Origin of the sequence: Phaeobacter sp. PT47_59 (assembly GCF_028890025.1) — a bacterium.
Classification (GTDB): domain Bacteria; phylum Pseudomonadota; class Alphaproteobacteria; order Rhodobacterales; family Rhodobacteraceae; genus Phycobacter.
In genome coordinates this window covers 1-57133 of record NZ_JARCJL010000002.1, presented here as the reverse complement: position 1 = coordinate 57133, position 57133 = coordinate 1, and the positions used below count along the sequence as shown (strand labels likewise).

General features: G+C 61.9%; 52 protein-coding genes (1 of these 52 cut by a window edge). 23 read left to right on the top strand and 29 right to left on the bottom strand.

Annotated features, from left to right (window positions below):
* Window positions 1-55, top strand: the 3' end of a protein-coding gene (locus tag PXK01_RS01995) for an ABC transporter permease (protein ID WP_274848753.1). 767 nt of this gene lie to the left of the window's left edge; only the last 55 of its 822 coding nucleotides appear in the window; its start codon lies off the left edge, out of view; it ends in the stop codon at window positions 53-55.
* A gap of 30 nt (window positions 56-85) precedes the next feature.
* On the opposite strand, the gene PXK01_RS01990 is transcribed toward PXK01_RS01995, so the two are convergent.
* The gene (locus tag PXK01_RS01990) at window positions 86-688 is read right to left on the bottom strand and encodes an alpha-ketoglutarate-dependent dioxygenase AlkB (protein WP_274848754.1); all 603 of its coding nucleotides are present in this window, start codon (window positions 686-688) and stop codon (window positions 86-88) included.
* Between the two features lie 211 nt (window positions 689-899).
* Here PXK01_RS01990 and dnaK point away from each other — a divergent pair, with 211 nt between their 5' ends.
* The 3 genes from dnaK to radC all read left to right on the top strand — a co-directional run bounded on the left by dnaK (window position 900) and on the right by radC (window position 4966).
* Window positions 900-2819, top strand: a complete 1920-nt coding sequence (dnaK, locus tag PXK01_RS01985; protein WP_274858659.1) for a molecular chaperone DnaK — start codon at window positions 900-902, stop codon at window positions 2817-2819.
* A gap of 81 nt (window positions 2820-2900) precedes the next feature.
* Window positions 2901-4058: a molecular chaperone DnaJ gene (dnaJ, locus tag PXK01_RS01980; RefSeq protein ID WP_274848756.1), complete on the top strand. Its 1158-nt coding sequence runs from the start codon at window positions 2901-2903 to the stop codon at window positions 4056-4058.
* Window positions 4059-4201: 143 nt separating this feature from the next.
* Window positions 4202-4966 (top strand): RadC family protein, encoded by a 765-nt coding sequence (gene radC / locus PXK01_RS01975; protein ID WP_274858658.1) that lies wholly within the window; start codon window positions 4202-4204, stop codon window positions 4964-4966.
* Window positions 4967-5160: 194 nt separating this feature from the next.
* On the opposite strand, the gene PXK01_RS01970 is transcribed toward radC, so the two are convergent.
* The 3 genes from PXK01_RS01970 to secA all read right to left on the bottom strand — a co-directional run bounded on the left by PXK01_RS01970 (window position 5161) and on the right by secA (window position 10593).
* On the bottom strand, window positions 5161-6717 hold the full coding sequence (locus PXK01_RS01970; RefSeq protein WP_274858657.1) for a phosphate ABC transporter substrate-binding/OmpA family protein: 1557 nt from the start codon (window positions 6715-6717) through the stop codon (window positions 5161-5163).
* A 24-nt stretch (window positions 6718-6741) separates the two neighbouring features.
* On the bottom strand, window positions 6742-7692 hold the full coding sequence (locus PXK01_RS01965; protein ID WP_274858656.1) for a hypothetical protein: 951 nt from the start codon (window positions 7690-7692) through the stop codon (window positions 6742-6744).
* Window positions 7693-7872: 180 nt separating this feature from the next.
* The gene (gene secA / locus PXK01_RS01960) at window positions 7873-10593 is read right to left on the bottom strand and encodes a preprotein translocase subunit SecA (RefSeq protein WP_274848760.1); all 2721 of its coding nucleotides are present in this window, start codon (window positions 10591-10593) and stop codon (window positions 7873-7875) included.
* Window positions 10594-10772: 179 nt separating this feature from the next.
* Between secA and PXK01_RS01955 the strand changes: the two genes are divergently transcribed.
* From PXK01_RS01955 to mutT, 3 genes are read left to right on the top strand one after another with little or no spacing between them, the layout of a single operon-like run.
* Window positions 10773-11624, top strand: coding sequence for a peptidylprolyl isomerase (locus tag PXK01_RS01955; RefSeq protein ID WP_274848761.1), 852 nt, complete (start codon window positions 10773-10775; stop codon window positions 11622-11624).
* 4 nt (window positions 11625-11628) lie between these two features.
* The gene (gene argJ / locus PXK01_RS01950; protein ID WP_274858655.1) at window positions 11629-12855 is read left to right on the top strand and encodes a bifunctional glutamate N-acetyltransferase/amino-acid acetyltransferase ArgJ; all 1227 of its coding nucleotides are present in this window, start codon (window positions 11629-11631) and stop codon (window positions 12853-12855) included.
* Window positions 12852-13250: an 8-oxo-dGTP diphosphatase MutT gene (gene mutT, locus PXK01_RS01945; protein WP_274848763.1), complete on the top strand. Its 399-nt coding sequence runs from the start codon at window positions 12852-12854 to the stop codon at window positions 13248-13250. Before argJ ends, mutT begins: the two co-directional genes overlap by 4 nt.
* Window positions 13251-13762: 512 nt before the next feature.
* Here mutT and infB read toward each other — a convergent pair.
* From infB to pip, 6 genes are all read right to left on the bottom strand, one after another.
* A complete protein-coding gene (gene infB, locus PXK01_RS01940) occupies window positions 13763-16255 on the bottom strand; it encodes a translation initiation factor IF-2 (RefSeq protein WP_274848764.1) in 2493 nt (830 codons plus the stop codon).
* A gap of 8 nt (window positions 16256-16263) precedes the next feature.
* Window positions 16264-16884, bottom strand: a complete 621-nt coding sequence (locus PXK01_RS01935; protein WP_274858654.1) for an RNA-binding protein — start codon at window positions 16882-16884, stop codon at window positions 16264-16266.
* A 31-nt stretch (window positions 16885-16915) separates the two neighbouring features.
* Window positions 16916-18544, bottom strand: coding sequence for a transcription termination factor NusA (nusA, locus tag PXK01_RS01930; protein WP_274848766.1), 1629 nt, complete (start codon window positions 18542-18544; stop codon window positions 16916-16918).
* Window positions 18544-19161 carry a ribosome maturation factor RimP gene (gene rimP / locus PXK01_RS01925; RefSeq protein ID WP_274848768.1) on the bottom strand — a complete coding sequence of 206 codons (618 nt, stop codon included), beginning with the start codon at window positions 19159-19161 and terminating at the stop codon, window positions 18544-18546. The genes nusA and rimP overlap by 1 nt, the downstream gene beginning before the upstream one ends.
* Window positions 19162-19325: 164 nt before the next feature.
* Window positions 19326-20171 (bottom strand): ABC transporter substrate-binding protein, encoded by an 846-nt coding sequence (locus tag PXK01_RS01920; protein WP_274858653.1) that lies wholly within the window; start codon window positions 20169-20171, stop codon window positions 19326-19328.
* On the bottom strand, window positions 20168-21148 hold the full coding sequence (gene pip / locus PXK01_RS01915; protein ID WP_274848770.1) for a prolyl aminopeptidase: 981 nt from the start codon (window positions 21146-21148) through the stop codon (window positions 20168-20170). Before pip ends, PXK01_RS01920 begins: the two co-directional genes overlap by 4 nt.
* A 49-nt stretch (window positions 21149-21197) precedes the next feature.
* On the opposite strand from pip, the gene ubiG reads away from it, so the two are divergent.
* Window positions 21198-21944, top strand: coding sequence for a bifunctional 2-polyprenyl-6-hydroxyphenol methylase/3-demethylubiquinol 3-O-methyltransferase UbiG (gene ubiG / locus PXK01_RS01910; RefSeq protein ID WP_274858652.1), 747 nt, complete (start codon window positions 21198-21200; stop codon window positions 21942-21944).
* 331 nt (window positions 21945-22275) lie between these two features.
* Here ubiG and PXK01_RS01905 read toward each other — a convergent pair whose 3' ends face one another.
* The 4 genes from PXK01_RS01905 to PXK01_RS01890 form a co-directional block, all read right to left on the bottom strand.
* Window positions 22276-22713 (bottom strand): MarR family winged helix-turn-helix transcriptional regulator, encoded by a 438-nt coding sequence (locus PXK01_RS01905; RefSeq protein ID WP_274848773.1) that lies wholly within the window; start codon window positions 22711-22713, stop codon window positions 22276-22278.
* On the bottom strand, window positions 22713-23543 hold the full coding sequence (locus PXK01_RS01900) for a carbon-nitrogen hydrolase family protein (RefSeq protein WP_274858650.1): 831 nt from the start codon (window positions 23541-23543) through the stop codon (window positions 22713-22715). The genes PXK01_RS01905 and PXK01_RS01900 overlap by 1 nt, the downstream gene beginning before the upstream one ends.
* A gap of 17 nt (window positions 23544-23560) precedes the next feature.
* On the bottom strand, window positions 23561-23818 hold the full coding sequence (gene grxC / locus PXK01_RS01895) for a glutaredoxin 3 (RefSeq protein WP_274848775.1): 258 nt from the start codon (window positions 23816-23818) through the stop codon (window positions 23561-23563).
* An 86-nt stretch (window positions 23819-23904) separates the two neighbouring features.
* Window positions 23905-24633: a ComF family protein gene (locus PXK01_RS01890; RefSeq protein WP_274848776.1), complete on the bottom strand. Its 729-nt coding sequence runs from the start codon at window positions 24631-24633 to the stop codon at window positions 23905-23907.
* A 14-nt stretch (window positions 24634-24647) separates the two neighbouring features.
* Between PXK01_RS01890 and PXK01_RS01885 the strand changes: the two genes are divergently transcribed.
* The 3 genes from PXK01_RS01885 to PXK01_RS01875 all read left to right on the top strand — a co-directional run bounded on the left by PXK01_RS01885 (window position 24648) and on the right by PXK01_RS01875 (window position 29748).
* Window positions 24648-25490: an SAM-dependent methyltransferase gene (locus PXK01_RS01885; protein WP_274858649.1), complete on the top strand. Its 843-nt coding sequence runs from the start codon at window positions 24648-24650 to the stop codon at window positions 25488-25490.
* A gap of 123 nt (window positions 25491-25613) precedes the next feature.
* Window positions 25614-26675: a ferrochelatase gene (hemH, locus tag PXK01_RS01880; RefSeq protein WP_274858648.1), complete on the top strand. Its 1062-nt coding sequence runs from the start codon at window positions 25614-25616 to the stop codon at window positions 26673-26675.
* Between the two features lie 70 nt (window positions 26676-26745).
* Window positions 26746-29748, top strand: coding sequence for an aminotransferase class III-fold pyridoxal phosphate-dependent enzyme (locus PXK01_RS01875; protein ID WP_274858647.1), 3003 nt, complete (start codon window positions 26746-26748; stop codon window positions 29746-29748).
* Window positions 29749-29825: 77 nt separating this feature from the next.
* Here the strand turns inward: PXK01_RS01875 and PXK01_RS01870 are convergent, their stop codons facing one another.
* The gene (locus PXK01_RS01870) at window positions 29826-30008 is read right to left on the bottom strand and encodes a hypothetical protein (RefSeq protein ID WP_274848780.1); all 183 of its coding nucleotides are present in this window, start codon (window positions 30006-30008) and stop codon (window positions 29826-29828) included.
* Between the two features lie 138 nt (window positions 30009-30146).
* Window positions 30147-30761: a L,D-transpeptidase gene (locus PXK01_RS01865; protein ID WP_274858646.1), complete on the bottom strand. Its 615-nt coding sequence runs from the start codon at window positions 30759-30761 to the stop codon at window positions 30147-30149.
* 168 nt (window positions 30762-30929) lie between these two features.
* On the opposite strand from PXK01_RS01865, the gene PXK01_RS01860 reads away from it, so the two are divergent.
* Complete coding sequence (locus tag PXK01_RS01860) at window positions 30930-31427, top strand: CAP domain-containing protein (protein WP_274848782.1); 498 nt, start codon at window positions 30930-30932, stop codon at window positions 31425-31427.
* Window positions 31428-31474: 47 nt separating this feature from the next.
* Here PXK01_RS01860 and PXK01_RS01855 read toward each other — a convergent pair whose 3' ends face one another.
* The 8 genes from PXK01_RS01855 to hslO all read right to left on the bottom strand — a co-directional run bounded on the left by PXK01_RS01855 (window position 31475) and on the right by hslO (window position 40884).
* Window positions 31475-31993, bottom strand: a complete 519-nt coding sequence (locus tag PXK01_RS01855) for a L,D-transpeptidase family protein (RefSeq protein WP_274848783.1) — start codon at window positions 31991-31993, stop codon at window positions 31475-31477.
* 62 nt (window positions 31994-32055) lie between these two features.
* Window positions 32056-32841: an ion transporter gene (locus PXK01_RS01850; RefSeq protein ID WP_274848784.1), complete on the bottom strand. Its 786-nt coding sequence runs from the start codon at window positions 32839-32841 to the stop codon at window positions 32056-32058.
* A 30-nt stretch (window positions 32842-32871) separates the two neighbouring features.
* Window positions 32872-34119 carry a class I SAM-dependent RNA methyltransferase gene (locus PXK01_RS01845; RefSeq protein ID WP_274858645.1) on the bottom strand — a complete coding sequence of 416 codons (1248 nt, stop codon included), beginning with the start codon at window positions 34117-34119 and terminating at the stop codon, window positions 32872-32874.
* A 69-nt stretch (window positions 34120-34188) separates the two neighbouring features.
* Window positions 34189-36045, bottom strand: coding sequence for an ABC transporter ATP-binding protein (locus PXK01_RS01840; protein WP_274858644.1), 1857 nt, complete (start codon window positions 36043-36045; stop codon window positions 34189-34191).
* A complete protein-coding gene (locus PXK01_RS01835) occupies window positions 36039-37883 on the bottom strand; it encodes an ABC transporter ATP-binding protein (protein WP_274858643.1) in 1845 nt (614 codons plus the stop codon). The genes PXK01_RS01840 and PXK01_RS01835 overlap by 7 nt, the downstream gene beginning before the upstream one ends.
* Window positions 37884-38099: 216 nt before the next feature.
* On the bottom strand, window positions 38100-39263 hold the full coding sequence (locus PXK01_RS01830) for a CCA tRNA nucleotidyltransferase (protein WP_274858642.1): 1164 nt from the start codon (window positions 39261-39263) through the stop codon (window positions 38100-38102).
* On the bottom strand, window positions 39263-39874 hold the full coding sequence (locus tag PXK01_RS01825; protein WP_274858641.1) for a CoA pyrophosphatase: 612 nt from the start codon (window positions 39872-39874) through the stop codon (window positions 39263-39265). Before PXK01_RS01825 ends, PXK01_RS01830 begins: the two co-directional genes overlap by 1 nt.
* 26 nt (window positions 39875-39900) lie before the next feature.
* Window positions 39901-40884, bottom strand: a complete 984-nt coding sequence (gene hslO, locus PXK01_RS01820) for an Hsp33 family molecular chaperone HslO (RefSeq protein WP_274848791.1) — start codon at window positions 40882-40884, stop codon at window positions 39901-39903.
* 76 nt (window positions 40885-40960) lie between these two features.
* Here hslO and PXK01_RS01815 point away from each other — a divergent pair, with 76 nt between their 5' ends.
* Entirely contained in the window at window positions 40961-41398 is a 438-nt protein-coding gene (locus PXK01_RS01815) for an NUDIX hydrolase (RefSeq protein WP_274858640.1), read from the top strand.
* A 316-nt stretch (window positions 41399-41714) separates the two neighbouring features.
* Here the strand turns inward: PXK01_RS01815 and PXK01_RS01810 are convergent, their stop codons facing one another.
* Window positions 41715-42947 carry a PP2C family protein-serine/threonine phosphatase gene (locus PXK01_RS01810; RefSeq protein WP_446728413.1) on the bottom strand — a complete coding sequence of 411 codons (1233 nt, stop codon included), beginning with the start codon at window positions 42945-42947 and terminating at the stop codon, window positions 41715-41717.
* Window positions 42948-43159: 212 nt separating this feature from the next.
* On the opposite strand from PXK01_RS01810, the gene PXK01_RS01805 reads away from it, so the two are divergent.
* Window positions 43160-43483 (top strand): Hpt domain-containing protein, encoded by a 324-nt coding sequence (locus PXK01_RS01805; protein ID WP_274858638.1) that lies wholly within the window; start codon window positions 43160-43162, stop codon window positions 43481-43483.
* 30 nt (window positions 43484-43513) lie between these two features.
* Here PXK01_RS01805 and ilvA read toward each other — a convergent pair whose 3' ends face one another.
* Both ilvA and PXK01_RS01795 read right to left on the bottom strand, forming a co-directional pair.
* On the bottom strand, window positions 43514-44752 hold the full coding sequence (gene ilvA, locus PXK01_RS01800) for a threonine ammonia-lyase IlvA (RefSeq protein ID WP_274848795.1): 1239 nt from the start codon (window positions 44750-44752) through the stop codon (window positions 43514-43516).
* A gap of 71 nt (window positions 44753-44823) precedes the next feature.
* Window positions 44824-45564: a hypothetical protein gene (locus PXK01_RS01795; RefSeq protein WP_274848796.1), complete on the bottom strand. Its 741-nt coding sequence runs from the start codon at window positions 45562-45564 to the stop codon at window positions 44824-44826.
* 138 nt (window positions 45565-45702) lie between these two features.
* Here PXK01_RS01795 and PXK01_RS01790 point away from each other — a divergent pair, with 138 nt between their 5' ends.
* From PXK01_RS01790 to PXK01_RS01780, 3 genes are all read left to right on the top strand, one after another.
* Window positions 45703-46929, top strand: coding sequence for an argininosuccinate synthase (locus PXK01_RS01790; protein ID WP_274858637.1), 1227 nt, complete (start codon window positions 45703-45705; stop codon window positions 46927-46929).
* The gene (locus tag PXK01_RS01785; RefSeq protein ID WP_274858636.1) at window positions 46926-47390 is read left to right on the top strand and encodes a DUF1810 domain-containing protein; all 465 of its coding nucleotides are present in this window, start codon (window positions 46926-46928) and stop codon (window positions 47388-47390) included. The genes PXK01_RS01790 and PXK01_RS01785 overlap by 4 nt, the downstream gene beginning before the upstream one ends.
* Before the next feature lie 80 nt (window positions 47391-47470).
* A complete protein-coding gene (locus PXK01_RS01780; protein WP_274848798.1) occupies window positions 47471-47755 on the top strand; it encodes an SCP2 sterol-binding domain-containing protein in 285 nt (94 codons plus the stop codon).
* 22 nt (window positions 47756-47777) lie between these two features.
* On the opposite strand, the gene PXK01_RS01775 is transcribed toward PXK01_RS01780, so the two are convergent.
* Window positions 47778-48491, bottom strand: a complete 714-nt coding sequence (locus PXK01_RS01775) for a sulfotransferase-like domain-containing protein (protein WP_274848799.1) — start codon at window positions 48489-48491, stop codon at window positions 47778-47780.
* Window positions 48491-49399 (bottom strand): D-amino acid aminotransferase, encoded by a 909-nt coding sequence (locus tag PXK01_RS01770; RefSeq protein ID WP_274858635.1) that lies wholly within the window; start codon window positions 49397-49399, stop codon window positions 48491-48493. The genes PXK01_RS01775 and PXK01_RS01770 overlap by 1 nt, the downstream gene beginning before the upstream one ends.
* Before the next feature lie 143 nt (window positions 49400-49542).
* On the opposite strand from PXK01_RS01770, the gene msrA reads away from it, so the two are divergent.
* From msrA to PXK01_RS01740, 6 genes are all read left to right on the top strand, one after another.
* Window positions 49543-50208, top strand: a complete 666-nt coding sequence (msrA, locus tag PXK01_RS01765) for a peptide-methionine (S)-S-oxide reductase MsrA (protein WP_274848801.1) — start codon at window positions 49543-49545, stop codon at window positions 50206-50208.
* Window positions 50209-50569: 361 nt separating this feature from the next.
* A complete protein-coding gene (locus PXK01_RS01760) occupies window positions 50570-52936 on the top strand; it encodes a putative bifunctional diguanylate cyclase/phosphodiesterase (protein ID WP_274858634.1) in 2367 nt (788 codons plus the stop codon).
* Window positions 52937-53209: 273 nt separating this feature from the next.
* Window positions 53210-53974 carry an energy-coupling factor ABC transporter ATP-binding protein gene (locus PXK01_RS01755; protein WP_274848803.1) on the top strand — a complete coding sequence of 255 codons (765 nt, stop codon included), beginning with the start codon at window positions 53210-53212 and terminating at the stop codon, window positions 53972-53974.
* Window positions 53949-54548 carry an energy-coupling factor transporter transmembrane component T family protein gene (locus PXK01_RS01750; protein WP_274858633.1) on the top strand — a complete coding sequence of 200 codons (600 nt, stop codon included), beginning with the start codon at window positions 53949-53951 and terminating at the stop codon, window positions 54546-54548. Before PXK01_RS01755 ends, PXK01_RS01750 begins: the two co-directional genes overlap by 26 nt.
* A 50-nt stretch (window positions 54549-54598) precedes the next feature.
* On the top strand, window positions 54599-55147 hold the full coding sequence (locus tag PXK01_RS01745) for a biotin transporter BioY (protein WP_274858632.1): 549 nt from the start codon (window positions 54599-54601) through the stop codon (window positions 55145-55147).
* 343 nt (window positions 55148-55490) lie between these two features.
* On the top strand, window positions 55491-57133 hold a 1643-nt coding region (locus PXK01_RS01740), incomplete at its 3' end, for a CHASE3 domain-containing protein (protein ID WP_274858631.1).

The following is a 57133-nucleotide window of genomic DNA, read 5'->3' as shown; positions in this document are numbered from 1 at the left end:
GGGCGATTTCTACACCCGGCGCCGCGCATCGATCAGCTGGAACGCACGCCGCTAGGCACATCAGTATCGGGACCTGAGCCCAGGCTCAGGTCACCACCCGCAGGGTCAGGTTGAGCCGCCCACCTTTTGGCAAAAGCCGGGAGGACTTGAAGCGGATCCGGTCCACGCCGTGATAGGCGAGGCGTGCTTCGCCCCCCATCACCACCACATCGCCGGAGCTGAGCCAGACCGAATCCGTCTTGCCGCCGCGCCCCGTGCCGCCCAGGCGCAACAGCCCGTCATCGCCCAAAGAGATAGAGACCACCGGATAGGAGAAATCCGCCTCGTCCTTGTCCTGATGCAGGCCCATCCTGGCGCCTTCCCCGTAGTAGTTGACCAGGCAGCAATCGGGCAGGCGCTCCAGCCCGGTCAGATCGCCCCAGATCGACAGGATCGGATCCGGGATCGCGGGCCAGTCCTGGCCGCGCGGATGCTGCTTCTCGTAGCGATAGCCCTCGGCATCGGAGTACCAGCCATAGGCGCCGGCCGAGGTCATCCGCACGGACATCTGCCCACCAGACGGCACCTTCGGAGAGAACAGCGGCGCCGCCTTCAGAATCGGGCGCAGCGCCTCGATCAACTCGCGCTGCCGGGCGGGGTCCAGATAGGATTTGTAAATCTCGAATCCGCGCAGGCGCAACTTGCTCATCGCCGTTATCTCATCCTTAACCACACCCCTTGCAAAAAAGCGCATTGAATCGTCTTTCTCGACGCGTTCTGGCGGTTGCAGGGGCAAAATCTGCTCCCTATATACGCCCTGACGCCGAGAGATGCAGACCTCTCGGCACCGAAATCGGGGGCTGGATGCCAAAACGGGTCCGGTCTTCGGGAAATCGCCTTGAAAAGAAAAGGGATCGAAAATGAGCAAAGTTATCGGGATCGACCTCGGGACCACCAACTCCTGCGTCGCCATCATGGACGGCTCGCAGCCCCGCGTCATCGAAAACGCCGAAGGTGCGCGCACCACGCCCTCCATCGTGGCCTTCACCGATGAAGAGCGCCTGGTCGGCCAACCCGCCAAGCGTCAGGCCGTCACCAACCCGGACAACACCATCTTTGGCGTCAAGCGCCTGATCGGTCGCCGGTTCGACGATGCCGACCTGGCAAAAGACAAGAAAAACCTGCCGTTCAACGTGATCAACGGCGGCAACGGCGATGCATGGGTCGAAGCCAAGGGTGAGAAATACTCCCCGAGCCAGATTTCGGCCTTCATCCTCGGCAAGATGAAAGAGACCGCGGAGTCCTACCTCGGTGAGGAAGTGACCCAGGCCGTCATCACCGTGCCTGCCTATTTCAACGACGCCCAGCGTCAGGCCACCAAGGACGCGGGCAAGATCGCGGGCCTGGAAGTGCTGCGCATCATCAACGAACCGACCGCCGCCGCGCTGGCCTATGGTCTCGACAAGGAAGACACCCAGACCATCGCGGTTTATGACCTTGGTGGTGGTACCTTCGACGTGACCATCCTGGAAATCGACGACGGCCTGTTTGAAGTGAAATCCACCAACGGTGACACCTTCCTCGGTGGTGAAGACTTCGACATGCGCATCGTCAACTACCTGGCGGACGAGTTCAAGAAAGAGCACGGCGTCGACCTGACCAAGGACAAGATGGCCCTGCAGCGCCTGAAAGAGGCGGCTGAAAAGGCGAAGATCGAACTGTCCTCCAGCTCGCAGACCGAAATCAACCAGCCGTTCATCTCGATGGATCCCTCCTCGGGCCAGCCGCTGCACATGGTCATGAAACTGACCCGCGCCAAGCTGGAATCGCTGGTGGGTGACCTGATCAAGGCCTCGATGAAGCCCTGCCAGGCAGCTCTGAAAGACGCCGGCCTGTCCGCGTCCGACATCGATGAGGTGGTTCTGGTCGGCGGTATGACCCGCATGCCCAAGGTCATCGAAGAGGTGACCAAGTTCTTCGGCAAGGAACCCCACAAGGGTGTGAACCCGGACGAAGTGGTTGCCATGGGCGCCGCCATCCAGGCCGGTGTTCTGCAGGGTGACGTCAAAGACGTGGTTCTGCTGGACGTGACCCCGTTGTCGCTCGGTATCGAAACCCTGGGCGGTGTCTTCACCCGCCTGATCGACCGCAACACCACCATCCCGACGAAAAAGTCCCAGGTCTTCTCGACCGCCGAGGACAACCAGAACGCCGTGACCATTCGCGTGTTCCAGGGTGAGCGTGAGATGGCGGCCGACAACAAGATGCTGGGTCAGTTCAACCTCGAGGAAATCCCGCCCGCACCGCGCGGCATGCCTCAGATCGAGGTGACCTTCGACATCGACGCCAACGGCATCGTTTCGGTCGGCGCCAAGGACAAGGCGACCGGCAAGGAGCAGACCATCACCATCCAGGCATCCGGCGGTCTGTCGGACGAGGATATCGAACAGATGGTCAAGGACGCCGAGGAGAACGCCGAGGCGGACAAGGAACGCCGCGAGCTGATCGAAGCCAAGAACCAGGCCGAAAGCCTGATCCACTCGACCGAGAAATCGCTCGAGGAGCACGGCGACAAGGTCGACCCCTCCACCGTCGAAGTGATCGAACTGGCGGTTGCGGCGCTGAAGGACGACCTGGAAAGCGACAAGGCCAACGCCGAAAAGATCAAGGCCGGTATCCAGAACGTCACCGAAGCGGCGATGAAACTGGGCGAGGCGATCTACAAGGCACAAGCCGAAGAGGCTGACGACGAACCCGCCGCCGCCGATGAGGCTGCTGCCTCTGGCGATGACGACATCGTTGATGCCGAATTCGAAGACCTGGACGACGACAAGCGTTAAGGCCTGATACTCAGGCTTGACCACGGGCCGGTCCGCATCCCGGGCTGGCCCGTTTTTCGTTGAGGCAGAAGGAATACACCGATGTCAAAACGTGACTACTACGACATTCTTGACGTTCCGAAAGGCGCCAGCGCCGACGAGATCAAGAAGGGCTATCGCAAGAAGGCCAAGGAGTTGCACCCGGACCGCAATGCCGACAACCCGGATGCAGAAGCCCAGTTCAAAGAGGCCAACGAGGCCTATGAAGTCCTGAAGGACCCCGAGAAGAAAGCCGCCTATGACCGCTTTGGCCATGCCGCCTTTGAAAACGGCATGGGTGGTGGTGGCGGCGGGCCGCGCGGCGGTCATCCCGGCGGCGGCGATTTCTCCTCTGCCTTCTCGGATGTCTTCGACGATCTCTTTGGCGACTTCATGGGTGGGCGCGGCCAGGCTGGCGGACGTCAGCGCGCATCGCGCGGCGCGGATCTGCGCTACAACCTGCGTGTCAACCTGGAAGAAGCCTTCACCGGCCTGCACAAGACCATCAAGGTGCCGACCTCGGTCGCCTGTACCTCCTGTGACGGTTCCGGCGCCGAAGGCGGGGTTGAACCCACCACCTGCCCGACCTGTTCCGGCATGGGCAAGGTGCGCGCGCAGCAGGGCTTTTTCACCGTCGAACGCACCTGTCCGACCTGTTCGGGCCTGGGCCAGATCATCAAGAACCCCTGCAAGACCTGCCACGGTCATGGCCGCGTCGAAAAGGACCGCTCGCTGTCGGTGAACATCCCGGCAGGGGTCGAGACCGGCACCCGCATCCGCCTGGCCGGTGAAGGCGAGGCGGGCCTGCGCGGTGGGCCTCCGGGCGATCTCTACATCTTTGTGGAGGTGGCACCGCACGATCTGTTCGAACGCGACGGCAACAACCTCTATTGCCGGGTTCCGGTCTCCATGGCCAAGGCCGCCCTGGGCGGTGCCATCGAGGTGCCGACCATCGACGGCGGTCGCGGCCGCGTGCAGATCCCCGAAGGCAGCCAGTCCGGCCGCCAGATGCGCCTGCGCGGCAAGGGCATGCCCGCCCTGCGCGGCGGCGCGCCCGGGGACATGTTCATCGAACTGGCGGTGGAAACACCCGTGAACCTCACCGCACGCCAGAAGGAGCTGCTGCGCGAGTTCGAAGACCTGTCGGAAGAGAACACCAACCCGGAATCCCGGAGTTTCTTCTCCTCGGTCAAAAGCTTCTGGGACGGGATGAAGGGCTAGGCGCCTTGCATGCCCTTTTCGGAATACTATCGCAAAAACGCCCCTCATCGGGGCGTTTTTTCTTTCTTAACCAAATCCAGCCGCCATTTGATAGGGATGAGTTAGCCTTGATATCGCCAACGTGGTGATCATGGGGGACGATCATGGGGAAAGCAGGCGCATCCCGGAACGAGACCTTGCCGCTGTTTGATTGCAGTGACGAGGCACGCGCCGCCCTGCTGCCCGCAGGCCGCCTGCCCTCCTACATCAAGGATCATCGCGCCCGGCTGCGCAAACGCTTCATTGACGGCGGCGCGGCGGCGATGCCGGATTATGAGCTGCTGGAACTGGTGCTGTTCCGCTCCATCCCCCGCAAGGACGTGAAGCCGCTGGCGCGCAGGCTGATGGATACCTTCGGCGACTTCAACCGTGTCGTGACCGCACCGACCGAGCGCTTGTTGCAGGTCAAGGGGATCGGCGAAGCGGTGATCACCGATCTCAAGGTGATAGAGGCCGCGGCGCATCGCATGGCGCGGGCGCGGATCCTGCAGCGTCATGTGCTCTCGGGTTGGGATGCGCTGCTGGACTATTGCCATACCACCATGTCCCATTCCGAGGTGGAACAGTTCCGCGTCTTGTTCCTTGATCGCAAGAACGTGCTGATCGCGGATGAAGAACAGGCGCGGGGTACGGTGGACCATGTGCCGGTCTATCCCCGCGAAGTGGCCAAACGCGCGCTGGAGATGAACGCCAGCGCGGTGATCCTGGTGCACAATCACCCCTCAGGCGATCCCACTCCTTCGGAAAGTGATATCTCCATGACCGCAAGCGTGGCGGCTGCGCTCACTGTCTTGGGGATCGCGCTGCATGACCATCTGATCATCGGCAAATCCAGCGAGCTCAGCTTTCGCAGCCACGGCTATCTTTGATCCAAATTTGGCAAACGTGGCTCTCCCAGCCGCCGCAGGTGGCCTGTCTACGCCATGCCCCCTTGACGGAGTTGGGCGTAGCGCCGCGCGATGCGCGGCGCTACGCCCAAGGGTTTTCGATGCATCTGTGATGCGGCGACAAACGCGCGGGAGCGCTCCACTCCATCGGCAGCAAAGCGCCCTGTACTGCCCAGTCAGCGCACCCAGACCTCGACCCGGCGGTTGGCTTCGCGCCCCCAGGCACTATCGTCGCAGGCCATTGGCAAGGCTTCGCCAAAGGCTGCCACTTCAATTTCCACCCGATCCAGGTTCGCGGTCTCTGCCGCGGCAATCACCGCATCGCGAACGGATTTGGCCCGCTTCAAGGCGATCTGGCGGTTCATAGCCGCCGGGCCGTCGCCATCCGAGAAGCCGACGAATAGCAGGCGGCTGGCATCATGGACCCCGGCCTCCAGCGCCCGGCTCAATTGCTCGATATTGCTGCGCGACTGGGCATCGGGCCGGGTCGAACCGGGCTCGAACCGAAAGGAGGTGGTCAATCGCGTGAAGCCGCGCAAGGTCTTGACCAGGCGCTGCAGCTCTTCAAGATCGACCTCCGGCCCCGCCGCCTGGATGGCATTGGCGATCCGGTCCCCCTGCACGGCCAGAGCAATGCGCTCCGGTGCCTGATCCACGAACCCCGCCCGACGGATCACGATCTGCGCCCCCGGGCCACGCACATAGTTGAGGAAATCCCGCGCCACTTTCGGCAGGCGGCGTTCCGGCAGGTACAGGAACATCGGAGAGGTCAGCGGGTAATCCTCGGTCTTGATCGATCGCCGCGTTGCCCGCAGGGAAAACCCGCAAGTCCCGGTGAGCGTCAGCGCCCGCGCCGTGCCGGTATTGGCAAAGCTGCCGATTCCGATGGCGAAGGGATCGGTGGCGACCACCCGCACCAGGGTACTGTGGCGATCATGTCGACGCAGACCCGGCGCAAGCGCGGCCTCTACCGGCGCCATCAGCTTGTCCTCAAATGCCTGCGCCAGCCCCGATCCCGCGACCGGCAGATGCAGGGAGATCGGCGCATCCGCGCCGCCAAGCGCCGACCAATTGCTGATCTCTCCTGAAAAGACCGAAACCAATTGTGGCAGAGAGATGCTTTGCACCGGGTTCTCTGGCGAGACCAGCGGCACCATGGCATCCAGCGCCAGAACCCGGCTGCGGGCCGGGCCGGTCATATCCCCCATGCCCGCTTCGCGCGCCCGCTCGCGCTCTGAGGCACGGATCTCACGCAGGGCCATGACGATATCCGCCTCATCGGCAAGAAGATCCGCAAAGCCTTCATCGGTATTGCTGACGAAGAAGCTGAACCGCGCCGCCGGGCGCCCGGCACCGCGCATCAGCACATATTCGAAGTTGCCCTCTGGCAAGGAATCGCGCCGGGTCTGGTAGCCATTGCGCAGGGCAAAGCCCTCGATCAGCGCAGGCAGCAGAACTTCTGCCATGCTGGATGAACCGGACAAGGAGATCTCGGCCACGAAATCCGACAGGCTGGGACAGCCCGGACCATCGCAGGTGACCCCGGATCCATCGACGGTCAGCTCTCCGAACTTCGTGTCCACGCGGTAGTATTCGCCGTCAAATCCCAGCAGGTTGCCAGTGATTTCCACCGCACCATCGGGAGAGGACAGGGTCACATCCTGCGCAAAAAGTGGCAGGGTGGTGCCGGACAGAAGAAGTGCGGCGCAGATCGCCGCACGCAAGAAAGCCATGAGAAATCCTGAAACAGTCGCAGATCAGTTGGCGGCGATTTTCAGGTTTTCCAGCAGATTATTCAACACCAGAAAGTCACCCTCGGCGGTGCAATCGGGCATTGCAAGGGTCAGATCCCGTGTGCGCAGCCGTTGATCGTCGCTCGCCGTGCCCAGTGTCAGTACCTGCGCCTCGATATCGCGTCCGCAATTGATCGCGGTGATCTCGGTTTCCACGCTCAGATCGACCGTGCTGCCCTGCTCCGATCCGCGGGCTAGGCTGTAGACCTCGGCCAGGCGCGGCGCGAGTTGATCCGCGTCGCCAAGGCGCAGCATCCGGCCCTGACCGGCCTCCGGATCGGAACCATGCCAGACGTGACCGGCTGCACCATATTCGGCACCGTTTTCGCGGGCGTGGATCTCAAAGCCGCTGTTGCCGCTCCATTGCAGCACGACACGGTCCACCTCGGCCAGATCGGGCACAGGCACCGCGGCGACCTCTGCCTTGCCACCTTCGGGTTCGAGGATGAAAACAGCTGTGGATGCCAGCGCCGGAACCATCTGACGCCAAGCGCCCGCCTCATCCAGGGCCGTGGTGAACATCATGCCATGGTGATGCACCGTCAACCGCGCACCGGCCTGACAGGGGGCCGAGACGGCGATATCGACCATGGCGCCGGGGCGCGCAAGGGCGGTCACCGCAAGCTCACAATCCTCTGCTGCGGCCAGCGTGGCCGGGCCCGGGGTTTCGCCCTGCAGCTCCTGAGCCTCTGCGCGCGGCACCGAGGTCAGCGTGATATTCTCAATCTTGAAAGCGCCGCTTTCAGGTTCCGCCGGCATCTGCAGAGCCTGTACCCCCGAGGCAGCCACGTCGACAGAAGCGATTTGTCCGGGCGCATCCAACGACCGGGGCGAGGCTGACTGCTGCATGAAGAAGCCAATCCCCAAGGCGCAGACCATGGTCGCGCCACTCAATATCAATACTCGCTTGTCCATCGTCACAGGCTCCACCCCCAGAATAGGTTAAGGAACTGTAACAAGCAAAAGGCGGCCAGTTTGTGGCCGCCCGCAGGTGAGATTCAGGCAAAATAAAGAGAATTTTAACGTCTGCGTCCGACCCAATAGACCCGGTCGGACGCCTGTGATTTCATCCCGCCAAGCTGCCGGATTTGCCGATCAGGACAGGCGCCCGTGGCAATGTTTGAACTTCTTGCCGGAGCCGCAGGGGCATTTGTCGTTGCGCGACGGGTTGCCCCAGGTCGCGGGGTCATTCTCGACAAAACCGGGCAGGGGATCCTCAACCGGCTCTCCACCGCCACCGGCAGCAGGAGCGTCACCCGCCGCAGCGGCGGCCATCTGCTGCATCGCGGCCTGACGTGCGGCCATCTCCATCATCATCTGGCGCTGCTCTTCCTCGTTCATCGGGCGCACGCGGCTCAGCTGTTTGGTGACATCTTCGCGCAACGAATCCAGCATGGTCTCAAACAGCTGGAAGCTTTCGTTCTTGTATTCATTGAGCGGATCGCGCTGCGCATAGCCGCGGAAGCCCACGACCGAGCGCAGGTGCTCCAGCGTCAGAAGATGCTCGCGCCACTTGGCGTCAATGGTCTGCAGCAGTACCTGCTTTTCGATCTGACGCATGTTCTCGGGGCCGAAGGCCTCGGTCTTTTCTGCCATCATCGCATCGCTGGCATCTTCCAGCCGTTCGCGGATCTGTTCGTCGTCCACACCTTCTTCGGCGGCCCAATCGGCAACCGGCGCATCGATGGAGAGCCCTTCGGCGACAGCGGCCTGCAGGCCTTCGGTGTCCCACTGATCGGCATAGGTCTTGGGCGGCATATAGGTGTCGATCAGATCAGAGATCACCTCGTGGCGCATGTCCTGCACGATTTCCGACAGGTCTTCGGCGGCCATGATCTCGCGCCGCTGGCCGAAGATCACCTTGCGCTGGTCGTTCATCACATCGTCGAACTTTAGCACGTTCTTGCGCATGTCGAAGTTGCGGCCCTCTACCTTGGCCTGGGCGCGTTCCAGCGATTTATTCACCCAAGGGTGAATGATCGCCTCGCCTTCCTTCATGCCGAGCGAAGACAGAACCTTGTCGAGCCGCTCGGAGCCGAAGATGCGCATCAGGTCGTCTTCGAGGCTGAGGTAGAATCGGGTGCGACCCGGATCGCCCTGACGGCCCGAACGGCCACGCAGCTGGTTGTCGATCCGGCGGCTTTCGTGTCGTTCGGAGGCCATCACGAACAGCCCTCCCGCATCAAGCACCTTCTGTTTCTCTTCCGCGTGCTTGGCTTCTTCCTCGGCGCGCAGGGCGACGGGGTCGGCCTCCGGATTGGCTTCCAGCGCCTCCATCACCTTCATCTCGACGTTGCCGCCCAGCTGAATGTCGGTACCGCGACCGGCCATGTTGGTGGCGATGGTCACCGCACCCAGGCGGCCCGCATCGGCCACGATCTGCGCTTCCTGCTCGTGATGGCGGGCGTTCAGAACGTTATGTTCGATGCCTTCCTGTTTCAAAAGCTGGCTCAGGAGTTCAGATTTCTCGATCGAGGTGGTGCCCAGAAGAACCGGCTGGCCCTTGGCGTGGGCTTTCTTGGTTTCCTCGATCATGGCGCGGTATTTCTCGGCAGCGGTCCGGTAGACCTGATCGTCCTCATCCACCCGGGCGATGGGCCTGTTGGTGGGAACCTCGACCACGCCCAGACCGTAGATCTCGGCAAATTCCTCGGCCTCTGTCATGGCGGTGCCGGTCATGCCGGACAGGCGGTCATAAAGGCGGAAGTAGTTCTGGAAGGTAACCGAGGCCAGAGTGGTGTTCTCGGGCTGGATCTGCACCTCTTCCTTGGCTTCGATTGCCTGGTGCAGACCTTCGGACAGGCGGCGGCCCGCCATCATCCGGCCGGTGAATTCGTCGATCAGCACCACCTCGCCATCGCGTACGATGTAATCCTTGTCGCGCTGGAACAGCTTGTGCGCGCGCAGGGCCTGGTTGACGTGGTGCACCACGGTGGTGCTTTCGGGATCGTAGAGCGAGGCACCCTCGTCCAGCAGACCGTGTTCGATCAGCTTCTGCTCAAGATACTCGTTGCCCTCTTCGGTGAAGGTCACACCGCGGGTCTTCTCGTCCAGCTCAAAATGCTCGTCGCTCAGGAGCGGAATCACCTTGTCGATGGTCGAGTAGAGCTCCGAGCGATCCTCGGCAGGGCCGGAGATGATCAGCGGCGTGCGGGCCTCGTCGATCAGGATCGAGTCGACCTCGTCGACGATGGCAAAGTTGTGCTGCTTCTGGAACACCTGGTCCAGGCTCGGCTTCATGTTGTCGCGCAGGTAGTCAAAGCCAAGTTCGTTGTTGGTGGCATAGGTCACGTCGGACTGGTAGGCCGCCATCTTCTGATCGTCGGGCTGGCCGGACCAGATCACGCCGGTGGTCATGCCCAGCTGTTCGAAGACCTTGCCCATCCATTCGCTGTCGCGCTTGGCCAGGTATTCGTTCACGGTGACCACATGCACGCCCTTGCCGGTCAGCGCATTGAGGTAGGCGGGGAAGGTCGCAACCAATGTCTTGCCTTCACCCGTCTTCATCTCGGCGATATTGCCCTGATGCAGGAAGACACCGCCCATCAGCTGGGTGTCAAAGGCCCGCAGGCCCAAAGCACGACGCGCCCCTTCGCGCACGTTGGCAAAGGCTTCGGGCAACAGTGCATCCAGGGGTTCACCGTCCAGCGCGCGCTTGCGCAGCTCTGCGGTCTTCTCGATGAGGCCCTCATCGCTGAGCTTCTCGAACTCGGGTTCCAGCGCGTTGATCTGTGCGATCAGCGGCCGCGTCGCCTTGACTTTTCGGTCGTTCGGTGTGCCGAAAATCTTTTTGGCGAGTGTTCCGATACCCAGCATGTGCTCTCCAACAGTCCTGTCATGGCTTCCGTTCTCAGGCAGGCTTGCCCGCCCTGCCCGCAACCCATAAACAAAGGTGGAAACGACGGTGCTGCCCAATAGCCCCTAGGCGATGTAAGCGGCAGCCATTTAAGTGTCAACGCCGCGCCATGCTGCGGCCCGGGAATAGGAAGAATTCAATGCTGAAAGGTCTCACTTTTCTGCGAGGCGCCGCGACGGTGGCCCTGATGGCCCTGGCCGCACCCGCGCTCGCGGCACCCCATGCCAATACGGTGGTGGCTTCGGTCAATGGCGAAGAGATCACCCTGGGCCATATGATCATGGCGCGCGAGAACCTGCCGCAGCAGTACAAGCAACTGCCCGACGAGGTGCTCTACAACGCGATTCTCGATCAGCTGATCCAGCAGACCGCGCTGAAACAGCAGCTCAATGGCGAGGTGCCCCATTATGTGCAGCTCTCGGTCGAGAACGAATCCCGCGCCCTTCTGGCCGCCGATGTGATCGAAACCGTGATGGCGAATGCCGCTGGTGAAGAAGCGCTGCGCGCGGCCTATGACCGCAAGTATTCCACCGGCAACGGCGGCGATGAATTCCACGCCGCGCATATCCTGCTGGAAACCGAGGAAGAAGCGCGGGAAATCAAGGAAGAGCTAGACGACGGCGCCGATTTCGCCACCATGGCCAAGGCGCATTCCACCGGCCCCTCCGGCCCCAGCGGCGGCGATCTGGGCTGGTTTGGCCTTGGCAGCATGGTCCCCGAATTCGAAGAGGCGCTGCTGGCCATGCGCTCGGGTCAGATTTCCAACCCGGTACAGACTCAATTCGGCTGGCATGTGATTCTGCTGCGCGAGCGACGCAAATCCGCCGCCCCCAGCTTTGACGAGGTGCGCGGCGAGTTGGAACAGGAACTACGCACCCGCGCGGTCGAGGATCGCGTCAACGATTTGACCGCAGCCGCCAACATCCAGCGCCCGGAAATCGAAGACCTGGACGTGTCGATCATCAAAGATCTCAGCCTGGTAAGGAACTGATCCAATGGCAAAATCCATGCCCGTCTCACCGCTTGCTCCGGCGGCATTTCCCGATCTGCCCCTGGTCAAGGGCGTGCGTTTTGCCACCGCCGCGGCAGGCGTCAAGTATAAGGACCGCACCGATGTGATGCTGGCCGTTTTGGATCCGGGCGCGGCGGTTGCGGGCGTCTTCACCCGCTCCAAAACGCGGTCCGCACCGGTGCGGGACTGTCAGGCAAAGCTGGGCGGAGATACCGCAGGCGCTGCCGCCATTCTGGTCAACTCCGGCAACTCGAACGCCTTTACCGGCCACTATGGGCAGACTTCGGTGGCCGAAATCGTCGCCTCGGTCAGCAAGATCACCGGCGCGCCCCAATCGCGCGTCTTTACCGCATCAACCGGTGTCATCGGCGAACCGCTGCCGCATGAGCGGATCGTCGCAAAGATCGCCGAGCTGAACGACGGGCTGGACGAAAACGCTGTGGAACGCGCTGCCGCCGCCATCATGACCACCGACACCTTTGCCAAGGGCGCCGGTGCCACGGTCACCATCAACGGAAAGACCGTGAACATCGCCGGAATCGCCAAAGGCTCCGGCATGATTGCCCCCGATATGGCCACCATGCTGGTCTATATCTTCACCGATGCCCAGGTCGAACAAGCCGCCCTGCAGGCGCAGCTGGCAGAGATCTGCAACAGCAGCTTCAACTGCATCACCGTGGACAGCGACACATCGACCTCGGACAGCCTGATGCTCTGCGCCACGGGGGCCTCTGGCGTGGACGCCACCGGCAACGCGGAATTCGCGCAGGCGCTGGAAGCCGTGATGATGGATCTGGCCCACCAGGTGGTGCGCGATGGCGAAGGCGCCACCAAGTTTGTCGAAATCCAGATCACCGGGGCCGTTTCCGATGCCGAGGCCAAGGTGCACGGCATGGCGATTGCCAACTCTCCGCTGGTCAAGACCGCCATCGCGGGTGAAGATCCGAACTGGGGACGCGTGGTGATGGCAATCGGCAAATCCGGTGCCGAGGCCGACCGGGACCGCCTGTCGATCTCCTTCGGCGATGTGCTGGTGGCCGAAAAGGGCTGGGTGGCCTCCTCCTACAAGGAAGAAGACGGTGCGGCCCAGATGAAGCAGGACGAGATCACCATCAAGGTCGATCTTGGCCTGGGGGACGGCTCCGCGACCGTCTGGACCTGCGATCTGACCCATCAGTACATCACCATCAACGCGGATTACCGGTCATGAAAACCATCCTCGTCTCAGCGGTCGCGCTGATCGACGTTGAAGGGCGGATCCTGCTGGCGCAGCGCCCTGAAGGCAAATCCATGGCCGGCCTGTGGGAATTTCCCGGTGGCAAGGTCGAAGCCGGGGAAACGCCGGAGGTAGCCCTGATCCGCGAGCTGGAAGAGGAACTGGGGATCAACACCTGGGCCTCTTGCCTGGCGCCCCTGACCTTTGCCAGCCACAGCTATGATGACTTCCATCTGCTGATGCCGCTGTTTGCCTGCCGCAAATGGGAGGGCATTCCCCAGGCCCGCGAAGGCCAGGTGCTGAAATGGGCGCGGCCGCAGGAGTTGCGCGACTATCCGATGCCGCCAGCAGACATTCCCCTGATCCCGATCCTGCGGGACTGGTTGTAAGGGGAACCACCGCAACACTTGCGACATGTCACGTTTTGATACCTGATCTTGGGTGATTTTACGATAGAAACACTAGCATTGGTGGGTTTCGCAGATGTTTGGCAATAGTTTGTTAACCAATTTGTCAAAAAATGGTCACACTATCGCGCAGTGAACCTCTCTCAACGTCTCCCTGAAGAAGGACCAGGGCTGCAACGGACCTGAATTTGGCAGAACCATCCTGGTCCGGGGCAGTTTCATACAGGCACATCACTTCCTACCGTGGCGGGGCAATATTATTCAGCCCCCCGGTTTCCTCCACGTCCACGGCACTACGAAGACCAACCACTCACGAGAAAGAGGGCAGCCTATCGGCTGCCCTCGACTCGTTTGAAAGGGGCGCTTTCACGGCAGGGACGCCGCCGCCCTTCGCCATCGCTGCAAAACCCGGGAAGCCCCCCTCCTGCCACATGAAAAAGCCCCGGACCATAGGTCCGGGGCTTTCTCTATCAGGTTGAACGCGTCGGGCGCGATCAGTCGAGCTGGCGGGCGACTTCCTGACGCTCGAAAATCTCGATGACATCGCCTGCGCGGATATCTTCGTAGTTCTCGAAGGCCATGCCGCATTCCTGACCGGACTGAACCTCGGACACTTCGTCCTTGAAACGCTTCAGCGTCTTCAGCGTGCCTTCGTGGATCACCACGTTGTCACGCAGCAGGCGCACACCGGCCGAGCGGCGGGCAACACCTTCGGTGACCAGACAGCCGGCGACCTTGCCGACGTTGGAAACCTTGAAGACGTCCTTGATCGTGGCGTAACCGATGAAGTTTTCCTTGATCTCGGCCGACAGCAGGCCAGAGGCCGCCGCCTTCACATCGTCCACCAGGTCATAGATCACCGAGTAATAGCGGATCTCCACGCCCTTCTGGTTGGCGGTATTGCGGGCCGAGGCATTGGCACGCACGTTGAAGCCAAAGACCGGCGCACCGGAGGCTTCGGCGAGGCCGATATCGGTTTCGGTGATGGCGCCGACGCCCGAGTGCAGCACGCGCACACGCACCTCGTCGTTGCCGATCTTCTCCATCGCCTGCACGATCGCCTCGGCAGACCCCTGCACGTCAGCCTTCACCAGGATCGGCAGCTCGGATACGTTCTCGTCTTCCTTGGCCTTGGCCATCAGCTGTTCCAGCGTGGTCGCGGCACCGGCGGCAGCGCGCTTGTCCTTGGCGGCCTGCTCACGGTAGGCGGCGATCTCGCGCGCCTGGGCTTCGGTCTCGGTCACGTTCAGCACATCGCCCGCTTCGGGGGTACCATTGAGACCGAGAACCTCGACCGGAACCGAGGGGCCGGCTTCCTTGACGCGATCACCCTTGTCGTTGATCAGCGCACGGACCTTACCGTATTGCTCTCCCACGACGAAGATATCGCCCTGGCGCAGGGTGCCGTTCTGAACCAGAACGGTGGCAACCGGGCCACGGCCCACATCCAGCTGCGCCTCGATCACGGCACCTTGGGCGGCGCGGTCGGGGTTGGCCTTCAGTTCCAGGATTTCCGCCTGCAGCGCGATGGCTTCGAGCAGCTCGTCCAGACCCTGGCCGGTATGGGCAGAGACTTCCACGTCCTGCACTTCACCGGACATGGCTTCCACGATCACCTCGTGCTGCAGCAGTTCGGCGCGCACCTTGTTGGCGTCGGCTGCCGGTTTGTCGATCTTGTTGATCGCCACGATCATCGGCACTTCGGCGGCCTTGGCGTGGTTGATCGCCTCGATGGTCTGCGGCATGACCGAGTCATCGGCTGCCACAACCAGAACAACGATATCCGTCACCTGAGCACCGCGCGAGCGCATCGAGGTAAAGGCCGCGTGGCCCGGTGTGTCGAGGAAGGTCAGCGTGGTGCCGCCCTCGGTCTTCACCTGATAGGCACCGATGTGCTGGGTGATGCCGCCGGCCTCGCCTGCCACGACGCGCGCATCGCGGATCGCATCCAGCAGCGAGGTCTTGCCGTGGTCGACGTGGCCCATGATGGTGATCACCGGCGGACGCGGCTGCAGGTCCTCTTCCTTGTCTTCGACCTCCTTGATGACGTCCTCGACGTCGGAGTCGGACACACGGACAACCTTGTGGCCAAATTCTTCGATGATCAGTTCAGCTGTGTCAGCGTCGATGGACTGGTTCTGCGTGACCATCATGCCCATCTGCATGAGCGATTTCACAACATCGCCAACACGTTCCGCCATGCGGTTCGCCAGTTCGGAGACCACGATGGTTTCCGGCAGCTGAACGTCGCGGATCACCTTTTCACGCTCGACCGAGCCACCCATCGCCTTCTGACGCGCACGCTCCTGCTTGCGCTTCATCGCGGCCATGGAGCGTTGACGCCCGCCTTCGCCAGTGGCCTGGCCCAGGGTCAGCTTGCCCGAACGGCGGCCTTCGTCGCGGCCCTTGCCGCCACGGCCGCGCTCTTCGCGCTCGCGGTCCGCTTTGCGCGGCGCGGGCTGAACGCCACCCTTGGGCGCACCACGACCGGCACCGGCGCCTGCGGGTTTCGCCTTGGCCGGTTCCTCGGCAGGTGCGGCAGCAGCACGCTTGGCCGCTTCTTCGGCTTCGCGGCGCTTGCGCTCTTCCTCTTCGGCCTTTTGACGGGCTTTTTCCTCGGCTTCGCGCTGTTCGCGTTCCTTGGCTTCCTGTTCGGCGCGGCGGCGCTCACGCTCTTCGGCGCGGGCCTTTTCCTCGGCCTCGCGCTGCGCCGCCTCTTCGGCCTCGCGGGCCTTGGCGGCCTGCAGCGCCTTCAGGCGGCGGGCCATTTCCGCATCGGTGATGCCAGCAGGGCGACGCGAACCATCGGTCGCAGGAGAGGAACCGCTGCCCCCCTTACCCGCACCCGGCTTGGGAACCACAACGCGCTTGCGCTTGGTTTCCACCACGACATTCTTGGTCCGCCCATGGCTGAAGCTCTGTTTCACGTTCCCAGGCCGGGAACCGCCACGCAAACCCAACGTCTTTTTGCCGTCACTATCGCTCATAAAGCTCTTTATCCTTCCGTGCGGCCCTTGCCGCCCACCATTTCGCGCAAACCCTGCAATCGTTGCGCTTCCTCTACAACACGTTTGCTGAGTCCACCAGAGGCAAGCGCCGCATGTATCACAGTTTGACGCCCAAATGCCATCCCCAGCTCATCCGCAGAGAGGCAACCGATGTATTTTCCCCGGTGGGGCGTACTCAGTTTCGATTTACCGCGCCCGGATCCATCGGACGCCTGAATCAGAACGGATGCCTCTTCCTTTAGCAGCCAATCCTTGACTTTTTCATAGCCGCCGACCGCATCGCCCGACTTGCGCGCCAGGCTGATCAGATCGACGAGACGACGCAGAACCTGACGCTCCACCTCGTCCACCAGCCCTTCGGGAACCTGCACCTGGGCCTTGAACCCACGGGCGAAGAGCTTTTTCTTGACCGCCGTTTCTAGGGCGGCGCGGCTCGCCGTCACGTAAACGCCGCGACCGGGCAGTTTACCCAGCACATCGGCAACCACCTGACCATCCGGACCCAGCACAAAGCGGATGAGACCCTGTTTCGGTTGGATCTCACCTGTTGCAATGCACTTGCGCTCCGGACCGTCCGAGCGGTCTTTTGCGGCGCCTCCACGAGCCATTCAGTCTCTCCTTTTCAGAAAGCCGCCGGGATCAGGCCCCGGCGCCCTCCTCTTCGGATTCCTCGCCTTCGACGTCTTCTTCAGAGACTTCCGGCTCCAGCTCGGCGGGGTCCACCCAGCCCAAGAGAACGCGGGCGGTCATCACCATATCCTGGGCTTCTTCCAGCGACATGCCGAAGGGTTCCAGGATACCGTCGTCCTTGATGCGCTCGCCGCCATCGGTGGTCCAGCCACCGGCCAGTTCCCAGTCGGCGCAGGTGGCAAAGTCCTCAAGCGACAGGATGCCATCCTTGGCCAGCGCCTCCACCATCTGGGGTGTGAGACCATCAAAGTCAATGAGGCTGTCCTCGGCGCCCAATGCACGGGCGGCATCGATGGCGGCCTTGGCCTGTGCTTCAAGGTAGTCGCGGGCGCGGGCCTGCAGCTCCTCGGCGGTGCCTTCGTCGACACCATCGATGACCAAGAGTTCGTCCAGCTCGACGTAGCCGACCTCTTCGAGGTTGGTGAAGCCTTCGGAGACCAGCAACTGGGCAAAGAACTCGTCCAGATCCAGGGTTTCCATGAACAGCGCGGTGCGGGCCTCGAATTCCTTCTGGCGGCGCGCCGATTCCTCTTCCTCGGTCATGATGTCGATGTCGAGACCGGTCAGTTGCGACGCCAGGCGCACGTTCTGACCGCGGCGGCCGATGGCAAGGCTCAGCTGTTCCTCGGGGACGACGACCTCGATCTTGCCGGCCTCTTCGTCCAGAACCACCTTGGTGACTTCTGCGGGCTGCAGCGCGTTCACCAGGAAAGTCGGCTGGTCTTCGTTCCACGGGATGATGTCGATCTTTTCACCCTGCAGCTCGTTCACCACGGCCTGCACACGGCTGCCGCGCATACCGACACAGGCGCCGACGGGGTCGATGGAACCATCATAGGAAATCACGGCGATCTTGGCGCGCGAACCGGGATCCCGGGCCACAGCCTTGATCTCGATGATGCCGTCATAGATTTCCGGCACTTCCATCTTGAACAGCTCGGCCATGAATTCCGGCGCGGTGCGGCTGAGGAAGATCTGCGGGCCGCGCGGCTCGCGGCGCACGTCCTTGATGTAGCAGCGGATGCGGTCGTTCGGGCGGTAGCTTTCGCGGCCGATCTTTTCGTTGCGGCGCAGAATCGCTTCGCCCGCACCCACATCGACGATGACGTTGCCGAATTCCTCGCGCTTGACGAGACCGTTGATGATGGAGCCCGCGCGGTCCTTGAATTCCTCGTACTGGCGGTCACGCTCTGCTTCGCGCACCTTCTGCAGGATCACCTGCTTGGCCGACTGTGCCGCGATGCGGCCCATTTCCACCGGCGGAACCTCTTCCACATAGGTGTCGCCCACCGCTGGGTTTTCCATGTACTGCTTGGCCTGCTCGACGGTCATCTCGGCCTGGTAGTTCTCCAGGTCCTCATCCGCAACGACCGAACGCACGCGGGTGAAGGTCGCCTTGCCGGTCTTGCGGTCGATGGACACGCGGATGTCCATCTCGCTGCCGTAGCGGCTCTTGGCCGCCCGGGCGAGGCTTTCTTCCATGGCTTCGACCACCAGGCCGGGGTCGATCATTTTTTCGCGCGCCACGGCTTCGGCGGTTTGCAACAGCTCAAGCTGGTTTGCAGAGGTGATGGCCATTACTTGTTCTCCTCTTCGGACCCTTCGGTCACCTCGCCCTCAAGGGGCGTATCTTCGATAACGTCGTCAAAAGCGTCTTCGTTCAGCGTGCCGGCGGCCTTGCGCTGGCGCAGCATTTCCTTGATCAGATCGTCGGTCAGCACCAGCTTGGCATCGCTCAGCCAGTCGAATTTCAGACCGATGGTCACGGTTTCGCCGTGTTCCTCGATATTGATCAGAACCTCGTCATCCTCGATCCCGGCCAACTCCCCCTTGAAGCGGCGGCGTCCGTCGATCAGCTCGGCGGTTTCCAGCTTGGCCTCGTAGCCTTCGAACATATCGAAGTCCTTGAGGCGCGTCAGGGGACGGTCGATGCCGGGGCTGGAAACTTCCAGCGCATAGGCATCCAGGATCGGGTCTTCGACATCCAGCACGGCGCTGACCGCATTCGAGATCTCGGCGCAATCATCCACCTCGATGCCGCCATCGGGCTTGTCGGCCATGATCTGCAGGGTCGTCGTCTTGCCGGACATCAGCCGGATGCGGACCAGCTCATAGCCCATATCCTCGATCACCGGGGTGATGATCTCGGCAAGGCGGCGGTCAATCGCGGCTTTGGCAATCAGGTCGTTGGTCATTCGGCTTCCAGCTGTCTTTCAGACACAAAAAAACGGGCGCGCGGCCCGTTGAAATTTCCGGTGGAGCTTTGGACCAGAGCCCAACGCGCCGCTGTTGTGCAAGGCATATACGCGTGATGGGGCGAATCTGCAAGGAGAAGTTCAGAAACCGCCCAGCGCCCGGCTCAGATCCGCCACCAGCGTTCGGCAATCCGGCCGTCATCCAGGGCTGTGCGGCAGCCAACGGTGCGGGGAATGCCCACGTCAGAGCGCGCCGCCAGCGCCATGTCGCTGGCCGAGGGATGATACAGGAAGCCGCCCTTTTCGATCAGCCCTTCGGGTGCGGGCAGGGCCGCCACATCCACATAGCCATCGCGCAGGGCCTCGGCGCGCACCGCGGCGTCGGGGATCACGATCACCTCGATGCTTTCTACCCAGCCCGCCTGGCCGGTCTTGTAATGGTCCGCAACCTTGGCGGCACGGAAGTGCCGTCCGTCCTGCGCGCGTTCCACCCGGTAGCAGCCAGTGCCCACCGCCTGCGCCAGCGGCAGATCGCGCTGCCCCGCCGGGGCAATCACCAGTTCGGGATTGGCCAGCAGGTAAGGCAGATGCGGGTTTGCGGCCTGCAGCTGGATCTCGATCCGGTGGTCAGCGATCTGCTGCACCAGCGCAACCTCGGCGCCGTCGATGCCGCGTCCACTCAGCGAGGCGACCACATCAGCAGCCGTCATGGCCGCGTCATCATGAAACCGCACGTCGCTGCGCAGATCAAAGGACCATGTCCGGGCATCCTCGCTGCTGTGCCAGCTCTCGGCCAACTCGGCCCGCAAGACACCATCCGGCGCGATCTCGGTCAGCGTATCGAACACCGCCCCGCGCGCCACCTGCTCCATCAGCCCATCCTGACGCGGCACCGCCAGACGCAGCACGCCACCCGACCGGGGCGCCGCCGCCAGCGAGGTTCCCGTGGCCGCCAGCAAAGCGGCAGCCGCACCAGAGGTGAACAGCGCGCGGCGGTCGATACGGGTCATGGCAACAACTCCTCGGCAATCCGGTCCATCGTGCGCACCAGTTCGGCGCTGATTCCCGGCTCTGACAAGGCATGCCCTGCATTGCGGATCATTTTCAACTCTGCATTTGGCCACAGTTCGTTCAGGCGCCAGGCCGAGGTCGGCGGGCAGATCATGTCATAACGTCCCTGAACGATGACCCCGGGGATATGCGAAATCCGCCCCATATTGGCGAGGATCTGACCGTCGAAATCCAGGAAGCCGCCATTGATGAAATAGTGATTCTCCAGCCGGGCAAAAGCGCGGGCATAATCACCGGGGCTTTCGCCGCCATGGCCGTTGGAATGGACCGAGGCCAGCGCGTTCTCCCAGGCCGACCAGGCCCGGCCAAAGCGGATTTCCTCGCTCACGTCGCCAGAGAACAGCCGCCGGTTATAGGCCGCGATCATGTCGCCGCGTTCCGCATCGGGGATCAACGAGACAAAGCGCTGCCAGGTTTCCGGCCAGAACCGACCCGCGCCACCACCATAGAACCAGTCCAGCTCACCTTTGGTCATCAGGAAGACGCCGCGCAGAATCATCCGCTGTACCCGGTCCGGGTGGGTCTGCGCATAGATCAACGCCAGCGTCGCGCCCCAGCTGCCGCCGAACAACAGCCATGTGTCGATCTCCAGCGCGCGCCGGATCTCTTCCATATCGGCCACCAGATGCCAGGTCGTGTTGTTCTCGCAAGAGGCATGCGGGCGCGAGCGGCCACAGCCGCGCTGATCAAAGAGAATCACCCGGTAGACCTTGGGATCGAAATAGCGCCGCATCGCCGGGCTGCTGCCGCCACCCGGCCCGCCGTGGCAAACCACCACGGGGATGCCATCGGGGTTGCCGGATTGCTCTACATAGATGCTGTGGCCCTGCCCAACATCCAGCATACGCTGGTCGAAGGCATCGACCGGAGGAAAAAGATACTGCACTGCGCGCTTTTGGTCCGAGTATTTGTCCATTACTGACCTAACTAGTCTTATCGGTACAAAAGAACACACGGAGACAGGAATGCAAGCGCCTCAGTCCACGGTAGATCCGTCCGAAATCGCCAAATTCGAAGCAATGGCCGCGGAATGGTGGGATCCGAATGGCAAGTTCAAGCCGCTCCATATGCTCAATCCCTGCCGCCTGGACTATATCACCAGCCAGATCGCGGGCGAATTTGGCCGGGACTTGACGCAGCCGGCCCCTTTCAAGGGGCTGCGTTTGCTGGACATCGGCTGTGGCGGCGGGCTGTTGTCGGAACCCATGGCGCGATTGGGCGCCGAGGTGGTGGGCGCCGATGCCGCCGCCGGGAACCTGCCGGTGGCCCGTATTCACGCCGAACAATCCGGTCTTGAGATCGATTATCGCCACACCACAGCCGAGGCGCTTGCCGAGGCGGGCGAACAGTTCGACGTGGTCCTGAACATGGAAGTTGTGGAACATGTGGCCGACCCCTTGAGCTATCTGACGGCCACGCAAGAGCTGCTGAAACCGGGCGGCCTGCAGATCTGTTCGACCATCAACCGCAATCCCAAAAGCTACATGATGGCGATCTTCGGCGCCGAGGTGGTGATGCGCTGGTTGCCACGCGGCACCCATGAATGGCACAAGTTCATCACCCCGGACGAATTGTTCGACCTCCTGCGCAAGGCAGGGCTGGATCCAGTGGACCGCAAGGGGTTCGTCTTCAACCCAGTCACCTGGGGCTGGTCGATTTCTCCACGGGATCTGTCGGTCAACTACGTCACCGCCAGCGTGAAACCCGGCTAAAGCTCAGAAAAGAATGGCCCCAGAACCCCAATCCTATACGAAAGGATAGGCCTCTATCCTTTTAGGTGCCTTGGCCCGCAGGGCTGAATGACGTATTCACTGACCGTTCGGTTGGATTTACCAGCTGGCGCCGGGCACAGGCCCAGAACCGAGTGAATGCTGTCCCGTTGGTTTTTCGACGTTTCCTGCAAAGACGCGTCACCACTCACGGACCCGGACGGGATGAATAGAGAAAGGGACGCCTTGGCTGAGGCGTCCCTTTTTTCTTGTCCCGTCTTCGTGCCACAGCGCCCATCGCGTGTCACACACATCACCAAGGCCAATGCGCCGATCAATCGTCTTCCAGCTTGGCGCGCAGCTCTCTCAGGATCGGAAGAGCCGCACGGACGCGGTCGCCACCCAGTTCTTCCACCACTTCGGAGATCACCGGCACGATACTGGCCAAAGCCGCATCGCGGGCCTGACGGCCGGCGGGGCTGATCGCCACCATCTTTCGGCGGGCATCGTCCCAGTCGGGACGGATGTGCACATATCCCGCCACTTCAAGCTTGTTCAGCGTATTGGTCATGGCGCCGCGGGTGACGTGGAAGGCCTTGGCCAATTGTGCAGGCGACCGCTCCAGCCCGGCACGCGCCAGATGGTTCAGCACTGAGAAATGCGACAGTTCCATTCCCTTGGGCAAGGCCTTGCCCAGCCGTGACTTGGCCAGTTGTTCGGCCATCAGGATTTCGCTGAACAGCGAAACGGCCAGGGCATGTGATTCTTCCATCAGGGTCCGTCGAACTCTCGGTCATGGGTGAGCGCAGGAACACGTTTGCGTGCTTGTGCCACTTTTCCCATGTCGAGATCAACGCAGACAATCCCCGGGTCGGTACCCGCATCAGCCAGGATCTCTCCCCAGGGCGCAACGATCAATGAATGCCCATAAGTGCGGCGCGTGGCCCCCCGGCTGGCCTTGTGGGTGCCGGTCTGAGCAGGCGCCAGAACATAGCAGCCCGTCTCGATCGCGCGGGCCTGCAATAGCGCATGCCAATGGGCCGCGCCGGTCACATGCGAAAACGCCGCCGGAGCGGTCAGGATCTGCGCCCCGCCCTTTGCCAGCGCCCGGTGAAGATGGGGAAAGCGCACATCGTAGCAGATGGTCATCCCGATCCTGGCAAAGGGCGTATCCGCCACAACCGCGCGGGTGCCGGGACGATAGCCATCGGATTCCCGGTAGGTTTCCTCAGGCGTGACCTCCACATCGAACATGTGGATCTTGTCATAGCGCGCGGTGACCGCGCCATCGGGCGAGATCAGGAACTGGCGATTGGCGAACCGGCCATCCGCATCATGGGTTTTCACCCCAAGCGAGCCGATCAACAGCCAGACGCCGTGCTTTGCCGCTTCTTCGCGCAGGGCGGCAAGGGTCGGGTCGTCTTCCTCGTGGCACAGGACAGCCTTCTGATGGCTGCGGCTGGTCGACAGGCAATTGGTGACCTCGGGGGTCAATATGAACCCCGCCCCTTTTGCCACGGCGTCGCCCATCATCCGCCGCACCGTGTCCAGGTTCTCGGCGGGATCGTCGCTTGATGTCATCTGCAGCAGCGCGGCGCGCATGGGGCGGGTCTCCTGGGTCAGTCGGCCAGAAGCGCGTCCAGTTTACCGGCCTGCTCCAGCGCATAAAGATCGTCACAGCCGCCCACATGGGTCTCTCCGATGAAGATCTGCGGCACGGTGCGGCCCCCGTTTGCACGCTGGATCATCTCGGGTTTGCGGCCGGGGTTCATCATAACGTCGACCTCGGAAAAGGTCACACCCTTCTGTTTCAAAAGCCGTTTTGCAGCGTGGCAAAAGCCGCACAGGGGCGAGGTGTAGATTTCCACCGGTTTCATAGAGGTCTCCAAAACATTCCGATTTTCGCGTTTGTCGGCGATATGGGGACGCAATGCAATCATTGCCACCCGGCAAACCGCTGCAATCACGCACGCGTGACGCGGGCCAGAACCACGACGCGCACCTCGGAAGCCCCGGCGCGCAGACAGGCATCCGTGCAGGCCGACAGGGTCGCCCCGGATGTCATCACATCATCCACCAGAAGAACGCAGCGCCCCCTGACCTGTGCATTGTGGCGCGCGGGCAGCTGGATCGCCTCGGCCAGCAGTTCAAAGCGTTCGGTGCGAGACCTGCCGTCCAAGGAGGGAGTCTTGCGCCCCCGGCGCAGAAGATCCGGCCAGTACTCCAGGCCTGTCCGGTTTGCCAGCGCCTCTGCCAGAAGGGCGGATTGATTGTAACGGCGTTTCAACAGACGGCGCCAATGCAACGGCACCGGGCAGACCAGCGGGTTGTCCCGCAACAGCGGCAAGGCCGCCCGCGCCATCCAACCCGCAGCATGCGCGGCGATATCCATCCGATCCCCGTGTTTCAGCGCCAGCACCAGCTCGCGGGCCTTGCCGCCGTAGATCAGCGCAGATCGTCCCTGGCTCCAGGGGCGCGGATGGACCATGCAGTCGTCGCATTCGACCCGAAACCCATCGCATTCCCCTGGCAGCGGCACCCCGCAGCCCTCGCAGACGGTGCCAGAGGTGAACTCCGTATCGCTCCAGCAGGATCCACACAGGCCCGGTTCCTGATCGACCAGCGTTCCGCAGCCCAGACACTGCGGCGGATAGACCAGTGAAACAGCGGTTTGAAACCGCGCATGCAACATATAAGTATCCCCCCATGACGCACACTCCCACCGCACAGCCGAAGCTGTTTGACAGGAAGGCATTGGCAGCAAATCGAGCCCGGCGGCAGCTAGGGGCCCTGTTCCTGCACGAAATGGCCAGGAACGAGATCGAGGATCGGCTCGACATGGTTAACAGAGTCTTTACAGCTCCCGCCATAGTGACTCCTTTTGCGGAGCTTTGGGAGGGCGATCGGCCCGGCCCCCTGTCCGGCGCGAAGCTGGTCCCCGACGACGATGTGCTGGATCTTGAACCCGGCGCGCATGATGTTGTCATCCATTCCATGGGCTTACACTGGGCCAACGATCCGGTGGGTCAGTTGATCCAATGCCGCCGCGCCCTGAAGGAAGACGGGCTTTTGCTGACCGTTCTTTTGGGCGGGCAGACCCTGCAAGAGCTGCGCGTGGCCCTCGCCGGAGCCGAATCAGAGGTTCTGGGCGGCCTGTCACCGCGAATCGCCCCGATGGGCGAGGTGCGCGATCTGGGCGCCCTGTTGCAACGCGCAGGCTTTGCCCTGCCGGTGGCCGATGTGGTGCCGCTGACGGCAGAGTACCGGGACCTCAGGCACCTGATGCACGAGCTGCGCGCCATGGGAGAGGGCAACGCGCTGGAAGCCCGCCTGCGCCGCCCCGTCCCGCGCCGCCTGTTCAGCCGCGCCGAAGAGATCTACCGCGACCACTTTGAAACTGACGAAGGCCGCCTGCCCGCCAGTTTCGAGCTGATCTGCCTCACCGGCTGGTCGCCCTCTGACAGCCAGCAGAAACCGCTGCGCCCCGGATCGGCCCAGATGCGGCTTGCCGATGCCTTGCGGGTGCCGGAAACGAAACTGCCCGACTAGCCCGGACCGGGCGCCTGATAGAAAAACACTCTGGCTACGCAAATGTGATCCGATTGTTCTTTGCCTGCGTATGCCCTTATTGTTCCACCGCACCAAAAGATGCCAACCGCACAGGACACCGAAATGCTGGATTCGACCTCGACCGCCAAATGCCCCGTCCACGCCCCTGCCGACCACCCCAAGGTGATGCCGCAGAAGGTGGGGATCCTGCTGGCGAACCTCGGCACGCCGGACGACTACAGCTATTGGCCCATGCGCCGCTACCTGAGCGAATTCCTGTCGGACAAGCGGGTGATCGACTACCCCGCCTGGAAGTGGCAGCCGCTGCTGCAGCTCATCATCCTGACAAAACGCCCGTTCAGCTCGGGCGAGGCGTATAAATCCATCTGGAACCATGACAAGGGCGAAAGCCCGCTGATGACCATCACCAAAGAGCAGACCGCCAAGATGGCAAAGGTGATGGCCGACCGTTACGGCGATCAGGTCATGGTCGATTTCTGCATGCGCTATGGCAACCCCTCGACCAAATCCAAGGTGCAGGAGATGGTGAAGGCCGGCTGCCAGAAGATCCTGTTTGTGCCGCTTTATCCGCAATATGCAGGCGCCACCTCGGGCACCGCGAATGACCAGTTCTTCCGTGCCCTGATGGAAGAGACCTGGCAACCCGCCGCCCGCACCATCCCCGCCTATTTCGACGAGCCCGCCTATATCGACGCGCTGGCGCGTTCCGTCGAAGAGGCCTACGCCAAGGCGTCGAGCCGCCCCGATATCCTTGTGGTCTCCTACCACGGGATGCCGAAACGCTACCTGATGCAGGGCGATCCCTACCACTGCCAGTGCCAGAAAACGACGCGCCTCCTGAAGGAGCGCCTGGGCTGGGCGGACACCGAGATCACGACGACCTTCCAGTCGGTCTTTGGCCCCGAGGAGTGGCTGAAACCCTATACCGTCGACCACGTCGCGACGCTCGCCAAGGAAGGCAAGAAAAACATCGCCGTAATCGCCCCAGCCTTTTCTGCCGACTGCATAGAAACGCTGGAAGAGATCAACGAGGAGATCAAGGAAAGCTTTGAAGAGGCTGGCGGCGAAGACTTCCTCTATATCCCCTGCCTGAACGATGATGATGACCATATCGCGGCGCTTGCCGGTGTGATCGAACAGAACTTGAAAGGCTGGCTGGACTAACCTCCCCTCCCCGGTCCAAATAGGATCCAAAATCAGGGTTGCCGCCAAAGCGGCGGATCGGGGAGAGTTCATGACCAAAGGACATTGGGCAGCCGCCTTGGCGGCGCATTGGGGGATCGAGGCGGAGCTGACGCGCCTTGATGGGGAATACGATCTGAACTTCCTGGCCCGCACAGCGGATGGGACCGGCTATATCGTCAAGGCGATGCGTCCGGGCTGCGCGGAACAGCTCGTCGATCTGCAGGTGCAGGCGCTTGATCATATCGCAAGCGTTGCACCGGATCTGCCCTGCCCCCGTGTGATCCGCAGCTGCAATGGCGCCGCGATGCTGCCCATTGCCGACGAAAATGGCGCCGAACGCCTGGTCTGGGTGATAAACGAACTGCCCGGCCGCTGCTATGCCAAGGCCGCGCCCAAAAGCGCTGCCCTGATCCACGAGGTGGGAGAGGTTCTGGGCCGCACGGACAAGGCCCTGGCGGATTTCCAGCACAGTGGCCTCGACCGCGATTTCAAATGGAACCTGATCCAGGCAGGCTGGATTGCCGACGATCTGGGCTGCATCACCGACCCAGGCCGCCGCGCCCTGCTGGATGAGATCAACGCCAGCTTTTCCGATCTGCACCCAGACCTATCCGCGCTTCCGATGCAGGCGATCCACAATGATGCCAATGACTACAACATCATCGTCGCGGGAGAGCTGAGCGAACCGCGCCGGGTCTCGGGCCTGATTGATCTTGGCGACATGTGCCGTGCGCCGCGCATCTGCGATCTGGCGATCGCGGCGGCCTATATCGTGCTGGATCACCCCGAACCCGAGGCCGCTTTGGCTGCGCTGGTTTCCGGCTATCACGCCGCCTATCCACTGACCCCGGCAGAGGTCGATATGATCTGGCCGCTCTTGCGGATGCGGCTGGCGGTTTCGGTGGTGAACTCCACCCTTATGGCGGCCGAGAACCCTGACGATCCTTATGTAACCATCTCGCAGGCGCCTGCCTGGCGGTTCCTCGAAGGCCATGACCTGAACGCCAAGCTGGTCAACGCCCGCCTGCGCGCCGCCTGTGGTCTTCCGGTGGTCGACGGCGCCGACCGGGTTCTTGAATGGCTTGATGCCGAACGTGGCAATTTCGCCCCTCTGATGGGCACGGATCTGGCGGATGCCCCCATGGGGTCGCTCTCTGTCGAGAATTCCACCTGGCCGCAAAACCCATTCGACATGCCGCTGGAGGAAGCCGCCCGCGTGGGCGAGGAATACGGCAGCGGCATCTGGTTGGGCTATTACAACGAACCGCGGCTGATCTACACTGCACCTGCCTTCCGCAAGGGGCGCTGGAAGGCCAGCAACCGGCGCACGGTGCATCTGGGGGTCGATGGCTTTGCGCCTGCGGGGGAACCGCTTTATGCGCCATTGGCGGGTGAGGTCTTCATCGTCGAGAACCGCGCGCATCATCTGGATTACGGCGGCACCATCATCCTGCGCCATGAAACCCCGGCGGGGGATGCCTTCTATACCCTTTACGGCCACCTGGATCCGGAGTGCTGCGACCGGCTGAAACCCGGTGACCACGTGGCCAAGGGTGAAGCCTTCTGCCGCCTTGGCGATGCCACCCAGAACGGCGGCTGGGCGCCGCATGTGCATTTCCAGCTGGCGATGACCACCGATGGGATCGAGGCGGACTGGCCCGGTGTGGGGGATCCAGATGAAATGTACCTCTGGCACGCGATCTGCCCTAATCCGGCAGCGCTGATGAACCTGCCCGACGGCAAGACCTGCTATCAGCCAACAGATAAAGCGGAAGTCCTGAAAGGGCGCCGCGCGCATTTTGGCGGCAACCTCAGCCTCACCTATTCCGATCCGGTGATGCTGCTGCGCGGCTGGAAGCATCATCTATTCGACGAATGGGGCAGGCCGTACCTTGATGCCTATAACAACGTGCCCCACGTCGGCCACGCCCATCCGCGCATTCAGGCGGTGGCGGCGGATCAGCTGAAGCGGATGAACTCCAACACCCGCTACCTGCACCCCGCGCAGGTCGCCTTTGCCGAAAAGATCCTGTCGAAACTGCCCGCGCCCTTCGAGGTCTGCTTCTTCGTCAACTCCGGCACCGAGGCGAACGAGCTGGCCCTGCGGCTGGCGCGCGCCCATAGCGGCGCCAAGGGGATGGTGACGCCGGATCATGGCTATCACGGCAATACCACCGGCGCGGTTGATATCTCGGCCTATAAGTTTAACGCGCCCGGAGGTGTCGGCCCGTCTGACTGGGTGGAGCTGGTCGAGGTCGCCGACGACTATCGCGGCAGCTTCAAACGCGACGACCCGGATCGCGCGCAGAAGTTCGCGGATCTGGTGGACCCGGCGATCAAGCGCCTGCAGGACAAGGGCCACGGGCTGGCCGGGTTCATCGCCGAAACCTTCCCCTCGGTCGGCGGTCAGATCATCCCGCCCAAAGGATACCTGCCAGCGGTCTATGAAAAGATCCGCGCCGCCGGTGGCGTCTGCATTGCCGATGAGGTGCAGACCGGTCTGGGGCGCCTTGGCGATTATTACTTCGGCTTTGAACACCAGGGGGCGTTGCCCGATATCGTGGTCATGGGCAAACCCATTGGCAACGGGCACCCCCTGGGCGTGCTGGTCACCAGTCGCGCCATTGCGGACAGCTTTGCCAAGGGGCCTGAGTTCTTCTCCACCTTCGGCGGCTCCACCCTGTCCTGCCGCATCGGAAAGGAGGTGCTGGATATCGTCGATGACGAAGCACTGCAGCAGAACGCCAAGCTGATGGGCGAGCGCCTGCTGGCCGGTCTGAAAGCACTGGAAGAAAAGCACCCCTGCGTCGGGGATGTGCGCGGCATGGGGCTGTTCCTGGGGGTGGAGCTGATCAAGGCCGATGGCAGTGAAGCCAGCGCGATCTGTTCCTATGTCAAGAATCGGATGCGCGATCATCGGATCCTGATCGGCAGCGAAGGGCCAAAGGACAACATCCTGAAGATCCGCCCGCCTCTGACCATCGACGCCGAGGACGTGGAGATGATTCTTCACAGCCTGGACCTGATTCTGGACGAGGTTGCGCTGTCCTAAAGGGATCTGCGCCGGGTAGGGGACAAATAAAAAAGGCGGTGGAAACCCACCGCCTTTTTAAATCTTGTAAGAAGCAATTAGTTGCTTGCGACAGCTGCGCCAACCAGAAGCAGCAGCAGCAGCGGCAGCAGGACGCCGGAAGACGAGCTTTCGGCCTGCTCAACGATCACCGGTGCTTCGATGACGGGCTCTGCCAGGTTGCCGGCAGAAGCAGTGGAAGCAGCAGCGGTCAGAGCAGCAGCGATAACGAGTTTTTTCATGTTAACCTCCAGAATTCGCGCCAAGCATACCTATGCCCAACGCACCCAAGACATATCTCGTATTTTTTTCTAAACAGCTAACCTCTGGGAATGCAAATGCTTGTTTCCACAGGACGCCGCGCAGGTGCAGAAATGTCGTCAAATAAGCAACACTTGGGTGCCAACCCTGGTCATTTCGAACAGTTGAGCGATGTGCTCGTTGTAAAGACCGATGCAGCCATTGGACGACTTTCGGCCAATCTTGCGCGTATCGTGGGTGCCGTGAATGCGGTAAAACTTCCAGCTCAGGTACAAGGCATGTGAGCCCAGCGGGTTGTCCGGGCCGGGCGGGATGTACTTGGGCCATTCGGGATTTCGCTTGAGCATGTTCGGCGTTGGCGCCCAGCTGGGGCCATCGACCTTGCGAATGACCTGGGTACGGCCGCGGCGGGTCAGATCGTCGGACAGGGGTACGGAGGAGGGAAACAGCCGATAGACCGATTCATCTTCGGACCAATAGTGCAAAGCGCGGCTGTCGATATCGACGAGAATCGCCCCCTTGCGCAGATTGTCGAAATAGGGCCGCCAGTCCTTGGCCCGGAAGGAAGAGATATTGCGCTTGACCGGAGGTTCGGGCTCTGGCGGCGGGCGCAGGGGATCATAGGCAACCTCCTGATCTTCCGCCTTCTCCTCTGCCAGGGCCGGAGACGACAGCAGCGCGGCCGAACCGGCCAGAAATGCGCGCCGGGATGGGTTTTCAAACAGACGACTCATGGAATTCTATCCTGCACAGAACATCAAAACTTGCGCCATAATATGGCTGGAAAGCCTCAGTCGCAAATCAAACCAGCGGATCGGGGCACCGAATGCCCCGCTCAGGTTTGCACCCATGCCACAGGAGCGCTAAGTGACATGGCACTGTGACTTTGAGCGAGAAGCATGATGACGCGCGTATTTCTGATCCTGGCCGCTGCCCTAGTGACACTTGCCGCCGCCTGTACTCCGGTCCCGCAAAGCGGAGAAGGCGGAAGTGGTCAGATCTACCGCATCCGCAACGCCGACAAGGTGCAGGTTCGCATGCTCGATTCGATCAATGCCCTGCGGCAGGCCGCCTCTGCCGCGCCGGTCCAGTTGAACGCCCAGTTGAACGCCGCCGCCGCGACACATTCCCGCGACATGTCCGTGCAGAATCGCCCCTGGCATTTCGGGTCGGATGGATCCTCGCCGCTGGATCGGGTGGCGCGCACGGGGTATCCGGGCACGCTTCTGGGAGAGGCGATTTCAGAAACCTATGAGAACGAGCTGCAGACCCTGACCGCCTGGATGGAAGACCGTGGCACACGGGCGGTGATTCTGGATCCCAAAGCCACCAACATGGGCTTTTCCTGGTTCCAGGAGTCCAATGGCAAGCTGTGGTGGACGCTGGTGATGGGCAACTGACAGGCCTTCACCCAGACCCCCTACCCCAAGGTCACGCCGGATAGGCGTCAGGGCCGCAAGGAAATCAGCGTGCCTGTCTGCACCATGGCATAGACCTCTTCGATCTCGTGATTCTTCACCGCGATGCATCCCGCGGTCCAGTCCCTTACCCGTTCGGCCCGCTTGCGGTCCTTGCGGTCGTTCGGCTCTCCGTGAATGAAGATCTCGCCGCCCGGCTTTTTCCCCAGTGACTGGGCATGGGCCATATCGGCCCTGTTCGGATAAGATATGCCCACCGACAGATGGAAACTGCTGTTGGGATTGCGGCGGTCGATCAGGTAGGTGCCTTCGGGCGTTTTACCGTCCCCCTCGATCTGCTTTGGGCCTTCCGGGGCAAAACCCAGATCCACCTCATATTCACGCAGCACCTCTTCATTGTTCAGAAGGTACATCCTGCGCGCGCCCTTGTTGACCACGATCGAGGTCACTTCCGGCCCGTTGTAGGTTTTGAACTTGCTGTCGGTCTGACTGCATCCCGCCAAAGCGAAGGTAGATGCCGCCCCAAGGCCAAATTGACGCCTGTCCATGTCCGATTCCGCTCTTATGCCTGCCTGCGTCGAAAATAACCCGATTCACGGCCTTGGCAAAATCACTTATTTGCATGCCGGTCTGCGGAGGTTTCCGTCAGCCGCCGTTCGATCGCCTCCAACCGGGACAGCACCTCGTCCCGATAGGCATCGGTGCGCACGTTGTCTTCTTCCGCATGGGCATCCTGCATCGAGTTGACAATGAGACCGACCAGAAGGTTCACCACCGCAAAGGTGGTGACCATGATGAAGGGCACGAAGAAGGCCCAGGCGTAGGGGTAGACCTCCATCACCGGGCGCACGATCCCCATCGACCAGCTTTCCAGCGTCATGATCTGGAACAGGGAATAGGCGCTTTGGCCAAGGTTGCCGAACCATTCCGGGAAGCTGTCTCCGAACAGCTTCGTCGCCATCACCGCGCCGATGTAGAAGATAATCGCCATCAGAAGGAAGACCGACCCCATCCCCGGCAGGGCGGTGATGAAGCCTTCGACCACCCGGCGCAGGCGCGGCGCCACCGAAATCACCCGCAAGACCCGCAGGATCCTGAGCGCCCGCAAGACAGAGACCCCCTGCGCCGACGGGATCAGCGCAATGCCGACGATCACGAAATCAAAGATGTTCCAACCGCTGAGGAAAAACCGATGCCGCGCCACGATCAGCTTGGCCAGGATCTCGGCCACAAAGATCGACAGGCAGATCTTGTCGATCAGCAGAATCAGCGCACCCACCCGCTCCATGATCGCCGGAGAGGTCTCCATGCCCAGCGTCACGGCATTGATCAGGATGACCGCCGTGATGAACCGGCTGAAACGAGCGCTGTCGAGGATCTTGCGAAGGGTATCCATTGCGGTGGTCACTCCACGTGCATTTGCTATTCAGGAATTGAGGGTGAAGCTGGCGGCCAGCTCCGTATGGGCGGACCAGCGGAACTGATCCACAACCTGCACCCAGTTCAGCCGATATCCGGCCTCCACCAGCGTCTTGGCATCACGGGCAAAGGTCACCGGGTTGCATGAGACATAGGCGATGACGCGCGTGCGGGCCTTGGCCAGCTGGGCAATCTGTGCCTCTCCGCCCGCGCGGGGCGGGTCGATCACCGCGGCCTCGAAATGGGCGCCAAAGGGGTTGAGGTCTTCCGGCAATAGCGGGTTTCGGAACAGATCCCGCACCTCGCTGGTGACCTTCTTGAGCCCCCGCGCCTGGCGCCAGCCTGCATCGAGCGCGGCGATCATCGCCCGCTCGCCCTCGACCGCATGCACCTCGGCGTCCCTGGCCAGCGGCAGCGCAAAGGTGCCGCAGCCCGCGAAGAGATCGACAATCCGTTTGGCACCTTTGGTGATTTCCTGCACCGCCGCCAGCAGGGCCGCCTCGCCATCTTTGGTCGCCTGCAGGAAGGCACCGGGAGGCGGGCAGACACGGGCCGCGCCAAAGACCTGCACTGGCGGCTGCTCCATCGCGACCTGCTCGTCCTCCCAGGTGAGGCGTGCAACTCCGTTCTGCCCGGCAATCCGCGCCAGCTCCACCCGCAGGGGACCGTCCAGCGGCTTGCCATCGCGCACCATGACATCAAGCCCCACCTCGGAGGTGGTGATCGTCACAGACAGCAGCGTCTTGCGGCTGGCCCCCGCCATGGCGAGCGCCTCGGCCAGGGGGATCGCGCGGATCAGCGCAGGATCCAGCAGGTGACAGTCGGGGATCGGGGTGATCACGTCGGATGCGCGGCCATGAAAGCCCGCCATCGCGCCCTTCTTGGTGCGGCGCACGGTCAGGGTGGCGCGGCGGCGGCTCTGGGCAGGCGAGGTATGGATGGGGCGGAAGTCGGCCTCCAGCCCCTGCGCCTTCAGCGCGTTTCGAACCACCTCGACCTTCCAACCCGCGACGAAGCCATCGCTTGCGTGCTGCAACTGGCAGCCACCGCAGGATTTGTAGTGGCGGCAGGGCGCCTGCACGCGCGCCTCGGACGGGGTTTCGATACGGATGTCGGTCAGCTGGCTGCCGCTGGCAACACCGCTGATGACCTCGCCCGGCAGGGTGCGGGGGGCAAAAAGCGGGCCTTCGGCGACCCCGTCCCCCTGCGCGCCAAGGCGCAGGATCGTAGCTGTGGTTCTGGCTGCGTCTGTCATGGGGCCTAGATAGACTGCGCCTGCCCTTTGCAAAAGGGACAAACCACGCGAAACTTTCGCAGGGCCGCACTATTCCGCAGCCTGCGTGGCCTCATCGTCATCGGTGCCGATAAAGCCACCGGACTGGCGCGCCCAGAACTGCGCGTAACGCCCGCCCAGCGCCAGAAGCTCCTCATGGCTGCCGGTCTCGACCATCTCGCCCTGCTCCATGACGATGATCCGGTCCATCTCGCTGAGGGTGGACAGCCGGTGCGCGATGGCCAGCACCGTCTTGCCGTCCATCACCCGTTCCAGCGCGGTCTGGATCGCAGCCTCAACCTCGGAATCCAGCGCCGATGTCGCCTCGTCCAGCACCAGGATCGGCGCGTCTTTCAGAATGGCGCGGGCCAGGGCGATCCGCTGGCGCTGCCCGCCCGAGAGCTTCACGCCCCGCTCGCCCAGATGCGCGTCATAGCCCGAGCGCCCCTGCCCATCAGCCAGATCCTGGATGAACTCATGCGCCTCGGCCTTTTTCGCGGCGGCGATCAGCTCTGCCTCGCTGGCATCCGGGCGTCCATAGAGGATGTTTTCGCGGGCCGAGCGGTTGAACATCGCCGTTTCCTGCGTGACCATGCCGATCTGACGGCGCAAGGAGTCCTGCGTGACATGGGCCACGTCCTGCCCGTCGATCAGCACGCGGCCGCCTTCGGGGTCGTAAAGGCGCAGAAGCAGCGACACCAGCGTGGATTTCCCCGCTCCCGATGCGCCGACGATGCCCAGTTTCTCACCGGGGTGGATGGTCAGGTCGATCCCGCGCACGCCGCCAATGTCACGGCCATAGGAGAAGCTGACATCATCGAATTGCACCTGCCCTTCGCCAACGGTGAGATCGCGGGCCCCCTCCGTATCGGTGATCCGGTCGAACCGCGCCAGCGTCTTGATGCCGTTTTCGACCTCGCCCACGTTGGCGTAGATCCCCATCAGGGCAAAGCTGAGCCAGCCGGTCATCTGCGCCAGGCGAATGGCGATGGTGCCCGCGGCGACGATATCACCCTCGGTGGCCTGCCCCGCCTGCCACAGCATCAACGAGGCGCCGATCATCATCACCGGCAGCACCCCGGCGCAGCCCATCAGGAAGAACCGGAAGCTGGCCGACAGGGTGCCCAGATGCAGCCGCGCCTCGCGGTAGTTCGCCATGGCGCCCTTGGCGCTTTCCTCCTCGTTGTCGGCATGGGCAAACAGTTTCACCGTCTTGATATTGGTGATGGTGTCGACCACCTGCCCCGAGACCATCGCCCGCGCGCCCGCCATCTTGCCCGAGCGTTTGCGGACACGCGGCAGAAAGTAGCGGATCAGCGCGAAATACCCGATGAGCCAGAGTGCAAACAGCAGGGTGATCCGCCAGTCGATCGACCCCAGCAGGACAAAGGTAGAGGCAAGGGCCGCCAGGCCGAAGATCACCACGTTGATGCCTTCGACCGCGACATTGGTCATGGCATTGGCGGTCTGCATCTGCTTCTGGGCAATGCGGCCTGCAAAATCATCGTCGAAATAGCTGACCGATTGCCCCAGCACCCAGGTGTTGAGCCGCGACAGGATCAAGGGAGAGATGAAGGGCTGCACCAGCACCGCATTGGCAAAGGCGCCCAGCCCAAGGATCGCCGGGCGAAACAGCAGAAAAAAGGCGACAAAGGCGATGACCACCGGCATGTGCTGGGTGAAGAACGCCGCCGGTCCCGCCTCTACCGCTGTATCGATGATATAGCCCAGCAGGAAGGCGTTGAGCGTATCCATGCCCCCCGCCAGCACCGACAGGATCACAAAGACCCCCAGCACCGGCCAGGCCCCCGCCAGCGCCCAGCGCGTGAACCCCATCAGCGTGGAGGGCGGCGGGCCAGAGGCCGGGCGGAAGGGATCAAGCCACCGGTCGAGAAAGGATTTCAGCATTGCTCTGTCGCCTCTGCATTGAGGAACCCGCCCGATTGGCGCGCCCAGAACTGAGCATATAGGCCGCCCTTTTGCAAAAGCGCGTCATGGCTGCCTTCTTCGACGATGTGACCCTGATCCAGCACCAGAATGCGGTCCATCTGGGCGATGGTGGACAGCCGGTGGGCAATGGCGATCACGGTCTTCCCTTCCATCATCCCATAAAGGGTTTCCTGAATGGCGGCCTCCACTTCGGAATCCAGCGCCGATGTCGCCTCGTCCAGCAGAAGGATCGGTGCGTCCTTCAGGATCACCCGCGCCAGGGTGATCCGCTGCCGCTGGCCACCCGAGAGTTTCACGCCACGTTCCCCCACATGGGCATCATAGCCCCTGCGGCCCTGCGGATCCTCAAGATCGAGGATGAACTCATGCGCCTGAGCCTGACGGGCGGCGGCTATCATCTCGTCCTCGCTGGCATCCGGGCGCCCATACAGGAGGTTGTCCCGCACCGAACGATGCAAGAGCGCGCTGTCCTGCTGCACCATGCCGATATGGCTGCGCAGACTATCCTGCGTCACTGTGGCAATGTCCTGACCGTCGATCAGGATCTGCCCCTTGTCAGGGTCATAAAACCGCAGCAAGAGCTTCACCAAGGTCGATTTGCCCGCGCCGGACCGTCCGATCAGGCCAATCTTTTCGCCGGGGTGGATGGTCAGATTGATGGCCTCCAGCCCGCCCGCCTCGCGCCCGTAGTGATGCGACAGATCATTCAGCTCGATCTCGCCCTTGGTCAGTTGCAAGGGCGCTGCATCCGGGCGGTCCACCAGGGCAATCGGCTGGGCAATGGTGCGCATGCCCTCGGCCACCACGCCAAGCTGGCGGAAGAAGGAGGTCAGCGCCCACATGATCCAGCCGGTCATCGCATTGAGCCGCAAGGTCAGCGCCGTGGCCGCCGCCACTGCCCCGACCGAAGCCGAACCCTGCATCCACAGCAGGAAGGCCCAGCCGACAACGCCCACGATCAACAACCCGTTCAGCGTGACCAGAACGCCGTCCATCACGGTGAAGATGCGCATCTCCACCTGGAAGGTGCGGCGTGTTTCCTCGATGGCCTCTTTGGCATAAGACAGTTCGCGGTCGTCATGAGCGAACATCTTGACCGAGTGGATGTTGGAATAGCTGTCCACCACCCGCCCCGTGACGGTGGAGCGCGCGTCCGAGGCGGCCTCGCTCGCCGGGCCGACGCGCAGGATCGTCCAGCGCACCAACAGGCCATACAGGACGAACCAGATCGCCAGCGGCAGCATCAGGCGCACATCCGCCGCCATCAGCATGACCCCCGCCCCCACCAGATAGGCCAGCGAAAAGGTGATGGCGTCAAACACCTGGAACACCACTTCGCCCGCCGCCGGAGGCGTCTGCATGATCCGGTTGGCGATACGGCCGGCAAAGTCATTCTCGAACCAGCTGACAGACTGGCGCAGCACATGGCGATGCGCCCGCCAGCGGATCAGCGTGCCGAAATTGGGCAGGATGCTGTTGTTCAGCAGCAGCACGTCCAACAGCTGCAGGACGGGTCTCAACAACAGGATGAAAAGGGCAACGGTGATCAGCTCGGTGCCATGATCCTGGCAGACCTGCGCCGGTGATCCCCCCAGAAGATCGACAATCCGGCCCATGTAGTAGATCAGCCCGATCTCGATCGAGGCGACCACAACCGACATCAGGCCAGTCAGCACAAACACGGTTTTGAAGGGCCGCGCATAGTCACGCAGGAACGGCCACAGACGGGTCGGAGGTGCATCCCGTTCAGGATAGTCGCAATAGGGATCAATGAGGTTTTCGAAGAAACGAAACATGGCGGGTGCTCCAATCGCTTGAGCAAATTCAGAATGCAATACATGCGTCAGATGGGTGCCGTACGACCCCTGACAAACGGGCGGTATCGGCGTTAGCTGTACCAGATCCCGTAATACATGAGCATTCCTTCCGGTGCCTTTCGTTCGGGCATAGGGATAGCGGCGCAGATCGGCTTTGTCACCCCTGCAATGTCTCAAAATGTGACTGGGGCGCCTTCAGTGGCGCGAAAGAGCCAGAAGCTGGGCGCGATCCAGGACAAACCCCGAGGCGATCCAGGCCGCCTCCAGCCGCTTCAATTCGGCGCCCAGCGCAGCGCCGCTCAGGCCCGGCATCAGGTCGCCCGCCACCACCGGGAAGCTCTGCACGGCACCGTGGTCCGCCTCTTCCAGCGCCTTTGATGCCAGGGGCTGCTCCATAAGGGCCGCGCGCAGGATCAGCGCATCGCGCCCCTGCTCTGCCCCCAATCGATAGCCCAGTTCACCCGGCCCCATGGTGCCGGTTGCGGCCTCGTACAGACGGTCCAGCCTGCGCGCCTGCTCCTTGCTGAGCCGCAAGGGATCCTGCAGATCCAAACCTGCGCTGATGCTGGCCAGACGCCGGATCGGATCGGATGCCAGCCCGGCCTGCCCTTCCAGATGGAGGAGCGGTGCCAGCGCGCGGTCCTCCGCCCCCGGCAGGATCTGCGCCAAGACCCCCGTCTGCCGCATCACCGCAATCGCGGGTGCCGGATCGGGCGCGGCAAGGAGTTTCAGCAGTTCCGTCCCCACACGTTCGCGCGAGAGCCGTTCCAGCCCGTCCAGATTGGCCGCAATCGCCGCCAGTGCATCCGGGTCAAAGCCCGCCGCCTGATCGCCATACCAGGCATGAAAACGGAAATAGCGCAGCGAGCGCAGGTAATCCTCGCGAATGCGGTCTTCTGCAGTGCCAATAAATCGGATGCGCCGCGCCTCAAGATCCGGCATGCCCCCCAGGGGATCGACGATACTGCCATCGGGACGGGCATAAAGCGCATTGACGGTGAAATCGCGCCGTGCGGCGTCTTCGGCGATATCGGTGGCAAAGGCCACGACCGCGCGGCGACCATCGGTGGCCACATCCTTGCGGAAGGTGGTGACCTCATGCGGGATACCGCCTTCGATCAAAGTCACGGTGCCATGATCAATCCCGGTCGGCACCGCGCGGATCCCGGCCTTTTTCGCCAGTTCCAGTACCACTTCGGGCGTTGCATCCGTTGCAATGTCGATGTCCGAAACCGGAGCCCCCAGCAGCGCATTGCGCACACAGCCCCCCACGAAGAACGCCTCTGCCCCCTCGGCCGTCAGCGCGGCACAGACCGCTTGGGTCTCAGGTGCGGTCAGCCAGTCTTCGGTGATCCGCATCACGTCCCCATCCGATCCGCAAACTGGCGCAGCATCCGCGCCGTGGCCCCCCAGATATAATAGGGACCAAAGGGCACCGTGTAATAGCGCCTGCGTGTCCCCATCCAGCGGCGGGATTCAACGATGTAGTTCCGCGGATCAAGCACATGGGTGAGCGGCACCGAGAAGACCTCGTCCACCTCGCCCGCCTCGGGGCGGATCTCAAACCCCGAACGCAGGATGGCAACCACAGGTGTTACCTGAAAACTGGTCACCGTTTCATGGGTGGGCAGATGGCCGATCACCTCGGGCAGGTCCTGGGGCAGGCCGATCTCTTCCCAGGCTTCGCGCAGGGCGGCATGGGTCACATCCCGGTCGCCCTCATCCACCTTGCCGCCGGGAAAGGCGATCTGTCCCGGATGGTGCTTCAGGGCAGAGGAGCGTTTCGTCAGGATCACGCGCGGCTCGGCTCCCGCCAGCGAGATGGGAACCAGCACCCCCGCAGGACGCAGTTTGCGCCCCGGCGGCAGGGTGAAATCGGGGTTCAGATCGAAGTCCGAAGAGCCATCCCCCGGCCCCACCTCAACGGCACGGCGGAGGCGGTCTGTCAGCTCCTCGGGAGTGTCATGCATCTGTGGGCCTGTTCAGTTTTGCAACTCTAGGATGGCGGGTTCTCGGCGTCAAAGCCCAGCGTCTTTGGGTCCAGATCGTAATGGGCGCCGCAGAATTGGCAATCCGCCGTGACCCGGCCCTCCTCGGTGGTCATCTTTTCCAGGTCCTTGGCCGAGTAGATCGACAGGCTGTTGCGCACGCGTTCCTCGGAACAGGTGCAGCCGAATTGCACCTGCTGCGCATCAAAGACCCGCGGGCCTTCCTCGTGGAACAGACGCACCAGCAGATCAGTCGGCGTCACGCTCGGGCCGATCAGCTCCAGATCCTCGACTGTCTCCAAGAGCATGTTGACGCGATTCCAGTTCTCCTGCGTGTCACCCGAAACCAGATCATCGGCGTTCAGGATATCGCCGCGCCCCTGCAGTTCGGCAGCAAAGGGCGAGGCCTTGGGCATATGCTGCAGCATCACCCCGCCCGCGCGCCAGTGCTCGGACACGCCCGGCTCGGAAGACTTGCCAAAGCTGAGGCTGAACCGCGTCGGCAGTTGTTCGGACTGGGCAAAATAGGCCTCGGCGCAGGCACAAAGCGATCCGCCCGCCAGCGGGGTGATCCCCTGGTAGGGCTGCATGTTCTGGCCCTGGTCGATCATGATGGCAAAATAGCCCTCGCCCACCTGGTCAAAGGGCAGACCCGGCGTGAGCCGCGCCGCATCATAGCTGGCGTAGGCGCGGATCTTGGCAGGTTCACCTTCGGCCTGGGGCGCATAGTAGTCGGTCGCGATCATGCGCACGGCGCCCTTGGACTGCACCTGCAGCGACAGCTTCCACTGCAGCTTGATCGTCTGACCGATCAGCGCGGTCAGCAAGGCCATCTCGGCCACCAGCGCCTCGACCTGGGGCGGGTAGTCGTGCTGCTTCAGAATGCCATCAAGCACACCATCAAGACGCGCCACGCGGCCCCGCATGTCGGAGGCATCAAGCTGGAAGGGCAGGACCGTATCGTCCCACGCGATTTTCGAACCAAGTGTCATGGGGTTTCCTTACACGCCGGAGGTTGGCATATCGAGCCTATATAGGGTTTTCCCATTTGGAGTGAAGGGGGCGCAAGTGATCAGGCGTTTTGGTGAGCCGCCAGAGACCGGGCGGGACTACAGGATCAGGCCGGGGATCTACGCACTGTTGCCGCGGGACGGTAAGTTGCTGTTGACCTGCCAGATGGATCCGGAGCCGGACATCCAACTGCCGGGCGGCGGCATTGATCCGGGCGAGGCCCCCATTCCCGCCCTGCACCGCGAGGTTTTCGAGGAAACCGGCTGGAGCATCGGTCGTCCCCGCAGGCTCGGCACCTTTCGCCGCTTCGTCTTTATGCCGGAATACGATCTCTGGGCGGAAAAACTGTGCCAGATCTACATGGCCCGCCCCCTGCGTCGGTTGGGCCCCCCGAAAGAACCGGGTCACGAAGCACTGTGGATGACGGGGCAAGAGGCGATGAAACACCTCGGCAACCCCGGTGATCGGCATTTTGCAGCCCGGTTCTGTGGCTGAACACCGATCACGGCACGTCCATCGTAGCGCCCGAAATACGGCAGCCGGTGCCCTCCCGCGCCCGACCTGATCGGCCCCTGGGGCCTCGGGTCGAGGCTTGGGCCCGGCAGCGCGCAAGCGCGCTGCGCTCGTGACAGATTGATCCCTGTGCACAGCAGAGCAACCGCTGCACGCGACAGCGTGCAGCCCAGCCCAACAGGAGCCGGTGATCTGAGATCACCGCGCGATTGGCGGGAGTGCGACCGGGCAGCAGTTGCGGCCGTCCGGATACGTCAAGGATCTGGGACCAGTGGCGTAGGGTCAATGGATCCTGCGCCTAGGGGCCTTCGTATTCGAACAGGGTCGCGGAAACATCATCTTCCAGACCATGCTCCTGCGACAGGATCTGGGTCAGGTTCCAATAGAGATCGTCCAGGAATTCCTTACCGCTCTGGCTGCCGTCGCATTTCTTGATCAACTCAAGCAGCCCCTCGGCCTCCAGCATTTCGCCATTCTCCAGACGTGCCTCGGTGAACCCGTCGGAGTAAAGCAGCAGACGGTCGCCCTTTTCCAGTATCAACTCTTCCTGAGTATATCCGATATCGGGCACCAGGCCGACGGGCACACCGCCCTTGCCGATGAATTCCGCGGTGCCGTCCTTGCGCAGGAGCAGCGGGTGCGGATGCCCGGCCTGCACCATCTTCAGCACGCCGCTGCGCAGATCGACGATGCAATAGGCCATGGTGAAGTATTCTTCGATACCGGTATCCGCGATCAGACGCGCGTTCAGCAGGCTGGCGACCTCTTCCGGTTGTCGCAGGGCGTAAAACCGGTTGAACCGCTTTTCCATGCCGACATTCTGATCGAAATAGGTCGAAGAGAGATACCCGCCCAGACGCGCGGTCATCATCGCCGAGGTGATGCCGTGGCCCGACACATCGATGGAATAAAAGCCGATTCGGTTCACACCCGGGCAGAACATACCCACAAGATCGCCACCGATATGGCCACAGGGTTTGAGCAGCAGGCTGACCGTCGAGGAGCCAAAGCTTTTCGAGAGTTCCGGTACAAGTGATTCCTGGATCTTCCGCGCCTGGATCAGATCCTTGTCGATCGCATCATAGACCCGCTGCAATTCGCCCAGGGTTTCCGAGACGATGCGGTTCTTCTCTGACAGCTCCCGCTGCATGCGCAGGATTCGCTCTCCGGCCGAGATCCGCGCGCGCAGCTCATCCGAACTGACCGGTTTGGTCAGGAAGTCATCGGCGCCCGCATCCAGCCCTTCGGCCACCTCGTTCTTTTCGCTCTTCGAGGTCAGAAGGATAAAATAGCTATAGTTTTCAGTTGATTGCCTGCGGAACTCGCGGCAGAACTCGATGCCGTTCATCCCCGGCATCATCCAGTCGCTAAGGATCAGATCGGGCGGATCCTGCAGGCAGATCTCCATCGCCTCTTCGCCGCCCTCAGCCTCCAGGACGTCAAATCCCCACTTCTTCAGAGACGCCACAAGGATTCGACGCTGCAGCCGACTGTCATCGACAACCAGAACACGGTTGATCGAACCGCTCATGGCGTTTTCCTCATGGTCCACTGGACTGTCTGGCAACAACTATCGATACCTCATACACTAGCAACGAATAGGCCCGCAATGGGCGCAGTATCCGGCCAGTTCTTTAACGGCGCGTGAAATCTAAAATTCGATCCACGCAATCTTTCATCCAAAATTTACTGGTTGGACCTTATGAAATACTTACCAAGGAAAAAGAAGCGGGAACTTTTGCCATGATCAATTGGCCGCGCGTCAAGGAGCTTCGCGAGGAAGTCGGCGCTGAAGACTTTGATGAAGTTGTCGAACTGTTCCTGGAAGAGGTGGAAGGCGTGATCAGCAAGCTGCGCACGGACGACCGCAGCGCCCTGGAACAGGATCTGCACTTTCTCAAGGGCAGCGCCTTGAACCTCGGCTTTGATGACTTCTCGAGCCTGTGCCTGACCGGCGAGCGTCAATCGGCCGAGGGCGCCGCCGCTTCCGTGGATCTGGCAGCCGTCGTCACCTCCTATGAACAGTCCAAGGCAGATTTCCTGTCGAAACTGCCGGCCCTGGCCTGACACCCAGGCCTGCCGACAGATCGGCAACCGTCAGATTAGAAACTGAGCCAGGGTCTCGTCACTGGTGATATCCGTGTAGGTCATGCCTGCCGCATCCAGGCGGGCAAAGAGCGCCGAGAAATTCTCCGGCCGTTTCGTCTCGATCCCGATCAGCACCGAGCCGAAGTTGCGCGCCGATTTCTTCAGATACTCGAACCGGGCGATGTCATCCTCGGGGCCAAGGATATTGAGGAATTCCTTCAGTGCGCCGGGCCGCTGGGGCAGGCGCAGCAGGAAGTATTTCTTGATCCCCGAATAGCGCAGCGCGCGTTCCTTGACCTCTGGCAGGCGCTCGAAATCGAAATTGCCGCCCGAGGTGACGCAAACCACGCTTTTGCCGCGGATCCAGGAGCGCACATCATTGAGCGCCTCCACCGCCAGCGCACCGGCGGGTTCCAGCACGATGCCCTCGACGTTCAGCATCTCGATGATGGTGGAGCAGATCCGGTCCTCTGAAATGGTGATCACATCCGGCAGCGGGATGTGTTTCAACAGATCAAAAGGCTGCGCCCCGATGGTGCCCACCGCCGCGCCATCAACGAAGGTATCCACCTTATCAAGCGCCACCGGATGCCCGGCCGCGATGGCTGCGCGCAGACAGGCGCCGCCGTTGGGCTCGACAAACAGGCAATGCACCGCATCGCCAAAGAAGGTCGCAACGCCCGAGGACATACCACCCCCGCCCACCGGCAGAATCACATGGTCCGGCGTGCCGCCAAACTGCTCCTCGATCTCCACCGCGATGGAGGCCTGACCTTCAATCACATCCGTATCGTCAAAGGGCGACAGGAAATGCCCGCCCTCGCGCGCGCACCACTCCTGCGCGGCGGCCAGCGTATCATCGAAGTAGTCGCCGGTCAGATGCACCTCGATATTGTCACCGCCGAACATGCGGGTTTTCTGGATCTTCTGCTGCGGGGTAGTGACCGGCATGAAGATCACACCGCGTTTGTCCATGTGCTTGCACATGAAGGCGACGCCCTGCGCGTGGTTCCCAGCTGAGGCGCAGACGAACAGCGCCTGATCGGGCTGCTTGCGCATGGCGTTCAAGGCACCGCGGATCTTGTAGGAGCGGACCGGGCTCAGGTCCTCGCGTTTGAGGTAGATATCCGCCTCGAAGCGTTCGGAGAGGTGGACATTGCGCTGCAGGGGTGTTGCGGGAAACACCTCGCGCATGGCCGCCTCGGCGGCGCGGGCGGCATCTTTGAACCGGGTCTGAAAATCGCTCATACCCTTTCAGTGACCCAAGCCCGCCCCCAAGGCAAGGGGCAGGCGCAAAGCATGCAAAAGAATACCGGAAATCAGATCTCACGGCTTTCTACCGCGACGCCGTAGATCGTGGTCAGGATGCTGATACCCGCCATCGTGGCGGCCCATTGCACCACACCAAGCGTCAAAATGCCGATCAACGCACTTACTTGCATCACAATGAACACAGCAGCTGCGCCGCCCACCACCATGAAGATGATCAATAAAATGGCCGCCCACAAAACAGAAACGGAAATAGGGGCGGTCGCATTCCAGGCTGTTTTTGGACCAATTCGTTGGCCCAAGGCCGCCGCTGGCAACATCGGTGACAAACGATAAAAGATCCAAAGGAAGGCAATAAACAGGACAATCATGAGAACGGGCATAAATACCGTGGATGTGCCACCCAGAAGGGCAATCAGGAACCCAAGGCAAAATCCGAGGGAAAATCCGACCACAAAGAGCGCTATGGTTATGAACAGAAAGACAAGAAAATAGCTCACCATCTGCCGCCCGTGGAACGTCGGGACAATCCCTCCCCTCTCCTCAAGAAGCACGAATCTGTGCCAGGCGACAGCAACCCAGAGCCCCGCGATCCCGGTCGCCAGTTGCAGCAGAATATTCGGGGAAGCTTGCGCGTTCGGATTGAGCACGTCGCCCGCTGCAATATCCGCTCCGCCCATCACCATGCTAATGACCATCATCACGATCAGCGGCGAAGAGATGCGCACCGCATCCTTCAGGTTATGGTTCAGCAAGAACACGGAATGTGAAAATATCTTCCAGCCGGTCACGGGGTAATCTCTCCTGTAAATAGTCGTCCCAGCGTTATTGCACGTTTTGCGGGCGGCAAGACAAGGAAAACCCGGCGAACCTTGCCCTTGCCCGCAAAACCCGTTACGCCGCAGACGTTCTGATCAAGAGGAAAACCCATGTCCGCGCCCAAGAAAGTTGTGCTGGCCTACTCTGGCGGCCTTGATACGTCGATCATCCTGAAATGGCTGCAGACCGAATATGGCTGCGAGGTGGTGACCTTTACCGCCGATCTGGGCCAGGGCGAAGAGCTGGAGCCCGCCCGCAAGAAGGCCGAGATGCTGGGCATCAAGCCGGAAAACATCTACATCGAAGACGTGCGCGAAGAGTTCGTGAAGGACTTCGTCTTCCCGATGTTCCGCGCCAATGCTCTGTATGAGGGCGAGTACCTTCTGGGCACCTCGATTGCACGTCCGCTTATCTCGAAACGTCTGGTGGAAATCGCCGCTGAAACCGGCGCGGATGCCGTGGCCCATGGCGCCACCGGCAAGGGTAACGACCAGGTGCGGTTTGAACTGGCCGCCTATGCGCTGAACCCCGATATCAAGGTGATCGCCCCCTGGCGGGAATGGGACCTGACCTCGCGCACGCGCCTGTTGGAGTTTGCCGAGAAGAACCAGATTCCGATCGCCAAGGACAAGCGCGGCGAAGCGCCCTTCTCGGTCGATGCGAACCTTTTGCACACCTCCTCCGAGGGCAAGGTGCTGGAAGATCCCGCCGAACAGGCGCCCGATTACGTCTACCAGCGCACCGTCAGCCCCGAGGATGCGCCGGATACGCCGGAAGTGATCACCATCGGGTTCGAGCAGGGCGATGCGGTCTCGATCAACGGCGAGGCGATGAGCCCGGCCACCATCCTGACCGCGCTGAACGAATACGGCCGCAAGCACGGCATCGGCCGCCTCGACTTCGTGGAAAACCGGTTCGTCGGCATGAAGTCCCGCGGCATCTACGAAACCCCCGGCGGCACCATCCTGCTGGCGGCACACCGCGGCATCGAGCAGATCACCCTGGACAGCGGCGCAGGCCACCTGAAGGATTCGATCATGCCGCGCTATGCCGAGCTGATCTACAACGGCTTCTGGTACAGCCCCGAACGCGAGATGCTGCAGGCCCTGATCGACAAGAGCCAGGAACATGTCACCGGCACCGTGACCCTGAAGCTTTACAAAGGCTCCGCCTTTGTTGTGGCGCGCGATTCCGAGCACTCGCTTTACTCCGAGGCCCATGTGACCTTTGAAGAGGACGCCGGCGCCTATGATCAGAAGGACGCGGCGGGCTTCATCCAACTCAACGCCCTGCGTCTGAAGCTGCTGGCCGCGCGTGAGCGCCGCCTGAAGAAGTGAGCGACGATTACGACATAGACGGCGACTTCGAGGATGACTTCGAAGAAGAGCTGGAGATGTTCGTCGAAGCCCAGGACACGGTCTGGTCCGATGTCCTGAGCGAACTTTCCGCGGGTAAAAAGACGAGCCACTGGATGTGGTTCGTCTTCCCGCAACTGGCCGAACTTGGCAAATCCCACATGGCGCAACTGTACGGGATTGAAGACCTGTCCGAGGCCAAGGCCTACCTGGGTCACGAGGTTCTAGGGCCGCGCCTGACCGAGGTTGTCCGACTGATGCTGTCGCACGCAGATCAGGACGCCGCCGCGATCCTTGGCAAGGTGGACGCGAAGAAACTGCGCTCCTCCATGACGCTGTTTGCCGCCGTGCCGGATGCGCCGGGGGACTTCAAACAGGTGATCGACACCTTCTATGGCGGCAGCCCCTGCCCGCTCACGATTGAGGCACTCAGCCAGGCCTGAGGCCCCCCTCCCCCTTGGTCATGCTTGCCCGGCGCATCCCCCTTGCTTAACCCGAAGGTCAAGCAAGAGGAGATCCCCCGATGGCCCTTCAAGACATCGCCGCCGGTATCCAGTCCGGCCTGTCCGGCAAAAGCTTTGATGGTTCGCTGAAATTCGACTGCGGCGAGGACGGTGTCATCGTTCTGGCCGATGGCACGGCAACCACCGAAGACAGCGAAACGGACTGCACCCTGCGCCTGTCGCAGGAGAACCTGAAGAAGTTGCTGACCGGCAAGCTGAACCCGATGACCGCCGTGATGATGGGCAAGATCAAGATCACCGGCGACATGGGCGTGGCGATGAAACTGGGCAAGCTGATCGGCTGACCAGCCTGCCACGGTTTTCGGTTCAGATCTTCACTGCCTTCAACTGCTCGTAATAGGGCATCGCCGCCTCCAACACCGGTTGCAGATGATCGGGCACCTCGGGCAGATCGCCCTCGGGGCCAGCAAATCCGGTCGAGGTCCAGACCGCGCCGTACCAGACCGCAGCCCAGACGCCGTCGTCCTTGTGGCCCCCCTTTGGCCAGGACAGCATCTTGGGCGAATAGGGCAGATCGATCGCCTCGCACATCTGTTCCAGCTTTTCGCCCGGGTTCTGGCGAATGTCGTAGCTATCGACCACCACCGGCGACTGGCCCCAGCTGCGGCAAAGGTCATAAAGCTCGGCCTGCTGACGGAAGCCGATATCGTCCAGCGTCGGGTTCTCGCGTTTCGCCGCATAAGAGGCGATAACCCGCGCCGGGTGACGGATCAGGAAGACATTGGTCACCTCCCGCATCCAGTCACGCGGCATGCCGGGGATCATGTGCTGGCTCATGTGTTTCTGGTAGTAGACCGGTTTCGCCGCAGGGATGTCGCCCAACAGCATATCGGCCACCGCTGCCGGATCCTGGTTCTGGCTCTCCAGGATCTCCTCGCGCATGGGATGATCGAGGCCCGTCATCTTCAGATAGGCCGCATAGAACGGCTCATCCACCACCGCGCAATCGCCCCGGTTTCCAAAGGCATACATCATCGCCGTCGACAGGTTCCGCGGCCCCGACCACATTGCAATCCGCATCAGGCGCACTCCTTTTCGATCAATGCCTTGTAAAGCGCGCGGATCCGTTTGGTCATCGGACCCATCTCGCCCGTGCCGATCTGGCGCCCGTCAATCATGCCAACCGGAGTCTGCGCCCCGAAGGTGCCGGTCAGAAACGCCTCATCCGCACCATAGGTGTCCACCAGCGAGTAGTTGCGCTCAAACACCGGGATATCATTGGCGCGGCACAGATCGATCACCTTCTGCCGGGTGATGCCGTTCATGCAGTAGTCCCCGGTCGAGGTCCAAACCTCCCCGCCGCGCACGATAAAGAAGTTGCAGGCGTTGGTGGTGTTCACAAAGCCATTCACATCCAGCATCAGCCCCTCGTCCGCGCCTGCCTTTTCGGCGGCGATACAGGCGAGGATGCAGTTCAGTTTCGAATGGGAGTTCAGCTTGGGATCCTGGCTCATCGGCAGACCCCGGATATGCGGCACCGTGGCCAGATTGATCGGACGCGGCAGGTTGGGGCGGGAATGCTCCATGATGATCACCATAGTCGGCCCCTGCTGCGACAGGCTCGGGTGCTGGAAGGGCCGCGTTTTCGGGCCGCGCGTCACCATCAGCCGGGCGTGGGCGTCCGTGGTCATGCCATTGGCCTTTTGCGTGTCCAGCACCGCCTGTTTCACGCCTTTCTTCGACAGGCCAATGTCCAGATCGATGGCCTTGGCCGCCTCGAACAGACGGTTGAGGTGCTCGTCGATGAAGGCCCAGGTGCCGTTATACAGGCGCAAGCCTTCCCAGACGCCATCGCCCAGCATGAAACCGCTGTCATAGACGCTGACGGTGGCCTCGGCCTTGGGCACGATCTTCCCGTTCAGATAGATGAGGATCTCTTCGTTGCGCTGGTCTTCTTCCGCCTGATGGGTGCTCATTTTTTCAGTCATCGGACCCTCCTTTTGCGGCACGCTAGCCAGATTGGATCCAATTTCCAAGCGGTAACTTGCGCTCACCTGTGCGTGACATTTGATGACAGCCGGTTGAGCAAAAATGAGGCAGCCGTCAGGGTGTTTGCAAAACGGAGGCACCGATGAAGACATTGCATCACATCAAACAGGTTTCCCTGGCCATCCTCATCCTGACGGCGGGCCTGTTGCGCGGCCATGAAGCCCATGCCGCAAGCCCCCAGGTGCTGACCGTTGCGGGCGGCTGCTTCTGGTGCGTCGAAAGCGATTTCGAATCCGTACCCGGCGTGGTCGAGGCGGTCTCGGGCTATGCTGGTGGCAGCACGAAGAACCCCACCTACAAGGAGGTCACCCGCGGCGGCACCGGCCATTACGAGGCGGTCCAGATCCATTTTGACCCCGCCAAAGTCAGCCGCGCGACGCTGCTGGATATGTTCTTCCGCTCGGTCGATCCCACGGATGCAGGCGGGCAGTTCTGTGATCGTGGCGACAGCTATCGCACCGCCGTTTTCGTGAAGGGCGGCGATGAACGGAGCCTCGCGGAACAGGCAAAGGCCAAGGCACAACGTGAGCTGGGACAGGCCGTGGTGACACCGATCCTGGATGCCGGTCCCTTCTACGCGGCCGAAGACTACCATCAGGACTATTACAAGGGTGACAGCCTGGTCTTTACCCGCTTTGGCCCCAAACGGCAGGCCGCAGCCTACAAACGCTACCGCCAGGCCTGCGGACGCGATGCCCGTGTGCGGCAGCTCTGGGGAGATGCAGCCCCCTTTGCCAGCCATCCGTAAGCTGCATCCGCATGCACTCAGGCCGATTGAATGACATGATTTCAACTAAAGTTTTCCAGACAAAACCCCTGTCAAAACGGGGTTTTTACGTGGTTTTCCGCCTCATGCAGAGATTCAATTAACCCGAATTCGGCACCTTTGGATCCGTCCGGTTTTAAAAGGTGCAGACTAAATGTGGAGTTCCGGCCTCGTTGAGTTCCTCTTGGTGATGAGTGCAGTGGCAGTTCTGTCATCGCTGGCCCGTGCCGCACGTCCGGACCATACCCCCGCCAGAGTGACACGCAGTACGCGGCTGCACCCCCTCTTGCAACGCTCCCGCAAGACCTCAAAGCCTTACAAGCTGTTGGGGTAGGTGGGTATGATGTCCTTCAAACCCAAAACCCTGCGAAGGCAGATATTGCTGGGCGTTCTGGTCCCGGTATTTCTGATTCTGGCCGTTGGGTTGCTATTTGAAAGCTACGATCACCGCGAACACCTGACCGACAGCATGAACAGGCGGGCGGATCTGTTGGCACGCCTGGCGGCAACCGCAATGTCGCAACCTCTGTCGGAGTTTGACATACCCAGGGTGGAAGAAGCGCTGCAACAGCTTGCACACACGGGGCAGGTGGGTATCGCACAGGTGACCTGGCCGAACGGCGAAGACATCACGACGATCATCGCGCCGGACTACGTGCCAAATGCCGACGACGTGGTAAACACCCATACGATTACCCTTGTTCGCAATGGCCATGCAGAGGTTCTTGGCTATCTGCATCTCACTCTGCCCATAGAAACCATTACCGACCAGCTGATGGAGGCAACGCTCCGTCACGCGCTGATCTCGGCCATCGTGTTTGTGCTGGTCACTGGCAGCGCCATTTTTGCCCTGTCCCGGATCTCTAAACCCCTGACCACCATTGGCCGCGCGATCGTCGATCTGCGCAATGGTCGATTGGATACCCGCATCCCCCACCAGCACCGCACGGACGAAATCGGGATGCTGGCACAGGCGCTGGAACAGATGCGGCGCAGCGAGATCGAAATGGAGGATCTTCGCGCGCAAAGCACCGAGACCGACCGACGGGAACGCAAAAGGATCCACCGCGCCCTGAAATCCACGCGCGACGGGGTCATCCTGACGGATGAAACCGGCAATGTCGTCTTCTCCAACGCCAATGCCGGTATCTTCTTTGCCGACGCCCGCGAGGGGGAGCGGCTGAACTTCCGATCCTGGCTCCCCGAGGAGGTGGCCGAACAGATCGAAGAACGAGTCGCCGCCGGGCAGGACTTTGCCGCGGAAGCCTGTGTGACCCATTTCAACAGCGGCGAGGAGCTGAACCTGCTGGTGCGCGGTGGTCCCATCCGCGACGAAGACGGGCTTTACCTGGGAACACTGCTGCTTGCGACCGACCACAGCGATCAGGCGCGACAGGCGGCACGGGTGAAATACCTGGCCGAACATGACAGCCTGACCGGGCTTGCCAACCGGCGCCTGCTGGAGCAGACCCTGGCAGACTGGCTGGATACCGGCGCGCAGGTCTCGCTCCTGTTGGCGGATCTGGATCACTTCAAGACCATCAACGACACTCTGGGTCATCCCACCGGGGATGCCCTGCTGAAAGTGGTCGCGGATAAATTCCAGGCCAGCAGCAGCAGTACCAACGCTCTGGCCGCGCGACTGGGCGGCGACGAATTCGCCATTGTCGTCAAAGGTGCAGACAGCGAAGACCGGCTGACCAATATCGCCAATTCCCTCGTCTATGACCTGTCCAAACCGCTGACCGTCAGCGGCAACGTCCTGCACACCGGCATGAGCGCAGGCATCGCCACCCTGGCCGGGCACGATGCCCGCGCCGCCGATGGGATTCGCTGTGCCGATCTGGCGCTTTACGAGGCCAAGAACAGCGGCCGCGGCCGGGTCGAGATCTTCCACAGGGATCTGGAAACCGCCATCAAGCGCAAGGCACTGTTGGAGCGCGAGTTGCGCGCGGCCCTGAAGGAAGACGGCATTCGCCCGGTTTTCCAGGTACAGACCTGCCTGAAAACCGGTGAAATCGTGGGGTTTGAAACCCTGGCACGCTGGCACCACCGGCACCTTGGCAGCATCTCTCCGGGCGAGTTCATCCCGGTTGCCGAGGAATGCGGTCTCATCCGCGAGCTGACCTATCAGATCATGACCCATGCCTTCCGCGCAGCGGCACGCTGGCATGACCTGGGCTTCAAGGGCCGGGTCGCGGTCAACCTGTCGCCAAAACTGTTCGGCTCGCAGGTGGATGAATTCGTCAACGATTGCCTCTATGAAACCGGTTGCCCCGCAAGCGCGGTAGAGGCCGAGATCACCGAAACCGTGGTTCTGTCCAGCGGCCAGTCCGCCCTGCGTGAAATCGAAGCCCTGCAACGGCTTGGCATCACCGTCGCCCTTGATGATTTTGGCATGGGCTATTCATCGCTCAGCTACCTGCAGAAATTCCCGGTGAACAAGATCAAAGTGGACGCGGCCTTTGTCTCGAAGCTGCCCGAGTCGGATGAAACCAAGGCCATTGTCGTGGCCATCGCCGAGCTGGGTCATGCCCTGGGCATGAGCGTCACAGGAGAGGGCGCTGAGACCGAAGAGCACCGTACCCTGCTGCAGGAATGCAATGTCGACTACCTGCAAGGCTACTTTGACGGCCCGCCCCTGGCCGAGCGCGCCGCGACCGCGCGGCTGTTTCCGGGCGCAGGGCTGCACCTGCAGATATCGGGCTGATCCGCAGGTCATCACCGGGTGATCATCACGCGATTGCCGTGCAGATCTATGTGATCTGATGTGACGGATGGCCCGGGCGGTATTTCCCTGAGACTTCCTGACCCTGATTCAAGGCCAAGGACCAGATTTCCGCCTCTTTGAGGTCGGAACACGTTGCCAGACGCAAAAAATCCGCTATCACCAGCCGGATCGTTTTTTGACCTCCCCGTCTGAACAGGCCCGTGTGAACAGGCCAGTCTGGACGGACCCGGCTCAACAGGAAGGAGTCCGCCTGTGAAATCTGCCACAGCGGATCAAAGCTTGGCCCCTTCGCCTCTCGGGGCCCTGGTGGAGTTGAAGGGCGTGACCCTGACCGCAGGCGCCAGACACGTCTTGCAGGATATCTCTTTTTCAGCAGCGGAGCCGCGGGTCGGGATCGTCGGGCGAAATGGATCCGGAAAGACCACGCTGGCGCGGGTCATCAGCGGCCTCGTCGCCCCCGACCAGGGCACTGCGCGCATTGAAGGCACGGATGTTTTCCGAGACCGCAAGGCCGCGCTTGGTCTTGTCGGCATCCTGTTTCAGAACCCGGATCGGCAGATCATCTTTCCCACCGTGGAAGAAGAGCTTGGATTTGGGCTGCGGCAGATGGGTCTCGACAAGGCAGATGCCGATGACCGCGTCAGCCAGATCCTTGCACGGTTCGGAAAATCCCATTGGGCAAAGGCGCCGACGCATCTGCTGTCACAGGGGCAGAAACAGCTGGTCTGCCTGATGGCGATCCTGTCCATGGCGCCGCGTGTCATCATCCTGGACGAACCTTTTGCGGGGCTGGACATTTCCACCCGCATGCAGCTGCAGAGAAGCCTAGACAGGGTGGATGCGCAGCTGTTTCACATATCGCACGACCCGCAGCACCTGGAAAGTTACGACAGGGTGCTCTGGATCGAGGCCGGCCAACTTAAGGCCGATGGCCCGGCACCGGAGGTGCTGCCCGCCTTTACCAGCCAGATGACCAAATGGGGGACGCAGGATGATCTCTCTGACCTCCCCGCTTGAAACCTGGGCCCATCGGGTTCCGGTCGGCTGGAAACTTGCCGCGCTCTCTGGCGCGACCCTCATGCTGTTCTCGCTGCAGTCGATCATCCTGCAGGTCGCCGCGCTGACCCTGGCCTTGATGCTTTATCTCAGTGCAGGTTCTCTGTTTGCGCGCAGCGGGCTGAAGACCCTGCGCATCCTCTGGCCCTTCTTCGCCGTTATCGTGATATGGCACCTAATCGAAGGCACACCTCAGAAAGGTCTGATGATCGCCCTGCGCCTTGCCAATACGGTGGCGCTGGCCAACTTCGTCACCATGACCAGCCGCCTGTCGGACATGATCGATGTAGCCGCCTGGCTGCTGACCCCGTTTCGGCACATCGGGCTGAAGACCCGCGCCCTGGAGATCGCAATCGCGCTGGTCATCCGGTTTACCCCGCTGCTGGGTCGGCGCGGCGCGCAACTGATCGAGGCCTGGCGGGCCAGATCGGCGCGCCACCCGTCCTGGCGCATTGCCCTGCCTATGACCGTTCTGGCGCTGGATGACGCCGATCACGTTGCCGAAGCGCTGAAGGCACGGGGCGGCATTCACTGACATTCCCGCCTTGGCACAGTGACCGAGGCGCAAGAAAGGATCACAACACCATGGAACGTTCCGTTGCCTATATCGCTCTTTTTGCAGCGCTGACCGCCGCATTGGGTCTTGTCCCGCAGATTACCCTTGCCTTTGGGGTGCCGGTCACCGCGCAAAGCCTTGGCATCATGCTGTGCGGCACGGTTCTGGGCGCCCGCCGCGGCTTGCTTGCGGTGCTGCTGTTCCTGCTGCTGGTGGCTCTGGGCCTGCCGCTGTTGTCCGGCGGGCGCGGCGGCCTTGGCGTCTTTGCCTCGCCCACCGCGGGCTTCCTGTTTGGCTTTCCGGTCGCGGCCTTTGTCACCGGCCTGATCATGGAGCGCATGCGGTCGCTGCCGCTGCTGCCCATCGCCATCCTGGCATCGCTCCTGGGAGGGATCCTTGTGCTCTATCTTTTCGGAGTGAGCGGCATGGCCATCACGCTCGACAAATCCTTCACCGAAGCCGCCGCCCTGATCCTGATCTTTATCCCCGGTGACATCCTGAAAGCGGTGATTGCCGGTGTCCTGACAGCCGGTCTGGCCCGTGCCCGCCCAGGCAGCCTTCTGTCGCGCCCGGCCTGACCGATCCATCACAGCACACGGAGCGGGCTTTGCCGCCTGTTCCGTGTCGCGCCCGGGGGCCGCGCGACGGATCAAACCTGGGCGCGGCTCTCATCCCCTGTTTCAGATCCATATCTGCTGAAGTCCCGCCTGCGAGGGGTGATTTCAGACCTGCAGACTGTCGCTGAACGCGGCACTTTGTCCCCGATTTGCGCGCGACCATAAAGTCTTTGCAAAGGTTTCGATTCGATACTTACGCAGACGCGAACGGAACAGAGGCACTACAATTATGAATGGTGGAGCTTCCACTGGCGCAAAGACGCGATTCCTTTCAATCGCCAATATGCGCATGAAGACAAAGGTCATGCTGGTTGCAGCCGGACCCTTGATCCTGACATTGTCGATCGGCGTGATCGCCAGTCTGAATCTCAATCGCATGGCTGACACCGATCGCTGGGTCACTCATGCCCATCACGTCCTGTCCGAAGCCGATACGGTTGTCTCCGCCGCGGTTGACATGGAAACCGGCATGCGCGGCTATCTTCTGGCCGGGCAGGCAGAGTTTCTGGCCCCCTATGAAACCGGCAGCACCGTCGCCCATGACACCCTGGCCAGGCTCCAGGACACCGTGAGCGACAACCCCGCGCAGGTCGCCCGCCTGAAAGAGGCTGAAGCGGTCTTGACCGAGTGGCAGGCCAAGATTGCCGAAACGCAGATCCAGCTGCGCCGCGATATCGGCGATGCGCCCACCATGAACGACATGGCTGCAGAAGTGAAAAAGGGCGCCGGGAAAGCCTATTTCGACAGGTTCCGAGAGTTGATCTCCAGCTTCATCGCCTTCGAAGAGGACTTGCTGGTAGACCGGTCGCGCGCCTTTGCGGATCTTACCAGCTTTGGCGATGTCAGCGGCAGTGCCGCCAATGATGCCATGAAATGGGTCGATCACACCCATCGGGTCATTGCCACGGCCAAAGATATCCTTGCCGCAGCCGTGGATATGGAAACCGGCATGCGCGGCTTCCTCCTGGCCGGGGATGAGGTCTTCATGACCCCCTTGAACACGGGCGCCGAGACATTTGACCGACTGGTCGCCGAGCTGTCCGAAACCGTCAAGGACGACCCGGAGCAGGTCGCGCGTCTGGCGGAAATCAGCACGATCATCACCGAGTGGCGCGCAAAAGCCGTTGCGCCAATCATCGACCTGCGCCGTGACATCGGGGACGCCAAGACCATGGATGACATGGCCGATCTGATTGGCGAGGCCCGCGGCAAGGTCTTTTTCGATCAGTTCCGCGCCATCATGGAAGACTTCATGGCCGTCGAAGAAGAGCTGATGGCAGAGCGCGAGGCCGCGAAGGCGGAGACATCCGCCATGACCGAAACCATGATCCTGGGCGCCGTGGCCACAGCCGTTATCGTCGGCGGTCTTCTAGCCTGGCTGATCGGCTCGAACATTGCTGCGGCTGTCGTCTCTCTGACCCGCGCCATGACCGGCCTGGCGGATGGCGACAACACCGTGGAAATCTCCGGCAAGCGCCGCGGCGATGAAGTTGGCCAGATGGCCCGGTCGCTGGACATTTTCCGCCAGAAGCTGATCCGCGAAAAGGAACTGGAAGCGGAGCAGAAGAAACGCGACGCGGAACAGGGTGTGGTTGTCACCAAGCTGACCGAGCGCCTGTCGTTGCTGGCTCAGGGGGATCTGACCATCACCATCGACAGTGCCTTCCCTGAAGACTACGAGCAGCTGCGGCTCGATTTCAACAAGACGGTCGAGAACCTCAACGGCACCGTCTCGCAGGTGGTCGAGTCCGCCGCCAGCATCCGCAATGGCGCGGCCGAGATCAGCCAGTCCTCGGACGACCTGTCGCATCGCACCGAAAGCCAGGCCGCAACCCTTGAGGAAACCGCCGCCGCCCTCGATGAACTGACAGCAAGCGTGAAATCCGCCGCCGAAGGTGCCCGCAGCGTCGAGAACATCATGGACGAGGCCAAGCAGGAGGCCGAAAA

Excerpts from the sequence above, each read along its gene's own strand:
- PXK01_RS01990 (WP_274848754.1), bottom strand. The coding sequence starts at position 688 with ATGAGCAAGTTGCGCCTGCGCGGATTCGAGATTTACAAATCCTATCTG.
- dnaK (WP_274858659.1), top strand. The coding sequence starts at position 900 with ATGAGCAAAGTTATCGGGATCGACCTCGGGACCACCAACTCCTGCGTC.
- dnaJ (WP_274848756.1), top strand. The coding sequence starts at position 2,901 with ATGTCAAAACGTGACTACTACGACATTCTTGACGTTCCGAAAGGCGCC.
- radC (WP_274858658.1), top strand. The coding sequence starts at position 4,202 with ATGGGGAAAGCAGGCGCATCCCGGAACGAGACCTTGCCGCTGTTTGAT.
- PXK01_RS01970 (WP_274858657.1), bottom strand. The coding sequence starts at position 6,717 with ATGGCTTTCTTGCGTGCGGCGATCTGCGCCGCACTTCTTCTGTCCGGC.
- PXK01_RS01965 (WP_274858656.1), bottom strand. The coding sequence starts at position 7,692 with ATGGACAAGCGAGTATTGATATTGAGTGGCGCGACCATGGTCTGCGCC.
- secA (WP_274848760.1), bottom strand. The coding sequence starts at position 10,593 with ATGCTGGGTATCGGAACACTCGCCAAAAAGATTTTCGGCACACCGAAC.
- PXK01_RS01955 (WP_274848761.1), top strand. The coding sequence starts at position 10,773 with ATGCTGAAAGGTCTCACTTTTCTGCGAGGCGCCGCGACGGTGGCCCTG.
- argJ (WP_274858655.1), top strand. The coding sequence starts at position 11,629 with ATGGCAAAATCCATGCCCGTCTCACCGCTTGCTCCGGCGGCATTTCCC.
- mutT (WP_274848763.1), top strand. The coding sequence starts at position 12,852 with ATGAAAACCATCCTCGTCTCAGCGGTCGCGCTGATCGACGTTGAAGGG.
- infB (WP_274848764.1), bottom strand. The coding sequence starts at position 16,255 with ATGAGCGATAGTGACGGCAAAAAGACGTTGGGTTTGCGTGGCGGTTCC.
- PXK01_RS01935 (WP_274858654.1), bottom strand. The coding sequence starts at position 16,884 with ATGGCTCGTGGAGGCGCCGCAAAAGACCGCTCGGACGGTCCGGAGCGC.
- nusA (WP_274848766.1), bottom strand. The coding sequence starts at position 18,544 with ATGGCCATCACCTCTGCAAACCAGCTTGAGCTGTTGCAAACCGCCGAA.
- rimP (WP_274848768.1), bottom strand. The coding sequence starts at position 19,161 with ATGACCAACGACCTGATTGCCAAAGCCGCGATTGACCGCCGCCTTGCC.
- PXK01_RS01920 (WP_274858653.1), bottom strand. The coding sequence starts at position 20,171 with ATGACCCGTATCGACCGCCGCGCGCTGTTCACCTCTGGTGCGGCTGCC.
- pip (WP_274848770.1), bottom strand. The coding sequence starts at position 21,148 with ATGGACAAATACTCGGACCAAAAGCGCGCAGTGCAGTATCTTTTTCCT.
- ubiG (WP_274858652.1), top strand. The coding sequence starts at position 21,198 with ATGCAAGCGCCTCAGTCCACGGTAGATCCGTCCGAAATCGCCAAATTC.
- PXK01_RS01905 (WP_274848773.1), bottom strand. The coding sequence starts at position 22,713 with ATGGAAGAATCACATGCCCTGGCCGTTTCGCTGTTCAGCGAAATCCTG.
- PXK01_RS01900 (WP_274858650.1), bottom strand. The coding sequence starts at position 23,543 with ATGCGCGCCGCGCTGCTGCAGATGACATCAAGCGACGATCCCGCCGAG.
- grxC (WP_274848775.1), bottom strand. The coding sequence starts at position 23,818 with ATGAAACCGGTGGAAATCTACACCTCGCCCCTGTGCGGCTTTTGCCAC.
- PXK01_RS01890 (WP_274848776.1), bottom strand. The coding sequence starts at position 24,633 with ATGTTGCATGCGCGGTTTCAAACCGCTGTTTCACTGGTCTATCCGCCG.
- PXK01_RS01885 (WP_274858649.1), top strand. The coding sequence starts at position 24,648 with ATGACGCACACTCCCACCGCACAGCCGAAGCTGTTTGACAGGAAGGCA.
- hemH (WP_274858648.1), top strand. The coding sequence starts at position 25,614 with ATGCTGGATTCGACCTCGACCGCCAAATGCCCCGTCCACGCCCCTGCC.
- PXK01_RS01875 (WP_274858647.1), top strand. The coding sequence starts at position 26,746 with ATGACCAAAGGACATTGGGCAGCCGCCTTGGCGGCGCATTGGGGGATC.
- PXK01_RS01870 (WP_274848780.1), bottom strand. The coding sequence starts at position 30,008 with ATGAAAAAACTCGTTATCGCTGCTGCTCTGACCGCTGCTGCTTCCACT.
- PXK01_RS01865 (WP_274858646.1), bottom strand. The coding sequence starts at position 30,761 with ATGAGTCGTCTGTTTGAAAACCCATCCCGGCGCGCATTTCTGGCCGGT.
- PXK01_RS01860 (WP_274848782.1), top strand. The coding sequence starts at position 30,930 with ATGACGCGCGTATTTCTGATCCTGGCCGCTGCCCTAGTGACACTTGCC.
- PXK01_RS01855 (WP_274848783.1), bottom strand. The coding sequence starts at position 31,993 with ATGGACAGGCGTCAATTTGGCCTTGGGGCGGCATCTACCTTCGCTTTG.
- PXK01_RS01850 (WP_274848784.1), bottom strand. The coding sequence starts at position 32,841 with ATGGATACCCTTCGCAAGATCCTCGACAGCGCTCGTTTCAGCCGGTTC.
- PXK01_RS01845 (WP_274858645.1), bottom strand. The coding sequence starts at position 34,119 with ATGACAGACGCAGCCAGAACCACAGCTACGATCCTGCGCCTTGGCGCG.
- PXK01_RS01840 (WP_274858644.1), bottom strand. The coding sequence starts at position 36,045 with ATGCTGAAATCCTTTCTCGACCGGTGGCTTGATCCCTTCCGCCCGGCC.
- PXK01_RS01835 (WP_274858643.1), bottom strand. The coding sequence starts at position 37,883 with ATGTTTCGTTTCTTCGAAAACCTCATTGATCCCTATTGCGACTATCCT.
- PXK01_RS01830 (WP_274858642.1), bottom strand. The coding sequence starts at position 39,263 with ATGCGGATCACCGAAGACTGGCTGACCGCACCTGAGACCCAAGCGGTC.
- PXK01_RS01825 (WP_274858641.1), bottom strand. The coding sequence starts at position 39,874 with ATGCATGACACTCCCGAGGAGCTGACAGACCGCCTCCGCCGTGCCGTT.
- hslO (WP_274848791.1), bottom strand. The coding sequence starts at position 40,884 with ATGACACTTGGTTCGAAAATCGCGTGGGACGATACGGTCCTGCCCTTC.
- PXK01_RS01810 (WP_446728413.1), bottom strand. The coding sequence starts at position 42,947 with ATGAGCGGTTCGATCAACCGTGTTCTGGTTGTCGATGACAGTCGGCTG.
- PXK01_RS01805 (WP_274858638.1), top strand. The coding sequence starts at position 43,160 with ATGATCAATTGGCCGCGCGTCAAGGAGCTTCGCGAGGAAGTCGGCGCT.
- ilvA (WP_274848795.1), bottom strand. The coding sequence starts at position 44,752 with ATGAGCGATTTTCAGACCCGGTTCAAAGATGCCGCCCGCGCCGCCGAG.
- PXK01_RS01790 (WP_274858637.1), top strand. The coding sequence starts at position 45,703 with ATGTCCGCGCCCAAGAAAGTTGTGCTGGCCTACTCTGGCGGCCTTGAT.
- PXK01_RS01780 (WP_274848798.1), top strand. The coding sequence starts at position 47,471 with ATGGCCCTTCAAGACATCGCCGCCGGTATCCAGTCCGGCCTGTCCGGC.
- PXK01_RS01775 (WP_274848799.1), bottom strand. The coding sequence starts at position 48,491 with ATGCGGATTGCAATGTGGTCGGGGCCGCGGAACCTGTCGACGGCGATG.
- PXK01_RS01770 (WP_274858635.1), bottom strand. The coding sequence starts at position 49,399 with ATGACTGAAAAAATGAGCACCCATCAGGCGGAAGAAGACCAGCGCAAC.
- msrA (WP_274848801.1), top strand. The coding sequence starts at position 49,543 with ATGAAGACATTGCATCACATCAAACAGGTTTCCCTGGCCATCCTCATC.
- PXK01_RS01760 (WP_274858634.1), top strand. The coding sequence starts at position 50,570 with ATGTCCTTCAAACCCAAAACCCTGCGAAGGCAGATATTGCTGGGCGTT.
- PXK01_RS01750 (WP_274858633.1), top strand. The coding sequence starts at position 53,949 with ATGATCTCTCTGACCTCCCCGCTTGAAACCTGGGCCCATCGGGTTCCG.
- PXK01_RS01745 (WP_274858632.1), top strand. The coding sequence starts at position 54,599 with ATGGAACGTTCCGTTGCCTATATCGCTCTTTTTGCAGCGCTGACCGCC.